Annotated in this window: 61 protein-coding genes and 1 riboswitch (1 of these 62 only partly in view); of the genes, 44 read left to right on the plus strand and 17 right to left on the minus strand. The window is 68.0% G+C overall.

The genetic code is table 11. The features are described 5' to 3' along the window. From rplU to M7H19_RS02295, 11 genes are all read left to right on the plus strand, one after another. A partial coding sequence (rplU, locus tag M7H19_RS02245; RefSeq protein WP_298176466.1) for a 50S ribosomal protein L21 occupies window positions 1-266 on the plus strand: 266 nt, incomplete at its 5' end. Window positions 267-281: 15 nt separating this feature from the next. Beyond that, entirely contained in the window at window positions 282-539 is a 258-nt protein-coding gene (rpmA, locus tag M7H19_RS02250) for a 50S ribosomal protein L27 (RefSeq protein WP_298176468.1), read from the plus strand. 114 nt (window positions 540-653) lie between these two features. Further along, on the plus strand, window positions 654-2,132 hold the full coding sequence (gene obgE / locus M7H19_RS02255) for a GTPase ObgE (RefSeq protein WP_298176471.1): 1,479 nt from the start codon (window positions 654-656) through the stop codon (window positions 2,130-2,132). After that, the gene (proB, locus tag M7H19_RS02260) at window positions 2,125-3,243 is read left to right on the plus strand and encodes a glutamate 5-kinase (RefSeq protein ID WP_298176474.1); all 1,119 of its coding nucleotides are present in this window, start codon (window positions 2,125-2,127) and stop codon (window positions 3,241-3,243) included. The genes obgE and proB overlap by 8 nt, the downstream gene beginning before the upstream one ends. 154 nt (window positions 3,244-3,397) lie before the next feature. Beyond that, window positions 3,398-3,994 carry a nicotinate-nucleotide adenylyltransferase gene (gene nadD, locus M7H19_RS02265; protein WP_298176477.1) on the plus strand — a complete coding sequence of 199 codons (597 nt, stop codon included), beginning with the start codon at window positions 3,398-3,400 and terminating at the stop codon, window positions 3,992-3,994. Window positions 3,995-4,069: 75 nt separating this feature from the next. Then, a complete protein-coding gene (gene rsfS, locus M7H19_RS02270; RefSeq protein WP_298176480.1) occupies window positions 4,070-4,477 on the plus strand; it encodes a ribosome silencing factor in 408 nt (135 codons plus the stop codon). After that, window positions 4,474-5,085 carry a histidine phosphatase family protein gene (locus M7H19_RS02275; protein WP_298176482.1) on the plus strand — a complete coding sequence of 204 codons (612 nt, stop codon included), beginning with the start codon at window positions 4,474-4,476 and terminating at the stop codon, window positions 5,083-5,085. The genes rsfS and M7H19_RS02275 overlap by 4 nt, the downstream gene beginning before the upstream one ends. Then, complete coding sequence (gene octT, locus M7H19_RS02280; RefSeq protein WP_298176484.1) at window positions 5,082-5,873, plus strand: diglucosylglycerate octanoyltransferase; 792 nt, start codon at window positions 5,082-5,084, stop codon at window positions 5,871-5,873. The genes M7H19_RS02275 and octT overlap by 4 nt, the downstream gene beginning before the upstream one ends. Window positions 5,874-5,877: 4 nt before the next feature. Beyond that, window positions 5,878-6,732: a DegV family protein gene (locus tag M7H19_RS02285; protein WP_298176486.1), complete on the plus strand. Its 855-nt coding sequence runs from the start codon at window positions 5,878-5,880 to the stop codon at window positions 6,730-6,732. Between the two features lie 141 nt (window positions 6,733-6,873). Then, on the plus strand, window positions 6,874-7,848 hold the full coding sequence (locus M7H19_RS02290) for a ComEA family DNA-binding protein (RefSeq protein WP_298176488.1): 975 nt from the start codon (window positions 6,874-6,876) through the stop codon (window positions 7,846-7,848). 12 nt (window positions 7,849-7,860) lie between these two features. Beyond that, window positions 7,861-10,392 carry a ComEC/Rec2 family competence protein gene (locus M7H19_RS02295; protein WP_298176490.1) on the plus strand — a complete coding sequence of 844 codons (2,532 nt, stop codon included), beginning with the start codon at window positions 7,861-7,863 and terminating at the stop codon, window positions 10,390-10,392. Here M7H19_RS02295 and thrC read toward each other — a convergent pair. Beyond that, window positions 10,286-11,548, minus strand: a complete 1,263-nt coding sequence (gene thrC / locus M7H19_RS02300; protein ID WP_298176493.1) for a threonine synthase — start codon at window positions 11,546-11,548, stop codon at window positions 10,286-10,288. The genes M7H19_RS02295 and thrC overlap by 107 nt on opposite strands. An 11-nt stretch (window positions 11,549-11,559) precedes the next feature. After that, a riboswitch (SAM riboswitch) is annotated at window positions 11,560-11,693 on the minus strand. A 111-nt stretch (window positions 11,694-11,804) separates the two neighbouring features. Between thrC and holA the strand changes: the two genes are divergently transcribed. Beyond that, the gene (gene holA / locus M7H19_RS02305; protein WP_298176496.1) at window positions 11,805-12,785 is read left to right on the plus strand and encodes a DNA polymerase III subunit delta; all 981 of its coding nucleotides are present in this window, start codon (window positions 11,805-11,807) and stop codon (window positions 12,783-12,785) included. Between the two features lie 189 nt (window positions 12,786-12,974). Here the strand turns inward: holA and rpsT are convergent, their stop codons facing one another. Further along, window positions 12,975-13,235 carry a 30S ribosomal protein S20 gene (gene rpsT, locus M7H19_RS02310; RefSeq protein WP_298176498.1) on the minus strand — a complete coding sequence of 87 codons (261 nt, stop codon included), beginning with the start codon at window positions 13,233-13,235 and terminating at the stop codon, window positions 12,975-12,977. 180 nt (window positions 13,236-13,415) lie between these two features. On the opposite strand from rpsT, the gene M7H19_RS02315 reads away from it, so the two are divergent. Continuing rightward, on the plus strand, window positions 13,416-13,805 hold the full coding sequence (locus M7H19_RS02315) for a VOC family protein (protein ID WP_298176500.1): 390 nt from the start codon (window positions 13,416-13,418) through the stop codon (window positions 13,803-13,805). Between the two features lie 16 nt (window positions 13,806-13,821). Here the strand turns inward: M7H19_RS02315 and M7H19_RS02320 are convergent, their stop codons facing one another. Then, the gene (locus tag M7H19_RS02320; RefSeq protein ID WP_298176503.1) at window positions 13,822-14,418 is read right to left on the minus strand and encodes a class I SAM-dependent methyltransferase; all 597 of its coding nucleotides are present in this window, start codon (window positions 14,416-14,418) and stop codon (window positions 13,822-13,824) included. A 115-nt stretch (window positions 14,419-14,533) separates the two neighbouring features. On the opposite strand from M7H19_RS02320, the gene lepA reads away from it, so the two are divergent. After that, on the plus strand, window positions 14,534-16,414 hold the full coding sequence (lepA, locus tag M7H19_RS02325; RefSeq protein ID WP_298176507.1) for a translation elongation factor 4: 1,881 nt from the start codon (window positions 14,534-14,536) through the stop codon (window positions 16,412-16,414). 150 nt (window positions 16,415-16,564) lie between these two features. Then, on the plus strand, window positions 16,565-17,617 hold the full coding sequence (locus M7H19_RS02330; RefSeq protein WP_298176509.1) for a nitronate monooxygenase: 1,053 nt from the start codon (window positions 16,565-16,567) through the stop codon (window positions 17,615-17,617). 127 nt (window positions 17,618-17,744) lie between these two features. On the opposite strand, the gene M7H19_RS02335 is transcribed toward M7H19_RS02330, so the two are convergent. Beyond that, the gene (locus M7H19_RS02335) at window positions 17,745-18,716 is read right to left on the minus strand and encodes a zinc-binding dehydrogenase (RefSeq protein ID WP_298176512.1); all 972 of its coding nucleotides are present in this window, start codon (window positions 18,714-18,716) and stop codon (window positions 17,745-17,747) included. 32 nt (window positions 18,717-18,748) lie between these two features. Between M7H19_RS02335 and M7H19_RS02340 the strand changes: the two genes are divergently transcribed. Both M7H19_RS02340 and M7H19_RS02345 read left to right on the plus strand, forming a co-directional pair. Then, window positions 18,749-18,991, plus strand: a complete 243-nt coding sequence (locus tag M7H19_RS02340) for a hypothetical protein (protein WP_298176514.1) — start codon at window positions 18,749-18,751, stop codon at window positions 18,989-18,991. 312 nt (window positions 18,992-19,303) lie between these two features. After that, complete coding sequence (locus M7H19_RS02345; RefSeq protein WP_298176518.1) at window positions 19,304-19,675, plus strand: barstar family protein; 372 nt, start codon at window positions 19,304-19,306, stop codon at window positions 19,673-19,675. Between the two features lie 54 nt (window positions 19,676-19,729). Here M7H19_RS02345 and M7H19_RS02350 read toward each other — a convergent pair whose 3' ends face one another. Next, window positions 19,730-20,503: an enoyl-CoA hydratase-related protein gene (locus tag M7H19_RS02350; protein WP_298176521.1), complete on the minus strand. Its 774-nt coding sequence runs from the start codon at window positions 20,501-20,503 to the stop codon at window positions 19,730-19,732. Window positions 20,504-20,731: 228 nt separating this feature from the next. Here M7H19_RS02350 and M7H19_RS02355 point away from each other — a divergent pair, with 228 nt between their 5' ends. Then, complete coding sequence (locus M7H19_RS02355) at window positions 20,732-21,760, plus strand: cation transporter (RefSeq protein ID WP_298176524.1); 1,029 nt, start codon at window positions 20,732-20,734, stop codon at window positions 21,758-21,760. Window positions 21,761-21,824: 64 nt separating this feature from the next. Here the strand turns inward: M7H19_RS02355 and M7H19_RS02360 are convergent, their stop codons facing one another. Genes M7H19_RS02360 through M7H19_RS02385 form a run of 6 tightly spaced genes read right to left on the minus strand, consistent with a single transcriptional unit; the run spans window position 21,825 to window position 27,391 of the window. Beyond that, window positions 21,825-22,604: a sirohydrochlorin chelatase gene (locus M7H19_RS02360; protein ID WP_298176527.1), complete on the minus strand. Its 780-nt coding sequence runs from the start codon at window positions 22,602-22,604 to the stop codon at window positions 21,825-21,827. Between the two features lie 11 nt (window positions 22,605-22,615). Further along, window positions 22,616-23,893: a GTP-binding protein gene (locus M7H19_RS02365; protein WP_298176530.1), complete on the minus strand. Its 1,278-nt coding sequence runs from the start codon at window positions 23,891-23,893 to the stop codon at window positions 22,616-22,618. Next, on the minus strand, window positions 23,894-24,814 hold the full coding sequence (gene cysD, locus M7H19_RS02370) for a sulfate adenylyltransferase subunit CysD (protein ID WP_298176532.1): 921 nt from the start codon (window positions 24,812-24,814) through the stop codon (window positions 23,894-23,896). It abuts the gene before it with no gap. Window positions 24,815-24,852: 38 nt separating this feature from the next. Further along, window positions 24,853-25,554, minus strand: a complete 702-nt coding sequence (locus M7H19_RS02375; protein WP_298176534.1) for a phosphoadenylyl-sulfate reductase — start codon at window positions 25,552-25,554, stop codon at window positions 24,853-24,855. After that, window positions 25,551-25,712, minus strand: coding sequence for an Insertion element protein (locus M7H19_RS02380; protein ID WP_298176537.1), 162 nt, complete (start codon window positions 25,710-25,712; stop codon window positions 25,551-25,553). Before M7H19_RS02380 ends, M7H19_RS02375 begins: the two co-directional genes overlap by 4 nt. Continuing rightward, window positions 25,709-27,391 carry a nitrite/sulfite reductase gene (locus M7H19_RS02385; protein WP_298176539.1) on the minus strand — a complete coding sequence of 561 codons (1,683 nt, stop codon included), beginning with the start codon at window positions 27,389-27,391 and terminating at the stop codon, window positions 25,709-25,711. The genes M7H19_RS02380 and M7H19_RS02385 overlap by 4 nt, the downstream gene beginning before the upstream one ends. 502 nt (window positions 27,392-27,893) lie before the next feature. Between M7H19_RS02385 and hemW the strand changes: the two genes are divergently transcribed. Then, window positions 27,894-29,090 carry a radical SAM family heme chaperone HemW gene (gene hemW / locus M7H19_RS02390; RefSeq protein WP_298176541.1) on the plus strand — a complete coding sequence of 399 codons (1,197 nt, stop codon included), beginning with the start codon at window positions 27,894-27,896 and terminating at the stop codon, window positions 29,088-29,090. A gap of 66 nt (window positions 29,091-29,156) precedes the next feature. On the opposite strand, the gene M7H19_RS02395 is transcribed toward hemW, so the two are convergent. Beyond that, window positions 29,157-30,332, minus strand: a complete 1,176-nt coding sequence (locus M7H19_RS02395; RefSeq protein WP_298176544.1) for a saccharopine dehydrogenase NADP-binding domain-containing protein — start codon at window positions 30,330-30,332, stop codon at window positions 29,157-29,159. Between the two features lie 173 nt (window positions 30,333-30,505). On the opposite strand from M7H19_RS02395, the gene M7H19_RS02400 reads away from it, so the two are divergent. Beyond that, the gene (locus M7H19_RS02400; protein WP_298176547.1) at window positions 30,506-30,688 is read left to right on the plus strand and encodes a hypothetical protein; all 183 of its coding nucleotides are present in this window, start codon (window positions 30,506-30,508) and stop codon (window positions 30,686-30,688) included. Between the two features lie 74 nt (window positions 30,689-30,762). Then, a complete protein-coding gene (locus M7H19_RS02405; protein WP_298176550.1) occupies window positions 30,763-31,059 on the plus strand; it encodes a WhiB family transcriptional regulator in 297 nt (98 codons plus the stop codon). A 303-nt stretch (window positions 31,060-31,362) separates the two neighbouring features. Here the strand turns inward: M7H19_RS02405 and M7H19_RS02410 are convergent, their stop codons facing one another. The 3 genes from M7H19_RS02410 to M7H19_RS02420 are packed head-to-tail and all read right to left on the minus strand — an operon-like array spanning window position 31,363 to window position 32,540. Further along, window positions 31,363-31,719 (minus strand): DUF202 domain-containing protein, encoded by a 357-nt coding sequence (locus M7H19_RS02410; protein WP_298176553.1) that lies wholly within the window; start codon window positions 31,717-31,719, stop codon window positions 31,363-31,365. Then, on the minus strand, window positions 31,716-32,060 hold the full coding sequence (locus M7H19_RS02415) for a DUF202 domain-containing protein (RefSeq protein ID WP_298176555.1): 345 nt from the start codon (window positions 32,058-32,060) through the stop codon (window positions 31,716-31,718). Before M7H19_RS02415 ends, M7H19_RS02410 begins: the two co-directional genes overlap by 4 nt. A 57-nt stretch (window positions 32,061-32,117) precedes the next feature. Beyond that, on the minus strand, window positions 32,118-32,540 hold the full coding sequence (locus M7H19_RS02420; protein ID WP_298176557.1) for an STAS domain-containing protein: 423 nt from the start codon (window positions 32,538-32,540) through the stop codon (window positions 32,118-32,120). A 307-nt stretch (window positions 32,541-32,847) separates the two neighbouring features. Here M7H19_RS02420 and M7H19_RS02425 point away from each other — a divergent pair, with 307 nt between their 5' ends. From M7H19_RS02425 to M7H19_RS02445, 5 genes are all read left to right on the plus strand, one after another. Then, complete coding sequence (locus M7H19_RS02425) at window positions 32,848-33,315, plus strand: hypothetical protein (protein ID WP_298176560.1); 468 nt, start codon at window positions 32,848-32,850, stop codon at window positions 33,313-33,315. Then, entirely contained in the window at window positions 33,312-33,818 is a 507-nt protein-coding gene (locus M7H19_RS02430) for a hypothetical protein (RefSeq protein WP_363321327.1), read from the plus strand. Before M7H19_RS02425 ends, M7H19_RS02430 begins: the two co-directional genes overlap by 4 nt. A 41-nt stretch (window positions 33,819-33,859) precedes the next feature. Further along, a complete protein-coding gene (locus M7H19_RS02435) occupies window positions 33,860-34,495 on the plus strand; it encodes a UdgX family uracil-DNA binding protein (protein ID WP_298176562.1) in 636 nt (211 codons plus the stop codon). Between the two features lie 174 nt (window positions 34,496-34,669). Beyond that, window positions 34,670-34,960 carry an iron-sulfur cluster biosynthesis family protein gene (locus tag M7H19_RS02440; protein WP_363321328.1) on the plus strand — a complete coding sequence of 97 codons (291 nt, stop codon included), beginning with the start codon at window positions 34,670-34,672 and terminating at the stop codon, window positions 34,958-34,960. Window positions 34,961-35,090: 130 nt separating this feature from the next. Continuing rightward, on the plus strand, window positions 35,091-36,275 hold the full coding sequence (locus M7H19_RS02445) for a zinc-dependent alcohol dehydrogenase (protein ID WP_298176568.1): 1,185 nt from the start codon (window positions 35,091-35,093) through the stop codon (window positions 36,273-36,275). On the opposite strand, the gene M7H19_RS02450 is transcribed toward M7H19_RS02445, so the two are convergent. Further along, the gene (locus tag M7H19_RS02450; RefSeq protein WP_298176571.1) at window positions 36,266-37,393 is read right to left on the minus strand and encodes a glycerate kinase; all 1,128 of its coding nucleotides are present in this window, start codon (window positions 37,391-37,393) and stop codon (window positions 36,266-36,268) included. The two genes, M7H19_RS02445 and M7H19_RS02450, sit on opposite strands and share 10 nt — an antisense overlap. Window positions 37,394-37,395: 2 nt before the next feature. After that, a complete protein-coding gene (locus tag M7H19_RS02455; RefSeq protein ID WP_298176573.1) occupies window positions 37,396-38,361 on the minus strand; it encodes a D-glycerate dehydrogenase in 966 nt (321 codons plus the stop codon). A 141-nt stretch (window positions 38,362-38,502) separates the two neighbouring features. On the opposite strand from M7H19_RS02455, the gene M7H19_RS02460 reads away from it, so the two are divergent. From M7H19_RS02460 to M7H19_RS02545, 18 genes are all read left to right on the plus strand, one after another. Beyond that, complete coding sequence (locus M7H19_RS02460) at window positions 38,503-39,324, plus strand: CoA transferase subunit A (RefSeq protein ID WP_298176576.1); 822 nt, start codon at window positions 38,503-38,505, stop codon at window positions 39,322-39,324. After that, entirely contained in the window at window positions 39,321-40,100 is a 780-nt protein-coding gene (locus M7H19_RS02465) for a CoA-transferase subunit beta (protein WP_298176578.1), read from the plus strand. Before M7H19_RS02460 ends, M7H19_RS02465 begins: the two co-directional genes overlap by 4 nt. Next, complete coding sequence (locus tag M7H19_RS02470; RefSeq protein WP_298176581.1) at window positions 40,097-41,272, plus strand: thiolase family protein; 1,176 nt, start codon at window positions 40,097-40,099, stop codon at window positions 41,270-41,272. Before M7H19_RS02465 ends, M7H19_RS02470 begins: the two co-directional genes overlap by 4 nt. Window positions 41,273-41,407: 135 nt before the next feature. Beyond that, window positions 41,408-42,154, plus strand: a complete 747-nt coding sequence (gene pcaH / locus M7H19_RS02475; RefSeq protein WP_298176583.1) for a protocatechuate 3,4-dioxygenase subunit beta — start codon at window positions 41,408-41,410, stop codon at window positions 42,152-42,154. A gap of 103 nt (window positions 42,155-42,257) precedes the next feature. After that, entirely contained in the window at window positions 42,258-42,812 is a 555-nt protein-coding gene (gene pcaG, locus M7H19_RS02480; protein WP_298176585.1) for a protocatechuate 3,4-dioxygenase subunit alpha, read from the plus strand. Further along, a complete protein-coding gene (gene pcaB, locus M7H19_RS02485; RefSeq protein WP_298176588.1) occupies window positions 42,805-44,196 on the plus strand; it encodes a 3-carboxy-cis,cis-muconate cycloisomerase in 1,392 nt (463 codons plus the stop codon). Before pcaG ends, pcaB begins: the two co-directional genes overlap by 8 nt. After that, a complete protein-coding gene (gene pcaD / locus M7H19_RS02490; protein WP_298176590.1) occupies window positions 44,187-44,972 on the plus strand; it encodes a 3-oxoadipate enol-lactonase in 786 nt (261 codons plus the stop codon). Before pcaB ends, pcaD begins: the two co-directional genes overlap by 10 nt. Continuing rightward, window positions 44,965-45,396 (plus strand): 4-carboxymuconolactone decarboxylase, encoded by a 432-nt coding sequence (pcaC, locus tag M7H19_RS02495; protein ID WP_298176592.1) that lies wholly within the window; start codon window positions 44,965-44,967, stop codon window positions 45,394-45,396. Before pcaD ends, pcaC begins: the two co-directional genes overlap by 8 nt. A 31-nt stretch (window positions 45,397-45,427) precedes the next feature. After that, window positions 45,428-46,222, plus strand: a complete 795-nt coding sequence (locus M7H19_RS02500; protein ID WP_298176595.1) for an IclR family transcriptional regulator — start codon at window positions 45,428-45,430, stop codon at window positions 46,220-46,222. Next, on the plus strand, window positions 46,219-46,803 hold the full coding sequence (locus tag M7H19_RS02505) for a nucleotidyltransferase family protein (protein ID WP_298176598.1): 585 nt from the start codon (window positions 46,219-46,221) through the stop codon (window positions 46,801-46,803). The genes M7H19_RS02500 and M7H19_RS02505 overlap by 4 nt, the downstream gene beginning before the upstream one ends. A 98-nt stretch (window positions 46,804-46,901) precedes the next feature. After that, window positions 46,902-47,900 carry a MoxR family ATPase gene (locus M7H19_RS02510; RefSeq protein WP_298176601.1) on the plus strand — a complete coding sequence of 333 codons (999 nt, stop codon included), beginning with the start codon at window positions 46,902-46,904 and terminating at the stop codon, window positions 47,898-47,900. Between the two features lie 68 nt (window positions 47,901-47,968). Further along, the gene (locus M7H19_RS02515) at window positions 47,969-49,084 is read left to right on the plus strand and encodes a VWA domain-containing protein (protein WP_298176603.1); all 1,116 of its coding nucleotides are present in this window, start codon (window positions 47,969-47,971) and stop codon (window positions 49,082-49,084) included. Continuing rightward, the gene (locus tag M7H19_RS02520; RefSeq protein ID WP_298176606.1) at window positions 49,077-50,192 is read left to right on the plus strand and encodes an XdhC/CoxI family protein; all 1,116 of its coding nucleotides are present in this window, start codon (window positions 49,077-49,079) and stop codon (window positions 50,190-50,192) included. The genes M7H19_RS02515 and M7H19_RS02520 overlap by 8 nt, the downstream gene beginning before the upstream one ends. A 319-nt stretch (window positions 50,193-50,511) precedes the next feature. Continuing rightward, a complete protein-coding gene (locus M7H19_RS02525; RefSeq protein ID WP_298176608.1) occupies window positions 50,512-51,054 on the plus strand; it encodes a (2Fe-2S)-binding protein in 543 nt (180 codons plus the stop codon). Next, window positions 51,054-53,495, plus strand: coding sequence for a molybdopterin cofactor-binding domain-containing protein (locus tag M7H19_RS02530; RefSeq protein ID WP_298176611.1), 2,442 nt, complete (start codon window positions 51,054-51,056; stop codon window positions 53,493-53,495). The genes M7H19_RS02525 and M7H19_RS02530 overlap by 1 nt, the downstream gene beginning before the upstream one ends. Beyond that, on the plus strand, window positions 53,492-54,346 hold the full coding sequence (locus M7H19_RS02535) for a xanthine dehydrogenase family protein subunit M (RefSeq protein WP_298176614.1): 855 nt from the start codon (window positions 53,492-53,494) through the stop codon (window positions 54,344-54,346). Before M7H19_RS02530 ends, M7H19_RS02535 begins: the two co-directional genes overlap by 4 nt. Window positions 54,347-54,476: 130 nt before the next feature. Further along, on the plus strand, window positions 54,477-55,334 hold the full coding sequence (locus M7H19_RS02540; RefSeq protein ID WP_298176616.1) for an SRPBCC family protein: 858 nt from the start codon (window positions 54,477-54,479) through the stop codon (window positions 55,332-55,334). A gap of 70 nt (window positions 55,335-55,404) precedes the next feature. Then, on the plus strand, window positions 55,405-56,127 hold the 5' portion of the coding sequence (locus M7H19_RS02545) for an NAD(P)-binding domain-containing protein (RefSeq protein ID WP_298176619.1). 351 nt of this gene lie beyond the right edge of the window; only the first 723 of its 1,074 coding nucleotides appear in the window; it begins with the start codon at window positions 55,405-55,407; its stop codon lies off the right edge, out of view.

A 56,127-nucleotide genomic window follows, 5' to 3' on the forward strand; every position in this document is an offset into this window, starting at 1 on the left:
CCGTCGGCGATGTCGTCGAGGTCGAGAAGCTCGACGGCGAGCCGGGCACCGAGCACACCCTTCCCGCCGTGATGGTGGTCGACGACGGCAAGGTCACGACGGACGCTGACGCGCTGGCGAAGGTCTCGGTCACGGGCAAGGTCGTCGAGCAGGCCAAGGGCCCGAAGATCCGTATCCACAAGTTCAAGAACAAGACCGGCTACCACAAGCGCCAGGGTCACCGGCAGCGGCTGACCCGCCTCGAGGTCACCGGCATCAACAAGTAAGGAACCTGACCAGCCATGGCAACCAAGAAGGGCGCGTCCAACTCTCGCAACGGCCGTGACTCCAACCCGAAGTACCTCGGCGTTAAGCGGTTCGGCGGTCAGACCGTGAAGGCGGGCGAGATCCTCGTCCGTCAGCGTGGCACCAAGTTCCACCCCGGCATGAACGTCGGCCGCGGCGGTGACGACACCCTGTTCGCTCTCGCCGCAGGCTCGGTCCAGTTCGGCACGAAGCGTGGCCGCAAGACGGTCAACATCGTGCCGGTCGAGGCCTGACCGGCCCGGCCAGCACACGCTACTCAAAACGAGGGACGGGCCCGGAACACATCCGGCCCCGTCCCTCGTTTTGCTATGACAAGTAGTTCCTGTGGCCCTGAGGAAGGCGACGTAATGGCATCCCGGTTCGTGGATCGCGCGGTGATTCATCTCGCCGCGGGTAACGGAGGGAACGGCTGCGCCTCGGTGCATCGCGAGAAGTTCAAACCACTCGGCGGTCCCGACGGAGGGAACGGCGGCCACGGGGGCGATGTCGTGCTCGTCGTCGACCCGGGTGTGCACACGCTGTTGGACTTCCATTTCCGTCCCCACGCACGAGGGGGCAACGGAAAACAGGGGCAGGGTAGTCATCGCAACGGTGCGGCCGGGGAGACGTTGGAACTGCGCGTCCCCGACGGCACCGTGGTGCTCACCGAGGACGGCGAGGTGTTGGCGGACCTGGTGGGCGAGGGCACCCGTTTCGTAGCGGCCAAGGGCGGTCGCGGCGGGCTCGGCAACGCCGCGTTGGCGTCCCGGTCGCGCAAGGCACCGGGGTTCGCGCTGCTGGGCGAGCCGGGCGAGGAACGCACCCTCGTGCTGGAGTTGCGTTCCGTCGCCGACGTGGGGCTGCTCGGTTTCCCCTCGGCCGGTAAGTCGTCGCTGATCTCGGTGCTGTCGGCGGCCAAGCCGAAGATCGCCGACTATCCGTTCACGACGTTGGTGCCCAACCTCGGTGTGGTGAGTGCGGGGGACACCGTGTTCACCATGGCCGATGTGCCCGGTCTGATCCCGGGAGCGAGTGAGGGCCGGGGGCTCGGCCTGGACTTTTTGCGCCACATCGAACGCTGTGCCGTGCTGGTGCATGTGGTGGACTGCGCGACGTATGAACCGGGACGAGACCCGGTGTCGGATGTCGACGCGTTGGAGGACGAGCTCGCGCGGTACACACCCGTGCTCGGTGGGGACCTCGCCTCGCGGCCCAGGGTCGTGGTTCTCAACAAGATCGACGTACCCGAGGCCGCCGAGCTGGCCGAGATGGTGAGGCCCGACCTCGAGGCACGTGGTCTGCGGGTGTTCGAGGTGTCCACCGCGACGCACGCCGGGTTGAGGGAGCTGACCTACGCACTCGGCCAGATCGTGGAGGAACACCGTGCCGCGCAACCACCGCCCACACCGGCGAAGGTCGTGGTGACGCCCAAGGCCGTGGACGACGGTGGCTTCACCGTGGAGCCGGACCCCGACGAACCCGGTGGGTTCGTCGTACGCGGCGCCAAACCCGAGCGGTGGGTGCGGCAGACGAACTTCGCCAACGACGAGGCCGTGGGGTATCTCGCCGACCGGCTCTACCGGCTGGGCGTGGAGAAGGAACTCGCGCGAAAGGGAGCCGAACCCGGTTGTCCGGTCACCATCGACGGTGTGACCTTCGACTGGGAGCCCTCCACACCGGGTGTGGTGAGCGCATTGGCCGGTCGGGGCAGCGACCCCCGGTTGGAGGACCGGAGCAGGATGACCGCGGCCGAACGTAAGAAGGCGCGTCGCCTGCGTCGCGAGGGTGTTCCCGACACGGAGGCGCCGGACAGTGAGGGCGACGAGACAGAGGACGCCGATGAGTGAGGCACGGCGTGCCATCGCCGGAGCGAAGCGCCTGGTGGTGAAGGTCGGATCGTCGGCGTTGACCACGGCGGGTAGCGGGCTCGACATCGACAGGCTCGACGCGCTCGTGGACGCCATCGCCGAACGGATAGCGCGAGGCACGCAGATCGTGTTGGTGTCCTCGGGTGCCATCGGCGCGGGGCTGGCGCCGTTGTCGATCAGTGCTCGGCCGAAGGACTTGGCGACACAGCAGGCCGCCGCGAGCGTCGGCCAGTTGGCGTTGGCGCATGCGTACGCGGGCTCGTTCGACCGGTACTCGCTCACGGTGGGGCAGGTGTTGCTCACCTCCGACGACGTCGTGCGCCGCGCGCACTACCGCAACGCCCAGCGCACGTTCTCGCGGCTGTTGGCGTTGGGCGCGGTGCCGGTGGTGAACGAGAACGACACCGTGGCCACCGAGGAGATCCGGTTCGGTGACAACGACCGACTGGCGTCGCTCGTCGCGCATCTGGTCGGCGCCGACGGGCTCGTGTTGTTGTCCGATGTGGATGCCCTCTACGACGGTGACCCTCGCTCCGGTGGGACACACAAGATCACCGAGGTGAGGTCGGAATCCGATTTGGAGGGCCTCTCCGTCGGGCGTTCCAGTTCGGGACTCGGTACGGGCGGCATGATGTCGAAGGTCGCCGCTGCGCGCACGGCCGCGGCGGCCGGGATCCCGGCGTTGATCGCCGCCGCGACCGACGCCCGGGACGCGTTGGGGGAGGCCGCGGTCGGCACGGCGTTCACGCAGTCCTCGAACCGTATGTCGGCGCGGCGATTCTGGCTCGGGTACGCGGCGGGTTCGCGTGGGCGACTGTATCTGGACGACGGCGCGGTGGCCGCGGTCGTACGGCACCGGCGTTCGCTGCTCGCGGCGGGCATCACGGGTGTGGACGGTGACTTCCAGGCCGGCGATGTGGTCGATCTCGTGAACCACGCGCAAACCGTGGTGGCCCGGGGCGTGGTGGCGTTCGACGTCACCGAACTTCCGGACCTGATCGGTCATTCGTCCCCCGAGCTGCCCGCGGAGCAGCGTCGCGCGGTCGTTCACGCGGACGACCTGGTCCCGCTCTGCGCTCGTGCTTCCTGACCGTTCCGGCTGCGCGTTCGGCGACTCGACCGTCCGGGAATCGGTGAGTCGTGACACAGTCGAGGTGGGCGAGAAGCCTCGGCTGTGTCGCGGTCGCCACTGCACGGAACGGCGGTACACCGGAGACGGTACGTAGCGTTTAAGGTGGGTTCCCATGTCCGCACGCCGTATTGGGGTCATGGGCGGCACGTTCGACCCGGTTCACCACGGCCACCTCGTCGCCGCCAGTGAGGTGCAGCATCGTTTCGGACTCGACGAAGTGGTCTTCGTGCCCACCGGTCAGCCATGGCAGAAGGCGGGTCGTGAGGTGTCCGAGGCGGAGGACCGGTATCTCATGACCGTGATCGCCACTGCTTCCAACCCGGTGTTCTCGGTGAGCCGGGTGGACATCGACCGCGGTGGTCAGACGTACACGGTGGACACGTTGCGTGATCTGCGGTTGGAGTACCCCGACGACGAACTCTTCTTCATCACCGGCGCCGATGCGTTGGAACAGATCCTCACGTGGCGCGATGCGGACGAGTTGTTCACTCTCGCGCACTTCATCGGTGTCACGAGGCCGGGGTATCGGTTGGACGATCACCATCTGCCCGAGGGCAAGGTGAGTCTCGTCGAGGTCACCGCGATGGCGATCTCGTCGACGGGCTGCCGTGAACGCGTGCGTAACGGAGAACCCGTGTGGTACCTCATGCCCGATGGTGTGGTGCGGTACATCAACAAGCGCAAGTTGTACGTCTGTGAGTCAGCCTGAACTGGGACATCCCTTGGGCGTCGTCTACGGGTAGGCTTTTTTCGGCATACGTTGGAACAATTCGTAAGGAGCACCGTGGCAGCGACGGCCGAAGCCCGAGACCTCGCGACCGCGGCCGCGCGTGCGGCCGCGGACAAGAAGGCAACCGACGTGGTGCTGATCGACGTCTCGGAGCGTCTCGTGATCACCGACATCTTCGTGATCGCGTCGGCGCCCAACGAACGTCAGGTCGGCGCCATCGTTGACAACATCGAGGAGAAGCTTCGTAGCGCGGGGCACAAGCCGGTTCGCCGGGAGGGCACCAGGGAAGGACGTTGGGTGCTCATCGACTACACCGACGTCGTGGTGCATGTTCAGCACGCCGAGGAGCGGGCGTTCTACGGCCTCGAGCGACTGTGGAAGGACTGCCCGCGCATCGAGGTCGAGGGACTGGAAACCTCGGTCGAGGGCGCGGACGACGAGCAAGGAACGGATGCGTTGTGACGCTGCGACGACTCTTACTGTGGCGGCACGGTGAGACCGACTACAACGCGGCCGGGCGGATGCAGGGCCAGCTCGACTCGTCGTTGACCGAGGTCGGGTGGAAGCAGGCGAAGTTTGCCGCACCCGCGCTGGCCCGGTTCTCGCCGGATCTCGTCATCGCCTCCGACCTGCGCCGGGCCACCGACACCGCCACCGTGTTGACGGAGGCGTTCGAGCTGCCTTTGCGGCTGGACAAACGGCTGAGGGAGACACACCTCGGCGAATGGCAGGGCCTCACGGGCGATGCCGTGGACGAGATGGCCCCGGGTGATCGGGAGCGCTGGCGTCTCGATGTCACATGGGCACCGCCCGGTGGAGAGTCACGACTGGATGTCGCGGAGAGAGCCCATGAGGTGGTCGTCGACCTGTTGCACGGCGAGGAACGGCTCGAGACCGTGCTGTTCGCCGCCCACGGCGGACTGATCCTCGCGTTGACCGCGAAACTGCTGCGGTTGCCCCACGAGCTGTGGCCCTCTCTCGGGGGTATCTCCAACTGCCATTGGGTGGACCTGACGCGGCAGGACGACTCCTGGCGGCTGCGTGCTTACAACGCGGGGATCACCGGGTGAGTGACGCCCGTTCGCCTCGGCTGTTGGTGTTCGGCGATTCGCTGAGCTTCCACGGCCCCGACGGCGGCTATCCGGCGGACGACGCCCGTTTGTGGCCGAACGTGGCGGCGGAGTCGCTCGGTGGTGTCGCCGACCTCGTGGCCGGGGCGGGTTGGACGGCGCGCGATGCGTGGTGGTCGATGACCGGTGACCCGAGGGTGTGGGCGGAACTGCACCGGGCCGACGTCGTGGTGCTGGCGGTGGGGAGCATGGACACGTTGCCGTCGCCGCTGCCCACGTACCTGCGCACGGGCTTGCGGTACTTGAGGCCCGATCCATTGCGCCGTGCGGTTCGGCGGGCGTATCTCGCCGCGCAGCCCGTGTTGTCAACCGCGTTGCGTGGTCACCCGTCGGTGTTGCCCACTCGACTGACCGTGCGATATCTCGACATGGCGGTGTCGGCGTTGCGGGTGCTGAGGCCGTCATTGCCCGTGGTGGGTTGGCTTCCCTCGGTGCACCGTGCGGCGTCGTACGGGTATGTGCAGACGGCCCGGCCCCGCACGGCCCTCGCCGTGTCGCGGTGGGCGGCCCGCGTGGATGTTCCCGTACTGGACGTTCCCGCCGTGGTGAGATCGCACGTTTTCGGCGGCCACGGCAACCCCGACGGCATGCATTGGGGCTGGGACGGACACGCCCTGGTCGGAAAGGCGATGGCCGAGTTGATCCGCCCGCTCCTCACCCACCGGGGCAAGAGCGTGGCCGGGCCGCCCGGCATGCCCGGCTTCGACCGCTCCCGCCACGTAGGCTGACCGCGTGCCGGTCGCGGTTGTCACGGATTCCACAGCTCACCTGCCCGAGGGTTTCGCCGAGAGGCACGGTATCCGGGTCGTTCCCCTGCACGTCCTCGTCGACGGTGTCGCCTCACTCGACGGTGTCGAGGTCGGCCAGGCGGCGCTCGCACAGGCTTTCGGGGAACGCAGGATCGTCACCACGTCCAGACCCACGCCGGCCGAGTTCGCGGCGGTGTTCCGGAAGGCGTTGGCGGACGGGGCCGACGCGATCGTGTCGGTGCACCTGTCGAAGAAACTGTCCGGCACTTGGGAGGCCGCCGTGCTGGCGGCCCAGGAGGTGGGCCCGGACCTCGTGCGAGTCGTGGATTCACGCAGCATCGCGATGGGGTTGGGGTTCGCCGTGTTGAGGGCCGCCGAAGCGGCACGTCGGGGAGCTTCTGCCGAGGAGGTGGAACGAGCCGCGACGGAGACGGCCGCGCGTTCCGAGACGCTGTTCGCCGTGGAAACCCTGGAACACCTGAGACGGGGCGGGCGGATCGGCCCCGCCGCGGCGTTGCTCGGCACGGCACTCGCGGTGAAGCCCGTGTTGCACATGGCCGACGGCGAGATCCGTCCGTTGGAGAAAGTGCGCACGATGCAGCGCGCGGTGAACCGGTTGGTGGATCTCGCCGTGGAGGCGGCCGGGGACGACGAGGTGGCGCTCGCCGTTCACCACCTGGCCTCACCGGAGCGCGCGTCCGACCTTGCCACGCGACTCGACGAACGGCTGCACAGATCGTCCGGGTGTGTGGTGTCCGAGCTCGGGGCCGTGGTCGGGGCCCATGCCGGTCCCGGTGTGCTCGGAGTCGTGGTACAGCGTTCCGTTCCTGTGGCGTGAGGCTCGTCGTGACGGTCGAACGGTGCCGGAGGTGTCCGAACGGTACCGGCGGCGGTGGAGTTGTCCACAGGGGCGGAGTTGTCCACAACGGTCGCGACGTCGTTTCGCGGCGGTGAGCCTCGCCGCCGTAGCGTCGAATGCGTGTTCGAGACAGCACACCCAGAGACACCGGCTACCGCCCGGAAGCGGCGACACGCCGCCCACAGCGCTCCCGGCACCACTTCGACCGAAGCCGACGATGCGCGGACCGTGGAAGACGATCCGGCGACGAGTGTTGATCCGGCCGGTGGAGACGAGGACGAGAAAGAAACACGCCCGAGGGTCCGATTGGCGCAACTCGCCGCCGCGGCAGAGACGGCCGCGGGCCGTCGGTCGTCGTCTTCCTCCCGGCGGCACTCGGCGGCGACGACCTTTGGGGGGAGCGGCGGGCTGATCGAACGGTGGCTTCCCGGAGGACGGCGTGCTACGGCGCCACGGCGACGGCTCACGATCGTCGCCGTCCTGGGCGGTGTTCTGGTGATCGCTGTCGCTGTGGCGGTGGTGATCGGGAACAGGCCCGAGCCGGAACGTGCACCACCGTTGCCGACCGTTCGTCAAGTCTCGGCTTCGCCGGAACAGGCCGGTGGTTCGGGCACCGCGCCTTCGGGCGCGGCTCCGACCACTGCCGACGAACCCACCTCGCTCGTCGTCAGTGTGGTGGGCACGGTGGCCGAACCCGGACTGATCACCGTGCGGCCCGGGGCCCGGGTCGCCGATGTCATCGAGATGGCCGGTGGAGCCGGCAGCGACGACGACCTGCTGACGGTCAACCTGGCGCGCCGCGTGTCCGACGGTGAGCAGATCTACGTCGGTGTCACCCCACCACCGGGAGCGGAACGCCCTCCGGCCGGGGCTGAACCCGCAAGTCCGTCCACATCGGATGCCAAAGTGGATCTGAACACAGCGGATCGGCAGTTGCTGGAGACTCTGCCCGGGGTGGGTGAGGCCACGGCAGCCCGCATCCTCGAGTGGCGGGAACGCCACGGAAGGTTCACGGCGGTGAACCAACTTCGGGAGATCGACGGTATCGGTGACAAACGGTTCGCGCGCCTACGCGACCGGGTGTCGGTCGGATGACGGTGGACCGAGGTGGTGATCAGAGCCGCGGAGATCGGTGCTCGAAAGGACGCGACGACGCATGACTGGCGACTGGTTCCGGCCGCGGTCACGGTGTGGGTGGGCGCGATCCTCGGGCTCCTGTGGGGGTGGTGGGCGAGCGCGGTGTGCGGGCTCATCGGCGGTTCGGTCGCGGTCGTGTTGGCGCGACGAGCATCCCGTTCTCAAGACCGCGAACACCGTCGTTGGTTGCCCGCAGCGGGTGCTCTCCTCCTGTGCGGACTGTTGACCGCATGGCCTGTGAGCGCCCGGTTGTACGACGCGGAGCACGCCGAACTCCGCGAGATCGCCCTCGTGGGCGGGGAGGTGGGGTTGTCGGCGGTGGTGACTCAACGACCACACTCGGTGCATGCCGACGGATACGCGGGGCGTCCGGGGGGAATGCGGTCGGTGCTCGTGCCGGTGGATACCGTCACGGCGGTGGTGGACGGCGAGCGAATCGACTCGCAGGGCCGGGTGCTGCTCATCGCTCCGGCAGCGACGTGGGGCGATGTACTGGTGGGCCAGCGGGTGACGGTGCGAGCAGAGCTAGCGCCTGCTCGGCCACACCAGATGACGGTGGCGGTCGGCTTCGTGCGTGGGCCACCCGAGGTGGAGGGCACCGCACCGTGGTGGCAACGCGTGTCCGAGTCGTTGCGTTCGACACTGCGCGCCGTCTGTGCCGTGTTGTCGGAGGAGCCGGCGGGATTACTGCCCGGGCTGGTGGTCGGAGACACCGGTGAACTGTCGGAACGGGTGGAGCAGGAGTTCCTCGACGCGGGTATGTCCCACTTGACCGCAGTCTCTGGGTCCAATGTGGCCATTCTATGCGGTGCGGTGCTCCTACTTGCCCGCGGACTACGGTGCGGTCCTCGACTGTCGGCGACACTGGCGGGTGCGGCGCTGCTCGGTTTCGTCGTCCTCGTGGGCTACGAGCCGAGCGTGTTGCGGGCAGGTGTGATGGGTGCTGTGGGGCTGCTCGCGCTCCTCCTGGGACGACGAGGGTCGGCGCTTCCGGCCCTCGCGGCCGCAGTGTGCGTGCTCGTACTGTACGACCCCGAAATGGCCGTCAGCATGGGCTTCACGCTGTCGGTCGTGGCGACGGCCGGACTGGTGCTGCTCGCTCCGCTGTGGTCGCGAGCATTGGAGCGGCGCGGAGTTCCCGGCGGAGTCGCCGACGCGCTGGCCGTGCCCACCGTCGCGTTCTTCGCGACGGCCCCGGTCATCGCGGGAATGGTCGGCGAAGTGAGCTTGGTATCCGTGGCCGCGAACCTCGCGGCCGCTCCCGTCGTTGCCCCGATAACCGTTCTCGGAACAGCCGCCACCGCTCTCGCTCCGTTGTGGCCCGGCGCGGCGGAGATCGTGGTGTACGTAGTGGGCCCGGCGGTCAGTTGGCTGATCCTCGTCGCGCGTCACGCCGCTTCGGTGCCCGGCGCGGTGATCCCATGGCCATCCGGATGGTGGGGTGGTGCACTCGCCATGCTCGTAGTGGCGGTGCTGTTGTGCGGCCTGCGGTTTCGTTGGATCCCCCTGGCGGTGGCGCTGGTGGCGGTCGGCACGGTGCTGTTCCTGGTTCCGACCCGGGTGCTCGCACCCGCATGGCCTCCGGACGACTGGGTGTTGGTGGCGTGTGACGTCGGGCAGGGCGACGGACTCGTCCTGGCCACAGGGGAGCCCGCCCGAGCCGTCGTCGTCGACACCGGACCGGACCCCGCCGCTCTCGACCGCTGTCTGGACCGGCTCGGGGTGGAACGGGTGCCGCTGGTGGTGCTGACTCACCTGCATGCGGACCACGTGGGAGGCTTGTCCGCGGTCTTCGAGGGACGTGCCGTCGGAGGGGTGGCCGTGGGGCCGGGACGCGCACCGCACTGGGCGTGGCGGGAAGTCGTGGACCTCACGACCGACCGCCGAGTCCCGCTGGTCCGGCTGAACGCGGGGGACCGGCTGGCATGGCACGAGCTGCGGATCGACGTACTCGCCCCTGCGACGGAGGAGAACGTCGCCGCCGAAGACGCCGAAGACGCCGAAGACACCGACGGCACCACGATCAACAACACGTCGCTCGTGCTCCGAGCCACCACACCGGCGGGACGCATCCTGCTCACCGGTGACGTGGAGCTGGCAGCCCAAGCGGAACTTCTCGCCATGGGCACGGACCTACGTGCCGACATCCTCAAGGTCCCCCATCACGGCAGCCGGTACACACTCGCGATGTTTCTGAAGGCGGTGTCACCGAGGATCGCGATCACCAGTGTCGGGGCGGACAACACCTACGGCCACCCCAGCCCCGAGACACACCGGGTGCTTCGTGGGCTGGGATCGTTGGTAGCCAGGACCGACACGGGCGGTGACACCGCCGTGGTGCTGCACGACGACGAACCCGCGGTTGTCCGAAGAGGACCCTCGATACGGCGGCGGTTCAGGCGTCCAGTGCGGCTTGCACGGCCTCCACCGACGGTGGAACCGTTGCCTTGGGGCCGACGTGATCACCGAGCGCGTCGAGCGTCTTCAAACCGTCCCCGGTGATCAGTAGGACGGTCTCGGCATCGGGATCGAGCTTGCCGGTGTCGACGAGTTTCTTCGCCGTCGCCACGGTGACTCCACCGGCCGTTTCGGTGAAGATGCCCTCCGTTCGCGCCAGCAGCCGGATTCCTTCCACCACTTCGTCGTCGGTGACGTCCTCGATCGCACCACCGGTGCGCCGCACGGTGTCGAGCACATAAGGCCCGTCGGCGGGGTTGCCGATCGCCAGCGAACGGGCGATGGTGTCGGGTCGCACCGGCTGCACCACATCGTGACCCTCGCGGAAAGCCGTGGACACGGGCGAACATCCGGTGGCCTGCGCGCCGAACACACGGTACCGGCTCGGGTCGACCAGACCGAGTTCACCCAGTTCCCGAAAACCCTTGTCCACCTTGGTCAGTTGGGAACCGGAGGCGATGGGGACGACGATCTGTTCGGGCAGCCGCCAGCCGAGTTGCTCGGCGACCTCGAAAGCGAGGGTCTTCGACCCCTCCGAGTAGTAGGGACGCACGTTGACGTTGACGAACGCCCATGTCTCGTGCTCGGCGGAGAGCTCGGTGGCCAACCGATTGACGTCGTCGTAGTTGCCGTCCACGGCGACCAACGCACCGTCGTACACGGCGGTCGTCAGTATCTTCGCCCGCTCCAACGAAGACGGGACGAGCACGACCGAACGCCACCCCGCCCTGGCCGCGGCAGCGGCGACGGCGTTGGCGAGATTTCCCGTCGAGGGGCACGCGAGCGTGTCGAAACCGAACTCGTGCGCAGCGGCCAGCGCGACAGCGACCACCCGGTCCTTGAACGAGTGCGTCGGGTTCCCGGTGTCGTCCTTCACCCACAGTCGGCGCACCCCGAGTGCCTTCGCCAGCCGATCGGCACGCACCAGTCGCGTGAAGCCGGGCTCGGTGTTGGGAATCTTCTCGACATCGGACGGGACGGGCAGCAGCTTCTTGTACCGCCAGATGTTGCGAGGCCCGGACTCGATCTCCTCCCTACGGACCCGCCCGAAGTCATAGGCGACCTCCAGAGGCGAGAAGTCGTGCGGAGAGACGAACTCGGGAGCCAGGGGTTGACGGTGGCCCTCTTCCTTCGACACCAGCTCAACGGCGGGGCCGAGATCGACGGCGCGGTCGGAGTGTGTGGCTGCCACTACGGTCATCGCGAGGTCCTTCCTCATCTGTCCCGCTGACGCGGGGCGGAATTGGCACCGATGCCGTCAGCTATCTCGCAGGATTCGAGATGACAGGCTGACGCCGGTTGCCGGGGCTTCAACGGGCCGGTCCCTCTGCCCCTCTGGATGAGCTATTCGATTGTGTGACGTGGCGGTCACCGCGACGTCGAGTGGCAGCCTACGGCAGGGATATCGGGATGCGCCACCACCGTGCGGGCGAAGTCGGCCGTGGCAGGATCGAGACGTGACCGGTCCAACCACCACACCACCGCCGTTGCATCTCGTTCTCGGCGAGGAGGAATTGCTCGTCGAACGGGCTGTTCGCGAGGCCTTCGACACCGCGCGCCTGGCAGACCCTACGACGGACGCGACCCGGGTGCGCGTGAGCGATCTCACTCCGGCGCAGTTCGCCGAGTTGGTCAGCCCGTCGCTGTTCAGCGAGGGGCGTGTCATCGTGCTCGACGCAGCGCAGGAGATCTCCCAGGAGAACGCCGACGCCGTGCTGTCCTATGTCGCCGCTCCGGCGGACGGCATCGTGCTCGTGGTCGTGCACAGTGGGGGAGGGCGCAGCAAGGCCGCGAAATCGTTGCCTTCGGCGTTGCGTAAAGCCGGTGCGGTGGTCACGGAATGCCCCAAGATCACCAAAGCCGCCGAGCGGGAGGCGTTCGTCCGCAACGAGGTACGCCGAGCGGGCGGGCGTATCGACGCGCCGGCTGTGGTGGCCCTCATCGACGCGGTGGGCACCGACCTGCGAGAGCTGGCGTCGGCAGCGGCTCAGCTGGTAGCCGATTCGGGCGGTTCGGTCGACGAAGAGGCGGTACGTCGTTACCACCGGGGCCGTGCCGACGTGACCGGTTTCCAGGTCGCGGAGAAGGCTGTGGCCGGGGATCGTGCGGCCGCGTTGGAATCACTGCGGTGGGCGCAGCAGATCGGGGTCGCCCACGTGTTGATCGCCGACGCCCTGGCCGACGCGGTGCGCACGATCGCCCGGGTGTCGGCGGCCGGCCGTGGTAACCCCAACCACATGGCGGGGGAGCTGGGCATGCCGCCGTGGAAGATCCGCAAGGCGCAGAGTCAGTCCCGTGGTTGGAGTTCCGGGGGCCTCGCCGAGGCCATGCGGGTCGTCGCCAAGGTGAACGCCGAGGTCAAGGGCGCGGCGGCGGACCCGGAGTACGCACTCGAACGTGCGGTGCTCGACATCGTCTCCGCCCGCGATCGGCGTTGAGCGCGCAGAGAAGTCGGGCAGGTCGGAAACGGTCGTAAAGACAGGTCGGGAAACAGCCGGGGAACGGCCGGAAGCAGGCGAAAATAGTCGAAAACAGGCGAGAACAGGCGAGAACACTGAAGGTCCCGGCGACCTTGTCGTTTCCGGGACCTTCGGCGTTTTTGCGGCGGCGTTGTCGTCCGCGGCGATTCAGAGCGCGTTGACGCGCTGGGCCATCGCGGACTTCTTGTTCGCGGCCTGATTCTTGTGGATCACGCCCTTGCTCGCGGCCTTGTCGAGCTTGCGGGCGGCTTCGCGCTGCAGTTCCACGGCCTTGGCCTTGTCGCCGGCGTCGGCGGCCTGGCGGAACTTGCGGATCGCGGTCTTCACCGCCGACTTCACCGACTGGTTGCGCTGGCGCCGCTTCTCGTTGGTCTTGATGCGCTTGATCTGGGACTTGATGTTGGCCATGTACGCGTTCCTTCTTCTTATCGGCGGTTACGTCGTTGCCGCGCTCGTACGGCCCCGAACCGTGGCTGGTGCGGGTTTCCTCCCCTGCGGAATGCCGCACGACAACGATTGACCAGCCTAGCAACGCTCGAAGGTCGTGAATGTCGCACCCCCGGCCCGCATCGTGAGACGGTTGAGGTCATGGACGTGCTGAGCAGTCGCATCCTGCTGAATCCGAAAGATCCTGAGGTGACCACGGCCTTCTATCGGGACATCCTCGGGCTGGCGATTTACCGCGAGTTCCCCGGCGGAACCGTGTTCTTCCTCGGCGGTGGCTTTTTGGAGGTCGTGGGCCGGGGCGAGGAAGGGCGCACGCGGGACGTGTCGTTGTGGCTTCAGGTGAGGGACCTGCCCGCGGTCGTCGCGGAGTTGGAGGGGAAGGGCGTCGAATTCGATCGCGAGCCACGGCGGGAGCCGTGGGGTCTCAACGAGGCGTGGCTGTCCGACCCCGATGGCACTCGCATCGTGCTCGTGGAGATCCCGGCCGACCATCCCTTGCGGGTCGACATCCGGGACCACCCGGATAGGTAGAGGGCGGGTAGCCCGCTCAGCTCGGACGCCAAGCCCGCAGTTGCGCCGCTCGGGCGGCGAGTGGGCCGGGTGGTTGCCATGTCCACGTCTGGGTGTCGGTGAATCCCGCGTCCTCGGTCTCGGCCGCGAGAGCGTGGCGGGACACCGACAGCCACTTTTCGTGTGCGGAGAGCACGATCCGCCCGCCGGGGCGCAGCACGCGGTACAGCTCGGCGAAAGCGGCGGCCCGGTCCTCCCACAGGTGTACGTTGTTGACGCTCAGCACGACGTCGGCGGTCTCGGCGTTCAGTCCGGTCCGGGCGGCGGTCGCGTGCCGCAGCAGCACGTTCCCCGACCGGATCGCGTCGGCGCAGCGCTTCCGACACAGGTCGAGCATCTCGCGTGACGGGTCGATGCCGATCACCAGCCGTGCTCTCTCGGCGGCGGCCTCGAGTCCGACACCCGGTCCCGGACCGACGACGAGTACCGTCTCCTCCGGGCCGGGCTTGGCCACCGACACGACGTGTCGTTCGGTGGCGGCGTTACCACGGGCCATCGCTATGCCGCCCAGCCTGCCCAGTGGGCCTCGGGGGCGGCCGAAAGCGCGATCGAGTGCCTGTCCGAGAGAACTCATAGTTCGAGGTCAGCACGAAAGTCGCGACCTTGCATCGGGGATCACCCCGGAATTCCCCTGTGGGGCACCATGGGAACATGGACTTCACCAGCCGCGAGTGATCCGAGGTATCTGAGTGACACAGCCACGCCCGTCAGCCGACACCACGTTCACACCGCCGGAGTTCATCCGTAACTTCTGCATCATCGCCCACATCGACCACGGCAAGTCCACCCTGGCCGACCGGATGCTGCAGCTCACCGGTGTGGTTGAGGAACGGACGATGCGTGACCAGTACCTCGACCGCATGGACCTGGAGCGGGAGCGGGGCATCACCATCAAGGCGCAGAACGTGCGCCTGCCGTGGCGGTACGAGGGCCAGGACCATGTGCTGCACCTGATCGACACGCCGGGGCACGTCGACTTCACCTACGAGGTCTCGCGTGCGCTGGAGGCCTGCGAGGGCGCCATCCTGCTGGTGGATGCGGCGCAGGGCATCGAGGCGCAGACGTTGGCGAACCTCTATCTCGCTCTCGACAAGGACCTGCACATCATCCCGGTCCTCAACAAGATTGACCTTCCCGCCGCCGAGCCCGAGAAGTACGCCGCCGAGCTCGCCAACATCATCGGGTGCGACCCCGGGGACGTGCTGCGGGTCTCGGCGAAGACCGGGGAGGGCGTGCAGGAGCTGCTGGACCAGGTGGTGACGCAGGTGCCGCCTCCGGAGGGTGACCCGGACGCGCCTCCGAGGGCGTTGATCTTCGACTCGGTGTACGACACCTACCGCGGTGTCGTCACCTACATCAGGGTCGTGGACGGCAAGATCACGCCGCGGGAACGCATCAGGATGATGTCCACGAACGCCACGCACGAGCTGTTGGACGTCGGCATCATCTCCCCGGAACCGAAGTCGTGTGCCGGTCTCGGGGTGGGTGAGGTGGGATACCTCATCACCGGGGTGAAGGACGTCCGGCAGTCCAAGGTAGGCGACACCGTGACCCTCGACCGCAAGGGCGCCGAGGAACCTCTCGCGGGTTACCGCGAGCCGGTGCCCATGGTTTTCTCGGGCCTGTATCCGGTGGACGGCTCCGACTACCCCGTTCTGCGTGACGCGCTGGACAAGTTGCGGCTCAACGACGCCGCCCTCAGTTACGAGCCCGAGACGTCCGCGGCGTTGGGTTTCGGTTTCCGGTGCGGGTTCCTCGGGCTGCTGCACTTGGAGATCACCCGGGCCAGGTTGGAGCGCGAGTTCGGCCTCGACCTGATCGCCACGGCTCCGAACGTGGTGTACCAGGTGTTCATGGAGGACGGCACCGAACACATCGTCACCAACCCGACGGACTGGCCCACCGACGGCAAGATCGACGAGGTACGCGAGCCGGTCAGCAAGGTGACCGTGATCGCGCCCTCGGAGTTCATCGGCGCCATCATGGAGCTCTGCCAGGGCAAACGCGGTCAGTTGCTGGGGATGGACTACCTGTCGGAAGACCGGGTGGAGCTGCGGTACAAGCTTCCACTGGCCGAGATCATCTTCGACTTCTTCGATGCGTTGAAGTCGCGCACCCGTGGCTACGCCTCGCTCGACTACGAGGAGGCGGGTGACCAGGCCGCTGATCTGGTCAAGGTGGACATCCTGTTGCAGGGCGAGCCGGTGGACGCGTTCTCCGCGATCGTGCACAAGGACGCCGCCTACGCGTACGGCAACAAGATGGCGAGCAGGCTGCGAGAGCTCATTCCGCGGCAGCAGTTCGAGATCCCCATCCAGGCCGCTATCGGGTCCCGCATCATCGCCCGCGAGACCATCCGAGCCATCCGCAAGGACGTGTTGGCCAAGTGCTACGGCGGTGACATCTCGCGTAAGCGCAAGCTGCTGGAGAAGCAGAAGGAAGGCAAGAAGCGCATGAAGACGGTCGGCCGCGTGGAGGTGCCGCAGGAGGCCTTCGTCGCCGCGCTGTCTTCCGGCGATGGGGACAAGGCGGACAAGAGCGACAAGAGCAAGGGCAAGGGTAAGAAGTAGCCTCCGAGGGAGTCCGTTTCCTCCGCGACTCCCTCCGTGGCGCGCCCAGATCTCGTCCGTGGGCTTGTGTCACCTCCGGCTTCACGGGAACGAGGGTGTGAACCGGTGGGCGCGTCACCTGGCCGGTGAGCTTATTCGTACGCTTGTGCCATGTTCGACAGCTTGCGCGTGCCCGTGATCGCCGCGCCCATGGCCGGTGGCCCCTCCACGCCCGAGCTCGTCGCCGCGGCGGGGCGAGCCGGAGCCTTCGGATACCTCGCGGGCGGATACCTCACCGCCGCGAGTCTGGCCGAACAGATCGCGGTCGTCCGGCGCCTGTCGGACACCGCCTTCGGAGTGAATCTGTTCGTCCCCGGAATACGCTCCATTGTAGACGCCAGTGCGTATGTCGAGCGGATGAGCCGAGAGGCCGAACGGTTCGGTACGGAGCCGGGGGAGCCTCGTTGGGACGACGACGGCTACTCCGCAAAGTTGGACCTGCTCGTAGAGTCACGGGTTCCCGTCGTCTCGTTCACCTTCGGATTGCCCGCCGAGTCGGACATCGAACGGTTGCACGAGGTGGGTACCACCGTGGTGGTCACCGTGACGTCGCCGGACGAGGCGCGTCAGGCCACCGAGGTCGGCGCCGACGCGTTGTGCGTGCAGGGATTCGAGGCGGGTGGTCACCGTGGCCTGTTCACCGACGACCCGGACGATCCCTGCGGAGGCGCGCTGTACGGGCTGTTGGCCGCGCTGCGGCTCGTCTCGGGGGTCACCGACCTGCCGTTGGTGGCCGCAGGGGGCGTTGTGCACGGTGCCGACGTGGCGGCCGTGCTCACGGCGGGTGCTGCGGCGGCGCAACTGGGAACCGCGTTCCTGAGGGCCGACGAGGCCGGGACGAACGCCACCCAGCGGCAGGTACTGGCCGAAGGCGAACGGCCTACCGCGTTTACGCGGGCGTTCAGCGGCCGTCCCGCCCGCGGTCTGGTCAACCGTTTCCTGCAAGAGCACTCCGACCATGCTCCGGCGGCCTATCCCCAGTTGCATCGGCTCACCAAGCCGGTGAGGGCCGCGGCGAGTCAAGCGGGCGATCCGGAGGCCATGTCGCTGTGGGCGGGGCAGACCTATGCTCTCGCCCGCACCGGATCCGCTGCCGAGATCATCGACACGCTGTGGAGTGAGGCTCGGGAAGCCTTGACCCGGGCGGCGAGGCGATTCGGGTAACACGCCGTCGACGAGAGCCATGACTCGCCGCGCACGCTCGCGGACCGGGTGCTTCGACGTGGCGAGCCGGTGCCGAAACCTCGGCTCGCCACGTCGCCCGGTACTTCCCCGAGGGGCGGTCAGGTCGTTATCCCTGATGGGTAAAGACGATCTTGCCCGCGGTGTTTCCGTTCAACATGTCGGAGAAACCCTGTGCCGCCTCGGACAGGGGCAGTTCAGCGCCGATCTGTGGGCGAATCCCCATCAGGTCGACGTAGGAGAGCAGATCGGCCAGCTCGTCACGCGTGCCCATCGTCGAACCCACCACCCGTAGCTGGAGGAAGAACACCCGCTGCAGGTCGGCGCTCGGGTCCGGACCGCTCGTGGAGCCCGAGACCACGACGGTGCCGCCCGGCTTCAGCGACTTCAGCGAGTGGGCCCACGTGGCCTTCCCGACGGTTTCGAACACGGCGTCCACCCGTTCCGGCAGGCGCGCCCCCGATTCGAACGTCGTGTGCGCGCCGAGACGCTCGGCCAGAGCCCGCTTCTCCTCCGTCCTCCCGGTCACCCACACGCGGAAACCGGCGGCACGCCCCAGCTGGACGAGCGCCGTGGACACCCCACCGGACGCGCCCTGCACCAGCATCGTCTGTCCCGGCCGCAGCCCTGACTTGACGAACAACATGCGGTAGGCGGTCAGCCACGCGGTCCCCATCGTGGCGGCTTCCGTGAAGGACAGGCCCGCGGGCTTGGGCAGCACGTTACGTGCGGGAACCACCACACTGCCGGCGAACGTGCCCTGGTACTTCTCGGTGAGCAGGGTCCGCTTCGGGTCCAGCGTGTCGTCACCACGCCACGCGGGGTCGTTGACCACCGAGTGCAGCACCACCTCGGTGCCGTCGTCGAGAACACCTGCTCCGTCACAGCCGAGGATCATGGGGAACTGGTCGGGTTTGATCCCCACCCCCCGCAGGGTCCAGATGTCGTGCATGTTGAGGCTGGCAGCGCGCACCGACACCCGCACCCAGCCTTCGGGTACCTCGGGGTCGGGCCGCTCGCCCACGACGAGCGAGGCCAACGGGTTGTCAGCGTTCGGTTCTTTGGCGTAGACGGCGAACATGGCGTCAACCTACCTGGCGTAGGCTCGTTTGTGTGTTCGACGGAGTGGCCCGCTGGTGGGACGGCTTCGAGCTGTGGCTCGCACAGCAATGGTTCCCGATTCAGTTCGTTCTGGTCGCCGCTGTGCTCTTGCCGTTGTGCGCCGGTATGGCATGGGTGATCCACCGTGGAGTGGAGGTCGTGGCGGACCAGGTCGGCCGGTTGCGCCGCGCCGACGTCGCCGACAACGGTTCCGGCGGTGAACGCCGTGGTGGGAGGCCTGATGCTGTCTCGTAGACGTATCCGCATCGCCCTCCTCGCTCTCATCGTGTTGGCTATCGTGGGCTGGTTCGCACAACGAGCGATGGGGGTTGGCAATCCAGGCCCCCCTAGCGGTAGCCTGCCGAGCGCGGAACTCGGTCACGGCGTCGCGCTGGCGTCCGCCCCGCTGTCGGAAGCCGGCACGGTATGGGGGCGGGTCGGGTGCGACACCCCCACGCCGGTTCCGGATCCGGACGCTTGACCTTCGGTATGAGGGAGGCGTTGTTGCCTCACACAACATCCGATCCTTGCGGGTGGTCCGCAGGACGTCACGGTGGGAACGCAGTGATGACCGTCAAACCCAAGCTCGATTCGAAGACCGTCGCCGACCAGGCACGCGCCCGTGGCGCCTACGCGCACGTGGTGGACACGGCGCAGCATCCCGACAGGGGCAGCACCCTGAACGCCATCGCGGCGGCGCTGTCGCTGCCCGACCACTTCGGTCGCAACCTCGACACGTTGTACGACGGGCTTACCGATCTGTCGTGGCTTCCACCCGGTGAGCACGTGTTGATCTGGCGAGCCTCCGAGGTACTCAAACGCAGCGACCTCAAGTCGTACCTCGCGGTGCACAGCGTGCTCTCCGACGCCCAGCGTGCTCTCACCCCCCGTGCGGGACGCCGGGACGGGCGCCAGTTGACCGTGGTTCTGGCCGATTGATCGCTGCGGGCCATCCTCGCGGGTGAGCCCGCAGCGTTTCGATCGGCTGGTCCGCTAAGTGCGGGGAACCCAGTTCGGCGAACGTTTCTCGGCGAACGCCGCGATCCCCTCCTGCCCTTCTTTCCCGGCGAAGAACTGTGCGGACAGCGCCTGCATCTTTTTGAACACCTCGGGCATGGTGCGTGCCGTCTCGCCCTGGAGCAGTTCCTTCGTTGCCGCGAGCGCGGTCGGTGCTCCAAGGGAGAGCGAGCGGACGTAGCGTTCGACGGTGGAGTCGAGCTTGTCGGCGGGTACCGCGGCGTTGAGCAGGCCGATCTCGGCGGCCCGGCGGGCATCGAACGTCTCGCCCGTGAGGAACAGTTCGTGGGCGGCACGAGCGTCGATTCGGGGCAACACGGTCACCGAGATCACCGCAGGTACGACACCGATGCGGACCTCGGTGAAAGCGAACGTGGCCTCTTCCACCGCGACGGCGATGTCGGTGGCGGCGACCAACCCGACACCACCCGCCCTCGCCGGGCCCGCGAGCTTGGCGATCACCGGTTTCGGGCTCGTCCACAGCTGTTGCAGCAGCGCGGGAAAGTCGTTGACGCCCTGCTGTCCGGCATTCGCACCCTTGGCCTCTTTGAGGTCCATTCCGGCGCAGAAGACCGGGCCGGTGTGATCGAGCACGATGACGCGCACGGTGTCGTCGTCGATGGCGCGTTCCAGATTCGCGGCGAATTGTGCTCGCAGCGCGGCGGACAGCGCGTTGCGGTTGTGCGGGGAGTCCAGGGTGATCGTGGCGACCCCTGTCGCGGTGGTGTAGTGCACCAGTTTGTCAGCCATGTCCATACCTTGGCACACAGCCCCCTCCCGACACCGTGTCCGCAAGCTGTGTAGCCGTGTCCGCGGGTTGTGTCGTCGTGTCCGCAGGCTGTGTAGCCGTGTCCGCGGACTGCGCTGTCGGTTGCGCTGCACGGTCAGTGCCGTTCCCGCACACTGGAAAGCCATGCGGACACCTCGAACCCCACTCGTCGCCGTCCTCGACGAGGGGAGCCGCTCACCGTGAACAACGTGGTCACTCAGTTGTGGCCGCTCTGGCTCGCTGTCGTGGTGTTCCTCACCGCCGGAGCCATCACCGTGGTGTGCAGCATCCGGCTCGTCAGCCTCGGCGACACGCTGGCCGACCGCACCGGCTGGGGCGAGGCGTTCTTCGGCGCTGTGTTCTTCGGACTGGTGACGTCGTTGTCCGGTATCGCGATGACGGCCGTCACCGCCGCGGCGGACTCGCCCCAGCTGGCCTACAGCAACGCCGTCGGCGGGATAGCGGTGCAGACACTGGCGATCGTGGCCGCCGACGCCGCCTATCGCAGGGTCAACTTGGAATACGCCGCGGCCTCGGAACAGAACCTGCTGTTCGGCTGCCTGCTGATCGTGTTGCTCAGTACGGCGTTGTTGGGTTCGTTCAGCCCCGAGGTGACCGTGTTCGGCGTACATCCCGTGTCACGGATCATGGTGGCGCTCTACCTCGGCGGGCTGAAGCTGATCCACGACCGCGAAGGACCGATGTGGACGGCGGTGATCACCCGAGAGACACGGCTGGACCGTCCCGAGGAATTCGACCCGTTCGGCGCACGGTCGTCGAAGTTGCTCGCGGCGGAGTTCGCGGCTCTCGCGATCGTCGTTGTGATCGGTGGTTGGGGAGTGGCTCGGGCGGCGGAAAGCGTCGTGGAGGTGACAGCGCTCAGCGAGGGGTTCGTGGGCGCGGTTCTCATGGGAGGGATCAACGCTTTACCCGAGACGGTGACAGCGATCACCGCGGTGCGGCGGGGAGCGCTGACATTGGCGGTGGCCGCGGTGATCGGCGGAAACAGCCTCGACGCACTGAACCTCGTCGTGGGTGACGTCGCGTTCCGTGGAGGGTCCCTGTTCCACGGGGCCGGAGAGGATCAGTTGTTCCTCACCACGGCCGCGTTGTTGATGACCGCCGTGCTCCTGGGCGGACTGCTGTTGCGGCAACGTCTCGGCTGGTTGCGCCTGGGGTTCGACGGTGTTCTGCTCGCGGCGATCTACGGCGGTGTGGTGATCACACTTCTGTATTGACCCCGCAGACTGCGGACACAGCTACACAGACTGCGGACACAGCTACACAGGCTGCGGACACGGGTCAGGCCGAGCGGAGGCTCGGCAGTGTCGCGAGAGCGTCGGCGTAGCGGCGGAGCACCACCTCGGCGAGCACCGGTTCCGCGCCGAGGGGCGCGGCGACACTCGTGCCGGGCGCTGCCGCGTGCGCCGCGTCGCGGACGCGGTCCGGCAACAGTCCCGGAGCCAGGAACCAGGACGCCACGACGAACCGTTGCCCACCGCGAGCCCGTAGCGCCGCCAGCGCGGCGGGGACGTCGGGTTGCGCGACACTCGCGAACGCCGGAGCGGCCAGAAACCCGTGGCGGGCCTGCCAGTCCTCGGCGATCCGCTCCACGGCAGCGTTCGCGTGCGTGTGGGAGGACCCCACGGCCGCGAGCACCACACCGAGTCGCGGATCGTCCAGGTCCTCGCCGGTCTCCCGGACTCGCCGCAGAGCGAGCTCGCACAGCGCCGGATCGGTGCCGAGAACGTGCGACACCGTGACTCGCAGCTGTGGCAGCCGAGCGGTGACCCGGTCCACGATGCCTGGCAGGTCCACGCGGGCGTGGTAGGCGTCGCCGAGCAGCAGCGGCACCACAACGACGTGCCGGTGCCCTTCGCCGTGCAGGTCGGCGAGCACGTCCGCAATGGGAGGGTCGGACAGGTCGAGGAACGCCGTCCGCACGTCCACGTGCGGTGTGCCCGCCCGCACCAGGTCCACGAGCGCGCGCACCGTAGCGGCGGACCTCGGGTCCCGGCTGCCGTGCGCTACGGCTACGAGTGCGGGCAGGCCGGACGGGCCGAACGGGGATTGCGTGGCCACGTCGCGCACCGTCACACGTCGAGTGCGGCGAACCGTTCGCCGACGAGCCCTGCGGCCAGGGTGTCGCCGCTGGAAGGGTCGATCACCAGGAACGCGCCCGTGCGTGGGCTGTCACCGTAGTCGTCCACGGGGATGGCCTCGGACAAACGCAGCCGCACCGAGGCGATGGCGTTGAGTTCCAGCTGCTCAGGGCTTTCGACAATGGACAGAGTCTGCTCGTCGAATCGGGACCCGAGTTCTTCCACCAGTGCCTGAACGGTGCGGGTGCCGTGCTTGACGAGCACTCTCGTTCCCGGCTTGAGGGATGTGGTCGACAGCCAGCACAACGTGGCGTCGAACTCGTCGGTCACGGTCGGCGCGGCCGTGCCGGATGCCGCGAGCAGGTCGCCCCGGGCGATGTCGAGTTCGTCCGACAGCAGGATCGTCACGGACGTCCCCGCGCTGGCCTCGGCCAGGGGACCGGCGGGCGTGTCGATACGTTCGACGGTGCTACGCAGGCCCTGGGGCAGTACGACGACCTCGTCTCCCGGACGTACGGTGCCCGCGGCGATCTGCCCGGCGTACCCGCGGTAGTCGGGGTGCTCGGGGGTGCGTGGCCGGATCACGTACTGCACCGGGAAGCGGAACGTCGCCTCGTGCGGATCGGGTTCCACGGGCACGGTCTCCAGGTGTTCGAGCAGCGTCGGGCCCTGGTACCAGGGTGTGCTCTCCGACCGGGTGGCCACGTTGTCGCCGTGCAACGCCGACACGGGAATGGCCAACACCGCCCCCTCGGTATAGCCCAGCGACGTGGCGTGCGTGGTGAACTCCTTGGCGATGACGGTGAACGTCGCCTCGTCGTAATCGATGAGGTCCACCTTGTTCACCGCGAGGACCAGGCGCGGCACACCGAGCAAAGCGAGTACGGCTGCGTGGCGTTTGGTCTGTTCCACCACGCCTTTGCGCGCGTCCACCAGGAGCACGGCGAGTTGTGCCGTGGACGCGCCCGTGACCGTGTTGCGCGTGTACTGCACGTGCCCCGGCGTGTCCGCGAGCACGAAGCTGCGATTGGGTGTGGCGAAGTAGCGGTACGCCACGTCGATCGTGATGCCCTGTTCCCGTTCCGACCGCAGCCCGTCCACGAGCAGGGACAGGTCCGGTGTGGACAAGCCCTTGTCGACACTTGCGCGTTGCACGGCGTCGAGTTGGTCGGCGAGCACGGACTTCGTGTCGTAGAGCAACCGTCCGACGAGGGTGGATTTCCCATCGTCCACGCTTCCGGCGGTGGCCAGCCTCAGCAGGCTCGACATCTAGAAGTATCCCTCCCGCTTGCGGTCCTCCATGGCGGCTTCGGAGAGTCGATCGTCCGCCCTGGTGGCGCCGCGCTCGGTGAGCCGGCTGGCCTGGACCTCGGCGATGACCTCCTCCACGGTGGTGGCGTTCGACTCGACGGCGCCGGTGCACGAGCCGTCGCCGACGGTGCGGTAACGCACCATCAGCTCCCGGATCTCCTCACCGTCGCGTGGCCCACCCCACGGGCCCTCGGTGAGCCACATGCCGTCGCGGCGGAACACCTTGCGCTTGTGTGCGTAATAGATCGACGGCAGCTCGACGTTCTCCCGCGCGATGTAGTTCCACACGTCGGCCTCGGTCCAGTTCGACAACGGGAACACGCGAACGTGTTCGCCGGGACGGTGCCTGCCGTTGTACAGGTTCCACAGTTCCGGCCGTTGGCGGCGCGGATCCCACTGCCCGAAAGCGTTACGGAGACTGAAGATGCGCTCCTTGGCGCGGGAACGCTCCTCGTCACGCCTGGCGCCGCCGAAAACGGCATCGAAGCGGTGCTCGGCGATGGTGTCGAGCAACGGCTGGGTCTGCAGCGGGTTCCGGGTGCCGTCGGGGCGTTCCTGCAGACGCCCGTCGTCGATCCAGTCCTGCACCTTCGCGACGATCAGTCGCAGGCCGTACTCGGAGACGACGTGGTCGCGGAACTGAAGGACCTCGTCGAAGTTGTGTCCGGTGTCCACGTGCAGCAGTGGGAACGGCACGGGCGCGGGCCAGAACGCTTTGATGGCGAGGTGTAGCAGCAGTGTGGAGTCCTTGCCCCCGGAGAACAGGATCACCGGGCGGTCGAACTCACCGGCGACTTCGCGGAAGATGTGCACCGCCTCCGATTCGAGGGCGGCGAGGTGGTCCCGCGCCGCCTCGGTCGCGGTCTGCGCAGTGGTCATGGATCCCTTTCTCTTAACGCTCTTCAGCAGGCTCCTCGTCAGGCGTGCAGGCCGCACTCGGTCTTCGACGTGCCGGCCCAACGACCACTGCGAGGGTCGGCACCCGGCGCCACCTTGGCGGTGCACGGGGCGCAGCCGATGGACGGATAACCCTCGCCGACCAGCGGGTTCTGGAGGATTCCGTGGCGGTCGATGTAGTCGTCGAACTCTTCGTCGGTCCACGCGGCGATGGGGTTGACCTTGACGAGCCCGTTGCGTTCGTCCCACATGACGATGGGAGTGTCGGCCCTAGTGGGAGCGTCCACCCGGCGCACCCCGGTGACCCAGCACGAGTAGTTCGCGAGTGTGGCGCGCAGCGGGACGACCTTGCGCAGGTGGCAGCACTGGTTGGGGTCGCGTTCGTACAGCCTCGGTCCGTATTCGGCGTCCTGTTCGGCCACGGTCTGGCCGGGACGGGCGTTGATGATCCGGACCTGTGGGTAGACCGTGCTGACGGCGTCGCGGGTGCCGATGGTCTCGGCGAAGTGGTACCCGGTGTCGAGGAACAGGACGTCGATATCGGCCTTCACCTTGGTGGCGAGGTCGATGAGTACGGCGTCCTGCATGTTGGAGGCGACGATGAGGTCGTCGCCGAACCGTTCCACCGCCCACCGCAGTGCTTGCTCGGCGCTTGCGTCCGACAATTGTTCGGACGCCTCGGCCGCCAGGGCCTTGAGCTCGTCCCGCGAAGCCGCGGTCATCGACTTACCTCCGGTATCCGCAAACCGACGAATTCCACCGTGAAGACCCGCCTACAGGCGTCGCACAGCCACGCCGCGCCGTCCTCCGGTCGAAGATCCTCCTCGCCACAGTACGGACAGTGGAACGGGGTGGCACGAGCCGGCGTGGAGCTGGTCATGTCAGATCCGCTTCCTCGGCACGAGCAGCCCATTGGGCGAATCGTCCGCCCTGTCGGCGCTGGGCGATGTAGTTGCGCACAACACGCTCCACATAGTCTGTCAACTCGGCGGCGGTGACCTTGTGTCTCCGCAGTTTACGGCCGAATCCCGCGTCGAGTCCGAGACCGCCGCCGAGATGCACCTGGAAGCCCTCGACCTGCCTACCTTCGGCGTCGGTGACGATCTGTCCCTTAAGTCCGATGTCCGCGGTCTGGATGCGCGCACACGAGTTGGGGCAGCCGTTGAGATGTACGCTGACCGGGTGGTCGATACCGGCCTGGAGGTCGGCCAGCCGCTGCTCCAGTTCCGCGACGAGCCGCTCGGCACGGGCCTTGGTCTCGACGATGGCGAGCTTGCAGAACTCGATTCCCGTGCAGGCCATGACGCCTCGGCGCCAGGGTGAGGGGGCGGTGTCCAGACCCGCTTCGGCGAGCTCGGCCCGCAATCCTTCGACCTCGGACTCCGGCACGTCGAGCACGATCAACTTCTGCTGCGGTGTCAGCCGCACGCGGGTGGAACCGGCGCGCTCGGCGGCCTTGGCGGCCGCGATGAGCACCGACCCGGAGGCGCGGCCTGCCACCGGGGCCGCTCCGACGTAGTAACGGCCGTCCCGCTGGCGGTGCACACCCACATGGTCGACGGGGTGTTTGGGCGCGTCCGGGGCAGGCCCGTCGAGCAGCGCCCTGCCGAGGTACTCGGTCTCCAACACCTCCCGAAATCTCTCCGGGCCCCAGTCCTTGACGAGGAACTTCAGTCGAGCGCGAGACCGGAGCCTGCGGTAGCCGTAGTCGCGGAACACACCGACGACTCCCGCCCACACATCGGGCACCTCCTCCAACGGCACCCATGCGCCGAGTCGCACGGCGAGCATGGGGTTCGTCGACAGGCCACCACCCACCCATAGGTCGAACCCGGGGCCGTGCTCGGGATGTTCGACCCCGACGAACGCGACGTCGTGGATCTCGTGGGCCACATCCTGCAGACCGGAGACGGCGGTCTTGAACTTGCGGGGCAGGTTGGCGAATTCGGGTGCGCCGATGTAGCGGCGCCGGATCTCCTCGATGGCCGGTGTGCCGTCGATCACCTCGTCGGCGGCGATACCGGCGACCGGGGAACCGAGGATGACTCGGGGACTGTCGCCGCACGCCTCGGTGGTGGTCAGGCCGACGGCTTCGAGTTTCGCCCAGATCGTGGGGACGTCCTCGATGCGGATCCAGTGGTATTGGACGTTCTGCCGATCGGTGATGTCGGCCGTGTCCCTGGCATAGGTCTGGGACAACTCGCCGACGAGAGCGAGCTGTTCGGTGGTCAGCGCGCCACCGTCGATGCGGACCCGCATCATGAAGTAACGGTCTTCGAGTTCCTCGGGCGCCAGTGTCGCGGTCCTGCCCCCGTCGATGCCGGGCTTGCGTTGGGTGTAGAGCCCGTACCAGCGGAAACGGCCGCGTAGATCGCCCGGGTCGATCGAGTCGAAGCCTTGGTGCGCGTAGGTGTTCTCGATCCGCGCTCTGACATTCAGTGGCGGATCATCCTTCTTGGACCTTTCGTTCGCGTTGAGTGGTTCTCGATATCCGAGGGCCCATTGGCCCTCCCCACGCGGTCGACGGGTTCGGGTGGCTCTGCCTGGGTTGGGGGCCATGATGCGGCGTCCTTTCCGTCCTTTTCGAAGCGAGATGGGCTGGGACGAGACGTCATCGCGGACACGCGAGGACGGGCGACTGGAAAGTGGTTCCGGCGCGCAGCGGCGCCGACGAGGGGCCGAGAACCCCCGGTCGGAGCAGGCTCAGCGCGGGCAGAGACTGCTGGAAACGCGCAGATAGTCGATGTGGCGTCGCATCACGAGGGGCACGCCTGCTGAAGTCACGCGGTGACTTTCGCACGCGGCACCGGGGTCGTCGAGCATGGTTCGAATGCTGGGAACGGCCCCTTCGTCCGCGGTTTTCCGTCGCTAAGATCCGGCGTCCGTATTCGTGCCCCACGCTTTTTTGGGGCCGTCGTACGTCGCGCTCACCGGCGGGAGAAGTGCGTACGGTGAGGTGTCGGCTCGGCTGTGTGCGGACTCTCCGGCCTCTGCGATCGCCTGGATGCCGCGGAACTCGGGCGAGGGGGACGGCCCGGGGCCGAGGTGCCACACTGGAGGGGTGAGCGTCACGACCAGTCCGTTCGTACTTCCCCCGGCCGCGCTGAGCGAACTGGGGGCTCGGCCGTTCGGGGTGTACGTGCACGTTCCGTTCTGCGCCACCCGCTGCGGCTACTGCGACTTCAACACCTACACGGCCGGGGAACTGGGTACGGCCGTGTCACCGGCTTCGTGGCTCGACGGCCTGCGGCGTGAGCTCGACTTGGCCGCCACGACACTCGGTGCCCCGCCACCCGCCGACACGGTGTTCGTCGGGGGAGGGACGCCGTCGCTGCTCGGCGCGGACGGTTTGGCCCGGGTACTCGACGCCGTGCGTGACGCGTTCGGGCTCGCCGCGGACGTCGAGGTGACCACCGAGTCGAACCCGGAGTCCACCTCCCCGGAGTTCTTCTCAGGGCTGCGTGAGGCCGGATACACCCGTGTGTCGCTGGGCATGCAGTCGACGGCGCCGCATGTGCTGCGGGTACTCGACCGCGTACACACTCCGGGCCGTCCCACCCAGGCCGCCGCCGAGGCCCGCGAGGCGGGGTTCGAACACGTCAATCTCGACCTCATCTACGGAACACCGGGCGAGCGGACCGCCGACCTGCGTGCGTCGGTGGAGGCCGTGCTCGAAGCGGGGGTCGACCACGTATCGGCGTACGCGCTCATCGTGGAGGAGGGCACGGCTCTGGCTCGCCGGGTGCGCAAGGGCGAGATCCCGGCTCCCGACGACGACGTGCTCGCCGCCGACTACGAGCTGATCGACTCGATGCTCACGGACGCGGGGCTGCGGTGGTACGAGGTGTCCAACTGGGCGGCGTCGCCGAGCGCGCGGTGCAGACACAACCTCGGCTACTGGCTCGGCGGCGACTGGTGGGGTGCCGGTCCGGGCGCGCACAGCCACGTCGGTGGGGTGCGGTGGTGGAACGTCAAACACCCCGCCCGTTACGCGTCGGTGCTTGCGGACGGGAAGCTCCCGGTCGCGGGGCACGAGGAACTCACCGACGCCGACCGGCACCTGGAGCGGGTGATGCTCGAACTGCGTCTGGCCGACGGTTTGCCGCTCGACGCCCTCGACGACGCCGGTGTCCGGGAGGCGAAGCAGGCGGTGGACGACGGCCTGCTCGACCGGGGTGCCGCAGCCGAGGGACGTGCGGTGCTCACCGATCGCGGCCGGTTGCTCGCCGACGCGGTGGTCCGCCGTCTCGTCACTTAGGAGATCGGCCGGAACGGCCGGGGTCGGCGTGGTGTGAGGCGGCGGACCACGGCGATGCGCGGATCGTCAGGAGCGGCGGACCACCCGGATGGTCAGCCCCGCCTTCGAAAGACGGTTCAGCAGGGCGTCCCCCATCGCCGTAGCGGTCGTGACCTGACCCGAGGTGTCGGGCAGGTCGTCGAAAGCCAGACACAGAGCCGATTCCGCGAGCATCTTCGCTGTCTCGTCGTAGCCCGGGTCGCCACCGGCGAACTCGGTGACGACACGTTCTCCGCCACCCTCGCCGACGAACCGCGCGGAGAACCAGGACCGCAGCCTGCGGTGCTCGCTCGGCCCCTCGCCGGGTTTGCGAAGGCGTCCGAGCGTTCGCCGTGCGGGCGGGATCTGGGCGAGTATTCCCAGCACACCCAAGCCGAGCCCGGCGGCGAGAACCGTGGGCAGTCGTTTCACCGATGCGTAGTGGCGATAGGTGAACTCGGGTCCGTAGCGTTCCAAGGCGGCGGCGGAGCGGCCGACGATCTGCGGATCGAGCGTCGGCAGCGGCACCAGCCAGCGACCGGTCTCCTTGTCGCGACGGGGAGGCCAGGTCTGCAGACGGATTCGCCGCCCCTCGGGACGGCGCTCGACCTGTCGGCGCTGCCGCGCCACCCCGGCCATGTCGCGCGGCCGGGACAGAGCCGTGAGCGCCGAGGCGTAGGTGCCGCCGGAGAACTCCGCGTGTACCCGGATCTGGCCCTCCACGGTGAGCGCCGCTCCCTTCGGCAGGTGTTGCACCGTGAAGTACACGCCGAGATCGTAGGGCACGGAATCGAACCCACACGCGTGCACCAGACGTGCGCCCGTCCTGCGCGCGGTCTCGTGGTGTGCCAGATACATGCGGTCGACGAACTCGGGTTCGCCGGAGAGGTCGACGTAGTCGGTGCCGCTGCGGGCGCACGCCGCCACCAGTGGTTCGCCGTAGTGCAGGTACGGGCCCACGGTAGTGATCACCACACGGGTGGATTCGGCGAGTCGGCGCAGTGACTCGGGGTCGGTGACGTCGGCTCGCACCAAAGGCAGGTCCGCGCATTCGGGGTTGATGCGTGCCAGCCGCTCACGTACTCGTTCGAGCTTGCCGGGATTGCGACCCGCGAGCGCCCACCGGCAGCCGTCCGGGGCATGACGGGCCAGGTATTCCGCAGTCAACCCGCCGGTGAATCCGGTTCCTCCGAAGAGGATGACGTCGTACTCCCGATCGGCCATGGTGTCCCTCCGTAGTTGCGGTGTGTTCTATGCGTAACACGCCGCGAGTTCACGGTGGGCGGTAGGTGACGAGAGTCAACCCGGCCGGACGCGGCGCATCGCCTGTGAAAAGCCTGGTGGGAGAACGGATCGGACTGGATTGAAATCGGTGGCACCGGGGTACCTGCTCGATCATGACCGAGAATCACGACCTTGCTCCGGAGGTGGACGTCAACGAGCAGCAGGTACCCGTCACCCCGGCCGTGGACACCCCGGCCGAGACCGGGATGCCGATGGAGGCCGATCCTGCCGACGTGGCCGAACAGGCGGCTGCCGTGCCGCATGACGAGGACGACGAATTCCGCTCGACTAGCTGAGGTGTGGATTTCTCGCAACCGGGGTAAACGGCCCCCGTTGACGCGATTTCACAAGCACGGAGGTGACACCACCGATGGCCGACACGTCTCGCCTGCCCACCCCGGTCGCCGAGGTCTGGGAGTGGCAGCGGCACGGTAACTGCCGGAATCTCGACAGCTCCGTGTTCTTCCATCCTGACGGAGAACGCGGCTTCGCGCGCGCTGACAGGGTCGCACGGGCCAAAGAGATCTGCCGTACATGTCCGGTGATCGTCCAGTGTCGGCACCACGCGCTGACGGTTCAGGAACCGTTCGGCGTCTGGGGCGGGCTCGACGAAACCGAGCGCAGGGAGGCGATCGCACGTCGTAAGAAGCTCGAGCCCGCGGGCTGAGCCTGAGGAAGAGACACGCGGAAAAAGAGAGCACAGACGAAAGACAGTGATCGCGCGGCCGCTGCCGGGCGGATAAGAGGGCGGGAAAAGACTTCACAACGGGACGTGACCGGGTACGCGAAAGGCCGCTGAAAAGCCGAGAAAGCGGACCGCGAGGTATCGGTCGAACCGTGGGAATCAGCAGCGACCCGTCCGACAGCGGCTGTTCACCGCCTATTCGGGACTCGCCGCGAGCCGGATCTGTGCGGTGTGGTCCGTGAAGTGGCCCGTGAGGCAACGGGCGATCGACCGGGAGTGTGCGACTCACCACGGCAACGAGATCAGGGTGAGTACCGCCGTGGCGGTGACCAGACCGGCCACGGCCCCCGATACCGCAGCGGACACGGGCCGCGGCGGCATGATCGTCCGTAGGCGCCGACTGCGCCATGCCCCGGCGACCGCCAGTACCAGGGAAGCCAGGGCGATACCCGCGGCCGCCGCGGCCAACACGCTCCAGCCGGTGTGCACGGCCTGGTAGAGCAGCAGCAACGCCACCACGCCCGCTCCGAGAGCGCTGCGTTGCCAGGCGAGGCGGGTGCGCTCGGCCTGAAGTCCCCGTGCCGAGCCCGGCGCCGAGCCCGCTGGACCCCACGCCGTGTCCCCGGTCATGTCCTCGGTCATTCCGACATCACCAGCACCGCGGCGAATCCGGTGATCGCCAGCACGACCGCCGAGACCAGGAGCAACAACGGGTTGCGAGGCAGTGGTTTCCCTCTGCGCATGGCTTTCTGGACCCGACACCAGTGGACGTAGGCGCTGGCCGAGAGGACCGCGGCCAGGCCGATACACGACGAGGCCAGCACGGTACGTGCGCTTTCCGTGGCGAAGTCAGGCAGCAACTGGTGTACTGCCACACCCCCCGCGATCAGTCCGAGCGAAGTGCGTATCCAGGCCAGGAACGTGCGCTCGTTGGCGAGGGTGAATCGGTAGTCCGGCTCGGACTCGTCGTGTCGCTGTGTCATGTCACAGGGCGGCCCCGCGCCGGAAGGCGGAACCGGAGTGAAGAAGTGAGGAACTGCTCACTTGACTCCGGAGAGTGTGTTCACAGCGTCGGTGACGTTCTCGTACACCGGCATCTGTGATACGAGTCCTGTGGCCTCGAGTGGCCGCAGGACCACGCGTTTGGTGGCGACGATCGCCCACGTCAACTTGTCCTGAGCGGCCTGTTCGGACAGTTCGGCCAGCACGGAAAGGCCAGCCGAGCCGAGAAAGCCGACTCCATCGAGGTCGAGTACCAGTCCGTTCGCCTGCGACGTGTTCTGCTGGACCCACTGCCGCAACTCGGGCGCGGACAGAAGGTCGACCTCACCGGAGACGTGTGCGAGCACCACGCCGCCCGACCGCCGTTCCGCGTCGATGCGCATGCCGTGGCTGTCGAGAGACTGCGGCTGTGCGCCGGGAGTCGACTGGGAACTCAGGGTGTTCGGATCGGTGCTACGCACTGTTTTCCCTCCGTGGCTTTCGGAGAGGGCGCACAAGCAGGAGGTCGGATGTGATCGGCGCAGCGAGAGCGCGCCCGAAACTGAGGTCCTGCCGTGAACCCTGCCGTGAACGCGGCTGTTCATACCCAACCGCTGCTCCCACAGTAGAAAGTCGGCTGCTCGCTTCGCAACCTTTCCGTCTTTGTCTTCACACTTTGTCCTCACGTCATTTTCACATTTCGTCCCCGTTCGCACACGGTTTTCGTGAGTGTTTGTCGGGGCAGCTTCATGGGTAAGCCGCTACCTCGCGAACACAGGGAGGGCGTCGATGAGTGACGGCAGCGATCCGGTGACTCCTCCGCAGGACACCGGTATGCCGGACAGTGTCGAAACCGATCCTGCGGCGTTGAACAGCGCGGAAGACTTGGACGAGGACCGACTGCGCGTCGACCCTCAGGAGGAAGGCGTCGAACCGCCGGAGCACTGGAGCGAGGCCTCCCGCTACGGAATGACACCGTTCGAACAGCGACAGGGCGAGTCCTTGGAACAACGGGTCCGACAGGAAGAGCCCGATGTGGGCGAAGGACGCTCCACTGAGCGGCCCGCGACGACGACCCCTGCGACCGGATCGGATGACACGCTGGACAGCGTCGTCGACGACGAGGGCGAACCGGTGACGTCGAACGAGGCGTTCGAACCGGACACATCCGCTGCGCGGCGGGGACAGAGCGCCGACGAGGGCGGAGGGTCGGTGGCCGACGCCGTTCGTACGCCCGATGAATCAGAGGGCCGGTGACTGTGAACCCGGCAAGGGCCGATGTGCGCGATCTGGCCGAGCGTCTGGTGGACGCGACCAGAGACGACGACGTGGATTCCTTGGCGACGTTGCTCGCTTCGCTGGTGGGTCGTCACGCGCCTCGGACCGAGCTCTACGAACCGGTCCTCGCGGAGTTCGTGGCCGCTGTGGTGCGGTCACTACGACAGCGAGTCGGGGACGAGGGCGTGAACGACGCGAACGACACAGATGGCGCGGACAGCGCTGAAAGAGTCTTCACGGTCGATCTCGTGGACGCTGAGGACAACCCCGCCGCTGTCGACGAGATCGACCCCGCATTGCGTGCTGTGTTGCGTGCCGTGCTCGCGCAACTCAACGACGATGTCGCCGACGCCCGCTTCCAGCTCTCGCTCGTCGGAGCCGATCCGGAGCCCCTTTCGCGGTTGGACGCGTTGTGGCACGTGCTGTTGTGGTCCATGGTGCTCGAGGGACCACCGGGTGGGGCTCGCCCCGACCTGGGGTGACCGTGTCTCGCGGACACACCGACCTGGTGAGGTGGTGACCCATGGTCAGATACGAGGGTGCCGAGGATTACCTACCGAGGGATCGCACCGTGACGGCTCTGCGGGAGGCTTCGGCCGATTGCCGGGGTTGCGATCTGTTTGCCGACGCGACACAGACCGTCTTTGGTGAGGGAACGGACCGCGCGCGGCTGGTTCTGGTGGGCGAAATGCCCGGAGACCGGGAGGATCGCGAGGGGCGGCCCTTCGTCGGCCCTTCCGGTGGGCTGCTCGACCGCGCGCTCACCGACGCGGGAATCGACCGGGACACCGTGTATGTCACCAACGCCGTCAAGCACTTCCGTTTCACCCAGGAGGAGAAGGGCAAACGGCGCATCCACAAGAAGCCGTCGCGCTCCCAGGTCGTGGCGTGCAAGCCCTGGTTGCTGGCGGAGCTCGACGCGATCCGGCCCGATGTGGTCGGACTGCTCGGTGCCACCGCGGCACAGTCGCTGTTCGGCACGGATTTCCGCGTCAGCGCTCGGCGGGGCGAGGTACTGGAACTGCCGGGATTGGACGATCCGCCGCTGGCCGTCGCGACCGTGCATCCTTCCGCGGTGTTGAGGGTTCCGGACGCCGACCGAGACCGCGCGTACACGGAGTTCGTCGACGATCTCCGTGTGGTTTCGGCCGCGTTGTGAAGGCCTGCTGTGGAGGCTGTCGTGAATGCTGTTGCGCGAGTTTGCGTGAGCCGCGTGAGTGGGAAGTGAGGAGAGTGTAAGGCCGCGAGACAAATCGCGTGTGGGCAGCGGATTCCGCTCGTCGGCCCTACGGTGGGAATGGCAGCTGTAAGCAATCGAAGGGAAAACACCGACATGCTCGCCATGACTGACGCTGCCGCCGAGGCGATCAGCGTGCTGACCGCGCAGAACGGTCAGGACGCAGCGGGGTTGCGATTCGCGGTACGGGAGGAGACCGAAGCCGGTGCCCAGCTCGCCCTGTCGATCGCTCCGGCCCCGGAGGAGGGCGACCAGGTTCTCGGCACCGACAGTGGCGCCCGGGTGTTCCTCGAACCCCAGGCGGCGATGTTCCTCGACGACAAGGTGCTAGACGTCCAGCAGGACGACGACGGACAACTCAGCTTCGCTGTGATGGAACAGCCTTAAAGAGGCCGCGACCCGTTTGCCTGTCGGCCGTCGGTGGTACGTCGCGACGAAGAAGCTGTCGATGAGGACGACCACCGACGACCGGCGGCCGGTCACGGACAGCCGGGCGATCACGTGAGGGAGAACACCCATGAAGGCCGTGACCTGGCAGGGAAAACGTGAAGTGCGTGTGGACGAGGTGCCCGACCCGGAGATCGTGGACCCGACCGATGCGGTGATCAGGGTGACGTCCACGGGCCTTTGCGGTTCGGACCTTCATCTGTACGAGATACTCGGCGCTTTCCTCGACCCCGGTGACATCCTGGGGCACGAGCCGATGGGTGTGGTCGAGGAGGTCGGCAGTGAGGTCCGGAACCTGAGCCCGGGTGACCGAGTGGTCGTGCCCTTCAATGTCTCATGTGGGCATTGCTTCTACTGCGAGCGCAAACTTCACTCGCAGTGCGAGACCACGCAGGTCACCGAGCGCGGGAAAGGTGGCTCCCTTTTTGGCTACACCAAGCTCTACGGTCAAGTACCCGGAGGTCAGGCCGAGCGACTGAGAGTGCCGTTCGCCGACTTCGGTCCCATCAAGGTGCCGGAGGGTCCGCCCGACGAGCGCTTTCTCTACTTGTCCGATGTGGTGCCCACCTCCTGGCAGGCGGTCGAGTACGCGAACGTCCCCCCGGGTGGTTCCGTTCTCGTGCTCGGACTCGGCCCGATCGGGCAGATGTGCGCGAGGATCGCCAAGCACCGGGGTGCGGGCACCGTGATCGGGGTCGACCTGGTCGACGAGCGTCTCGAGTTGGCCAGGCAGTACGGGATCGACACCATCGATCTGCGCGAGCACAAACACGTGGCCGACGCGGTGCGGGACCGAACCGACGGACGGGGAGCCGATTCGGTCGTCGACGCCGTCGGCATGGAAGCCCATGGCGCTCCCTTGCTGGGGATGGCACAGCAACTGGCGACGATGCTGCCGAAGCCCGTCGCCGCCAAGGCCGTGGAGAAGGCCGCGGTCGACCGCCTGACGAGCCTGTACCTGGCCATCGACGCGGTGCGTCGAGGTGGCACGATCTCACTGTCCGGTGTGTACGGCGGGATGATCGACCCGATACCGATGATGACGCTGTTCGACAAGCAGATACAGCTCCGCATGGGACAGGCGAACGTGCACGCCTGGATCAACGATGTCCTGCCGTTGGTCACAGAGGACAGCGATCCGTTGGGGGTGGAGGGCTTCGCCACCCACCGTCTTCCGCTGTCGGAGGCACCCGATGCCTACCGGATGTTCCAGAAGAAGCAGGACGGCGTCGTGAAGGTCGTGCTTCAGCCCTGACCGGCGTCGACGGACGAACGCACGACCTTGGCTGTCGCGGAACGCAGGAGCGGCGCGGCACGTCGTAGGGCTTCTTCCGGGGATGCCGCTTCGTCCACCAACGCGCGCCAAGCCGTGATGCCCGCACGCGACAACTCCGTCGCGCTCAAGGTGACACGGCCGGCGACGGCCGCGACAGGGACTCCGGCACGCCGGGCCCGGTCGGCGACACCGGCCGGTGCTTTACCCGCGAGACTCTGGGCGTCGAGCGAACCTTCCCCGGTGAGTACCAGATCGGCGCCGGGGACTGCGCGGTCGATCCCGGTGACCGCGGCGACGAGGTCGAACCCGGACTCCACCGTCGCGCCCAGTGCCGCGGCGGCTCCGGCGAGACCGCCTCCGGCGCCCGCGCCGGGCAGCCGGGTGATATCGCGAGCCCCGGCCCGGGCCAGTGCCTGAGCCCAGGTACGCAGCCCGGTTTCGAGTGTCCGTACTTCCTCCGACCCCGCGCCCTTCTGGGGCCCGAACACCGCCGCCGCGCCTTGAGCACCCAGCAACGGGTTGGTGACGTCAGTGGCCACCCGCACGGTCACACCGTCGAGGAGCTCGCGTACTTCGGAGACGTCCACCGCGGCCACGGAGGCCAGCGCCCCTCCACCGAGCTCGACCGGCTCACCGTCGGCGTCGGCGATCACCGCTCCGAGCGCTCGCAACATCCCCGCGCCACCGTCGGTCGCGGCCGTGCCGCCCACGGTCAGCACGACGTCACGCACACCGCCGCCGACCGCGTGCCGGATCAATTCGCCGACACCGTGGGTGTGAGCCCTCAATGCGGTGTGCCGGGTGGGGTCGAGGTGTTCGATGCCGCATGCCCGCGCGGATTCGACGTAGGCCCGGTCATCGAGCACCACGTAGTACGCCTCGATCGGTTCGGACAGCGGACCGCTGACCCGAACGTCGAGGTGTCGGCCACCCGCGGCGCGGAGGACGTCGAGTGTGCCCTCTCCGCCGTCGGCGACGGGGCAGCGGTCGACGTGCGCCTCGGGGAGGGCGTCGTGGACGCCGGCCGCCATCGCCTCGGCGGCCTCGACCGCGGTCAGGCTGCCTTTGAACTTGTCCGGTGCGACGACCACGCGCATGGCTAGGGCACCACCGGTGTCAGCGGGCTGTCGCCCCGCAACACGGCCACCGCGTTACGGGCGGCGAGCACCGCCATGGCTGTACGGGTCTCCCGGGTGGCCGAACCCAGATGTGGGGCGAGTGCGACGTTGTCGAGTTCGAGCAGGGTCGGGTGGACCTCGGGTTCCTTTTCGAAGACGTCGAGGCCCGCTCCGGCGATCACTCCACCGGTGAGGGCGTCGGCGAGCGCGGACTCGTCGACCACGGGGCCGCGGGTGGTGTTGATCAGGTATGCCGTCGGCTTCATCGCGGCGAGCGCGTCGGCGTCGATGAGATGCCGGGTTTGAGGCGTGAGTGGACAGTGCAGCGACACGATGTCGGACTCGCGCAACAGTTCGTCCAATGTGCGGTATCGAGCGTCGAGATCCCGTTCTTTCTCCGTATCGGCACGGCGCCGTCCGGTGTAGACGATGTCCATTCCGAAGGCGCGGGCGCGCCGGGCCATGGCGGTGCCGATCTGGCCGAGTCCCACGATGCCCAACGTCTTGCCCGTAAGGCCGGTTCCGAGCAGGAAATCCAGGTCGAACCGCCAGGGCGTACGGGATCGCAGCAGTCGTTCCCCCTCACCGAGTCTGCGCGTCACCGAGAGCAGCAGACCGAACGTCAGATCGGCGGTGGCGTCGGTGAGCACGCCCGGCGTGTTGGTGACGACGACACCACGCGCGGCCAGCGCCGGAACGTCGATGTTGTCGTAGCCGACGGCGACGGTGGAGACGACTTTCAACTGAGCCCCGGCGGCGTCGGCGAACGCGGCGTCCACGCGCTCGTGGAGTGTGCTGACGACGGCGTCGGCGCCCGCGATGGCGGCGTGTAGTTCGTCGGTCGGCAGAGCTCGGTCGGGCTCGGGAAGCCACACGTCCCCGGCTTCGCGTAACAGCGTCAACGCGGGTTCGGCGATCTTCCTCGTCACCACGATCCGGGGTCGCACGTCGTTCCGCCTCTTTCCGCCTCGTCTGCTCCGGTGTCTGCCGTCACCTTAACGGCCCGGAAGAAGCCGTGGAGGGTGTTGACTGCGGTGCTATTGTTCATATGTAGAACATTTGTGCGTTATGCGAACGAAGGTGCTGGAGTGGCTGAGATCGTTTCCTTGGCCGAAGCCGTGGCCGCGCTCGTGCACGACGGCGACACGGTGGCGCTCGAAGGGTTCACCCACCTGATTCCGCACGCCGCGGGGCACGAGATCATCCGACAGGGGCGTAAGGACCTCACCCTCACGCGAATGACCCCGGACATCGTGTACGACCAGCTCATCGGGGCCGGGTGCGCTCGCAAGCTGATCTTCTCCTGGGGCGGGAACCCCGGTGTCGGCTCGCTGCACCGGTTCCGGGACGCGGTGCAGAACGCCTGGCCGGTACCGCTGGAGATCGAGGAACACAGCCACGCGGGCATGGCCAACCGTTACGTGGCCGGCGCGTCCGGGTTGCCTTTCGCGGTGCTGCGTGGCTATGCGGGCACCGACCTGCCCCGCCACACCGGAACGATCGCCGAGATCACCTGCCCGTTCACGGGTGAGCGACTCGCTGCCGTTCCCGCGCTGAACCCCGACGTGTCGATCATCCATGCGCAGCGCGCGGACCGCCGGGGCAACGTCCAGATGTGGGGGCTGGTCGGAGTGCAGAAGGAAGCCGTGCTCGCGGCCCGGCGCAGTCTGGTCACCGTCGAGGAGGTCGTCGACGAACTCGAGCCCGTGCCGGATCAGGTCGTTCTGCCCAGCTGGGCGGTCACCTACGTGGCCGAGGTGCCCCGTGGGGCACATCCGTCGTACGCGCAGGGCTACTACGAACGCGACAACGACTACTACCGGAGCTGGGACGCGATAAGCAGGGACAGGGACGCTTTCCAGGCATGGGTGTGCGAGACGGTGTCCGGTGCGGAGGTGGCCACGAAATGAGCGCGACCACCACACAGACGTCGACGACGGAGTACACGTCCGACGAGATGATGTCGATCGCCGCGGCGAGGGCACTCACCGGTGACACCCGGTGTTTCGTCGGCATCGGACTGCCTTCCACGGCCGCCAACGTCGCGCGCCGTACGCATGCTCCCGACCTGGTGCTCATCTACGAGTCGGGCACGCTCGGCTCCAAGCCCGACCGGCTGCCCGCGTCGATCGGCGACGGCATCCTCGCCGAGACCGCCGACGCGGTGATCAGTGTGCCGGAGGTGTTCAACTACTGGCTCCAACCGGGTCGTATCGACGTCGGTTTTCTCGGCGCCGCCCAGATCGACCGCTTCGGCAACATCAACACCACCGTCATCGGGGACGACTACGCCAACCCGAAGGTCCGCCTGCCGGGCGCGGGCGGCGCACCCGAGATCGCCGGTTCGTGCGGCGAGGTGTTCGTGGTGGTTCGGCAGAGCAAACGCAGTTTCGTGGAGCAGGTCGACTTCGTGACCTCTGTCGGCCACGGGCAGGGCAAGGGCGACAGGGAGCGTCTCGGTCTCCGCGGCGCTGGGCCGACGTTGGTGATCACCGACCTTGGCATCCTGCGCCCCGACCCCGACACCCATGAGCTGGTGTTGAGTCAGGTGCATCCCGGGGTGGACGTGGACCAGGTGCGGGCCGCGACGGGATGGGAGTTGCGCGTCTCGTCCGAGCTGTCGACGACGGAACCGCCGACGGAGAAGGAACTGGCCGTCCTGCGTGCTTTGAAGGAGGCATCGTGAGTGATGTGTTCGTGCTCGACGCGGTGCGAACCCCGTTCGGGCGTTACGGGGGTGCGCTGTCGAGCGTGCGGCCCGATGACCTCGCCGCGCACGTGTTGCGGGCTCTGGGCGAGCGCAACGAGCTCGACCCGGCAGCGGTCGACGAGGTAGTGCTCGGCAACGCGAACGGGGCGGGTGAGGACAACCGCAACGTCGCCCGCATGGCCACGTTGCTTGCCGGCTGGTCGACGAGCGTGCCCGGTAGCACGGTCAACCGGTTGTGCGGGTCCGGGTTGGACGCCGCGATCCAGGCGAGCAGGCAGATCGCGCTCGGTGAGGCGTCGTTGGCGGTCGCGGGTGGTGTGGAGTCGATGAGCCGCGCCCCGTGGGTGCTGCCCAAGCCGGAGAAGGCGTTCCCGAACGGCAACGAGACGTTGTACTCCACGGCACTGGGGTGGCGCATGGTCAACCCGAGGATGCCGAAGGAGTGGACGGTGTCGCTGGGGGAGAGCACGGAGCTGCTGGCCGAGCGGTACGGCATCGGTCGCGAGGCCCAGGACGAGTTCGCGCTCCGCAGCCACCGGGCCGCCGCGCGAGCCTGGGACGAGGGTTTCTACGACGACCACGTGATTCCGGTGGAGGGCACGGAACTCCGTCGGGACGAGGGCATCCGCCCGGACACCTCCGCCGAGAAACTCGGCAAGCTCAAACCGGTTTTCCGCGCCGGCGGCACGGTGACGGCGGGTAACGCCTCTCCGCTCAACGACGGGGCGTCCGCGGTGCTGCTCGGGGACCAGGCGGGGGCGGACCGGCTCGGCGTGACCCCGCTGGCCCGAATCGCGGGTCGGGGAGCCGCCGGCGTGGACCCGGATGTGTTCGGCATCGGTCCGGTGAAGGCCGCCGAGATCGCGTTGGAACGCGCGGGCATCGGCTGGAAAGACTTGGCGGCGGTGGAGTTGAACGAGGCGTTCGCTGCGCAGTCGTTGGCTTGTCTCGCCGACTGGCCGGAGCTCGACCCCGAGATCGTCAATGTCCACGGCGGGGCCATCGCCATCGGGCATCCGCTCGGTGCGTCGGGTGGCCGTGTCCTCGGCACGCTCGCGCACGCGTTGCGCAAGCGCGGCGGCGGCTGGGGTCTGGCGGCCATCTGCATCGGGGTGGGCCAGGGGCTCGCTGTGGTGCTTGAGGTGTGATGATTCGGAAGTAGCAAGGAGGACTCCGTGAGTGAGGATGGTTGCGCTCATGGAGTCCGACCGGGTTGGGCCCCCGTTGTGGCAGGTTTGTGGCCGCAGTAGGGGGAGGGTGTCCTGCAGAACACAGGAGGCGGTATGAGTACGTCAACGGAGTCGGGGTTGGTCCTGCCGACTTATCGACGGGATCCCGAGGGAACGCATCCGCCGTTGGATTCGCCGGAGTACCGTTCGACTCGGTTGCGGCACCCGAAGCAGCCGCTGGTGCTGTTGCCGCACAAGCTGACGGAGGTCACGGGCCCGTTGTTGGGTTACGGCCGGGTCGGTGAGTCGGACAACGACCTCACGCGCCAGCACCCGCAGGAACCCCAGGGTCAGCGCATCCTGGTGCACGGCAGGTTGCTCGACGGCGACGGCAAACCGATTCCGAACTCGCTCATCGAGATCTGGCAGGCGAACGCGGGTGGCCGGTACCGGCACGTGTGGGACAACTGGCCGAGCCCGGTCGACCCGAACTTCGACGGCGTGGGTCGCACGATCACCGACGACGAGGGCCGGTACGAGTTCGTGACCATCAAGCCGGGGGCGTATCCGTGGAGGAACCACGACAACGCCTGGCGGCCCGCGCATATCCACTTCTCCGTTTTCGGCACGGCTTTCACGCAACGGCTCGTCACGCAGATGTATTTCCCCGACGACCCGTTGTTCTTCCAGGACCCGATTTTCAACTCGATCCCGGACGAGAAGGCGCGGCAACGGTTGATCTCGTCGTTCGACATGAGCCGGACGGTGCCGGAGTGGGCGTTGGCGTTCCGTTTCGACATCGTGGTGCGAGGTCGGGAAGCGACGCCGTTCGAGAGCCCGGAAGACGAAGAGGACGAATGAGCGAGGATTTCTTTGCTCGTGGAGTCCGATCGGGTCGAGCCCCGCTGTGGCAGGGTTGCGGCCGCGGTAGGGGAAGGGTGTCCCACAGAGCGCAGGAGGACGAATGAGCCAGGGTGGATCGAGGCTTTCCTCGACTCCCTCACAGACCGTGGGTCCGTATCTGTCGATCGGTCTGCCGTGGGAGGACGGTCCCACGGTGGTGGAGGAGGGCACCGAGGGCGCGGTGTGGATCCGGGGTGTCGTCACCGACGGTGAGGGCGCGCCGGTGCCCGACGCGTTGATCGAGACGTGGCAGGCCGATCCGAACGGACGGTTCGACCACCCCGACGACCCGAGGGGCGCCGTTCCGGGCTTCCGGGGTTTCGGGCGTTGCCCGACGAACGACGACGGCGAGTTCGGGATTCTCACTCTGTTGCCGGGAGCGGTGCCGGGGCAGGCGCCGCACATCGACGTGTCGGTGTTCGCCCGTGGTCTGTTGCATCGGTTGGTGACGCGGATCTACTTTCCCGACTTCGCCGAGGCCAATGTGCTCGACCCGGTGCTGAACTCGGTACCCGTGGAGAGGCGGTACACGTTGGTGGCGCGGAGAACGGAGGACGGGTACCGCTTCGACGTGCGGCTTCAGGGCGAGGGCGAGACAGTGTTCTTCGATGTCTGACCGTGGCTCGACGCTCGGGCACTCGTCGGCGTTGTTCGATCCGCTCGTGGCCGCGGGGCCGGTGGCGGAGCGGGTGGGCGACGGCGCGTGGTTCCGGGCGATGCTGGATTTCGAATCCGCTCTGGCCGCCGCGCAGGCCGATGCCGGGCTGATCGATCGCAGGCACGCCGAGCGGATCGCGGCGGTCTGTGGGGAAGCCGATCTCGGTGACTACGACGTGGTCGCTTTGGGCCGGGCGGCCATGGGAGCCGGCAACCCGGCCGCTCCGCTGGTACGTGCGCTCACCGAGCGCGTCGAGGAGGTCGACGGCGGCGCCGCACGGTACGTGCACTGGGGGGCGACTAGCCAGGACGTCGTCGATACGGCGGCCATGTTGGTGGCCGCGCGTGCCCGGGTACCGCTGCTGTCCGATGTGGCGGCGTGCGCCGAGAAGCTGGCGGAGCTGGCGGCCGAGCACGCCTCCATTGTCCAGGTGGCACGGACGTTGTCGCAGCACGCATTGCCGACGACGTTCGGGCTGGTGGCGGCGGGGTGGTTGTCCTCGCTCGGCGCGGCGGCCGACCGGTTGCGGGCGGTGCGTCTGCCGGTGCAGCTCGGGGGAGCGGTGGGGACACTCGCCTCTCTCGGTGAGAGCGGCACCGAGGTGTCGGCGGCGCTGGCCACGCGTCTCGGCTTGGAGGAGCCCACGTTGCCGTGGCACACCGACCGCACGCCGGTGGCGGAGCTCGCGGGCGCGCTCGGCGGGCTCGCCGGCGCGGTGTCGGGTGTGGCGCGTTCGATCGTCACACTCGCCCAGACCGATATCGGTGAGGTCGCCGAGTCGGGACCGCCCGGCAGCGGTGGTTCGTCCACGATGCCGCACAAACGCAATCCGGTGGCGGCCGTGTCGGCTTTGGCGTGCGCGAAGCAGGCACCCGGCCTGGTGGCCGATCTCCTCGCCGCCATGGAGCACGAGAACCAGCGTGCCTCCGGGGCATGGCACGCCGAGTGGTGGCCGTTGATCCAGTTGTGGCGGGTCTGCGGCTCGGCCGTGCACTGGTTGCGGACGAGCTTGGAACGGCTGCGAGTCGACGCCGGGCGAATGCGCGAGAACCTTGACCGTAGTGGCGGGGTGTTGTTGGCGGAGCGGATCACCACCGAACTCGCCCCCGTGGTGGGGCGGCTGGCCGCCCATGACGCGGTCACGGAGTGCTGTCGCCGGGCGCTGGACGAGGGCGCTTCTCTGGCGAAGGTGCTCGCCGACGATCCGCTGGTCGGAGCGCACCTGTCGCGGGAACGCATCGACCAGCTGCTCGACCCGGCCGGCTATCTGGGCGCCGCGCCTGTGTTCGTGGAACGAGCACTCGAGGAATACCGGGGACGGCAGGAGGAACCGTGCGGGTGAATCACGTGGTCGACGGTCCCGAGGACGGCGAGGTCGTCGTGTTGTCGGGATCGCTCGGCAGCACCCTCGATATGTGGAACCCGCAGGTGGGGCCGTTGACCTCGGCGGGTTTCCGGGTCGTGCGCTACGACCACCGAGGCCACGGCGGGACTCCGGTGCCGGACGCGCCGTGCGTTCTCGACGATCTCGGGGGTGACGTCGTCGAGCTGCTGGACGAGCTCGGCGTCGACCGCGCCCACGTGGTCGGGCTGTCGCTTGGAGGGATGACCGGTCTGTGGTTGGCCGCCCACCGTCCCGAGCGGGTGCGCCGACTGGTGGCGTGCTGCACGTCGGCGAAGCTCGGCACGCCCGATATGTGGGAGCAGCGGGCGCGCACCGCCATGACCCGGGGCATGACCGAGATCGCGGACGGCAGCGTCGAACGCTGGTTCACCGCCGCGTGGAGGGCGGCGAACCCGCGGCTGGTGCGCGAGTATCACCACATGACCGCCTCGGTCCCGGCGCGGGGGTATGCGGCGTGCTGTGCGGTGATCGGTTCGATGGACCTGCGAGGAACGCTGTCCACGATCGACACGCCGACGTTGGTGATCGCGGGTGCCGACGATCCGGCCACTCCGCCCGACGAACACGGGCGACCTCTCGTCGAGGGGATTCCCGGTGCCCGATTCGAGGTGGTCCCTGACGCCGCCCACCTCGGCAACGTCGAGCAGCCGGAGCGATTCACCGAACTCATCATCGAACACCTGAAGGCGGACGGAGGCGAGGCGCGTGGCTGAGAGCTCCCAGGACCACCAGCACACCCGGAAGGCCCAGGGCAGCCGACTCGACGACACCTACGAGGCGGGCATGCGGGTCCGTCGGCAGGTGCTCGGCGATGAGCACGTGGACCGGGCTATCGCCTCGACCACCGAGTTCACCCAGCCGTTCCAGGACTACATCACCCGGGCCGCGTGGGGTTCGGTGTGGACCCGAGACGGGCTGGACCGCAAGACCCGCAGTTGCCTGACCCTCGCGGTGCTGACCGCGCAACGCAGTTGGAACGAACTCGCGATGCATGTCCGCGCCGCCATCGGCAACGGCCTCACCCCGGCCGAGATCGCCGAGGTACTTCTGCACACGGGCGTGTACGCGGGGGTGCCCGCGGCCAACGAGGCGTTCGCCATCGCCCAGCGGACACTGTCCGAGATGGGGGAACTCTGACGGGGACGGCGAACGGATAGGTTGAACGGTCATGGAAGCAGGCAGCGGGCGGGCCGCGCATCACGTGCAGTCCCTCGAACGCGGGCTGGCGGTGATCAAGGCGTTCGGCGCGGGCGCACCACAGCTCACCCTCAGCGACGTCGCGAAAGCGACGGGGTTGACGCGGGCCGCGGCGCGCCGGTTCCTGCTGACCCTGGCCGACCTCGGCTACGTCCGGTTCGACGGCAAATACTTCAGCCTCACCGCCAAGGTCCTCGAACTGGGGTACGCGTATCTGTCGAGCCTGTCGCTGCCCGAGGTGGTGCAGCCGCATTTGGAGCGGCTGTCGGCGGAGGTGCACGAGTCCTGTTCGGTCTCGGTGCTCGACGGCACCGACATCGTCTACGTCGCCAGGGTGGCGGTGTCGCGCATCATGACCGTGAGCATCAACGTGGGCACCCGCTTCCCCGCCCACGCCACCTCGATGGGCCGCGTGTTGCTCGCAGGCCTGGACGAGGACGCGCTCGCCGACCAGCTGCGTGACGTGACGTTCGACCCGCTCACCGATCACACGATCACCTCGGCCGAAAAGCTGCGGGCCGAACTCGAGGCCGTGCGAGCACAGGGGTGGGCGTTGGTCGACCAGGAGTTGGAGGAGGGACTGCGGTCGGTGGCCGCTCCCATCCGCGACAGATCCGGCAAGGTGGTGGCCGCTGTGAACATCTCTACACACGCCAGCCGTACGACACCCGAGTCGGTGCGTACCGATCTGGTGCCGCCGTTGTTGGCGACAGCCGCTCGCATCGAGGCCGATCTGGCCGTAGCACCCGCGGCACGGGTGTCATGAACGCCGCGGGCATGTTGTTGGCCGCCGGGGCCGGGAGGCGGTTCGGCAGGCCGAAGGCGCTCGTCGAGGTCGGTGGCGAGGCGTTGGTGACCCGGGCGGTGCGGGTGTTGGCCCAGGGCGGCTGCGATCCGATCATCGTGGTGCTGGGCGCGCGGGCCGGTGACGTCCGCACTCTGCTGCCGGGCCGTGTCATCACGGTGTACGCGCAGGACTGGGAGGAGGGGATGAGCGCGTCACTGCGGGCGGGACTGCGCACGCTCACCGACCTCGCCCCGCTGCCCGACGCGGTGCTCGTGCATCTCGTCGATCTACCGAGTGTCGGGGCCGATGTGGTGACTCGCCTACGCGAGCTGGTCACTCCCGACGTCGTGGCTCGTGCCGGATACGACGGGGTGGTGGGGCATCCGGTGCTGTTCGGACGCCGGTGGTGGAACGACATCGCCGACGCCGCCCACGGCGACCAGGGAGCACGGGAGTGGTTGCGGGGTCGGGACGACCTGCGCGTGGTGGAGTGCGGCGACCTTTCCGTGGGCACCGATATCGACTCGCCCGCCGACCTGTCCGACGAGACCCGGCCCTGACTTACCGTGGGGCGACACCGTGGTGGGCCTCGCCGGACACCGGGGCAGGCGGTCCTCGTGAGGTGTCGCGACGGTCATGGCGGATACCGTTTCGGGAGATGACCAGTAGGCTCGGGCGGGTGACAGCCGACAGCACTGGAAGCAGTACCGGAAGCAGCGCTGAAAACGCTGAGAACACTGAGAACACCGCGTTCGACGGCTCGGCGGGCTCCCCGAGGCCGTTCACGTCACCGGAATCCCCCGACGAACTCGCCGGTCTCCTCGAACGCACCGGGTATCTCGCGGACACGGGTGTCGCCACGGCCGCGTTCCTGTCGTTGCGTATGCAACGGCCGTTGTTCTGCGAGGGAGAGCCCGGTACCGGTAAGACTTCGCTCGCCGTCGCCCTCGCGGAGGCGTTGGAGCTGCCGTTGATCCGGTTGCAGTGCCACGAGGGGATCGACGCGGGACAGGCACTGTACGAGTGGGACTTTCCTCGGCAGCTGCTGCATCTGCGGGCGCTGGAGGCGGCCGAGGGCGGACGGTTGTCCGTGGACACCGCCGAGCAGTCGCTCTACACCGAACGGTTCCTGCTGGTGCGGCCGCTGCTGCGGGCCTTGGTGTCGGCTCCCTGCGTGCTGTTGGTCGACGAACTCGACCGCGCCGACGACGAGTTCGAGGCGTTCTTGCTGCAGTTGCTGGACGAGAACGCCGTGACCATCCCCGAGTACGGCGAGGTGCGGGCCGAGACACCGCCGCTGGTGGTGCTCACCTCCAACCGCACGCGGGAGGTCCACGACGCTCTCAAGCGCCGCTGCCTCTACCACTGGGTGGAGCATCCGAGCCTCGAACGCGAGGTGGCGATCCTGCGTCGTCGGATTCCCGGCCTCGACGAGCGACTGGCCCGCCAGATCGCCGAGACCGTGCAGCGGTTGCGTTCACTGGAACTGCTCAAACCGCCCGGCGTGGCGGAGGCACTGGACTGGGCGCAGGCGTTGACCGCACTGGGCAGGAGCGAACTGGACGCCGCGTCCGCGGCCTCCACACTCGGCGCGGTGCTCAAGTACAGCGAGGATCTCGACCGTGTGCGGGCCACCCTGGACTCGTTGCTCGGCTGACCTGCGCGTGACCTGCTCAAATTCGATCATGGTTCCCGAGACGCCGGTCCAGGGCGCACAATGAGGGCATGAGCACGCCAGCCCGGGTCGACGCCCTGCCCGGCCTCGTCGGTTTCGCCGCCGCGTTGCGGGCGGCCGGACTGCGCTGCGACGCGCACCGCGTGCAGGCCTATCTCGCCGCGGTCGAGCATGTGGACATCGGTGATCCACGGCAGCTGTACTGGGCGGGCAGGCTCGCGCTGTGCTCGGAACCCGATGACCTGCCGCGTTACGACGAGGCATTCGCCGCTTGGTTCTCCGGCAAGGCGCCGGTGCGGCAGCGCAACGCCGTGTCCGTGCCCACCCAGCCCCGGATCGCCGCTTTGGTGCCCGAGTCGGCCACGGGGGAGGGCACCGGTGACGATGAGCGGCTCAGTGTGGCCGCCAGCGACGTCGAGACCCTGCGCGACCGTGACCTCGCCGAGCTCACCCCGGCCGAACGTCGGCATCTTCGGGAGCTGATGACCACACTGCGTCCGGTGCCCGCTACCCGCCCTTCGTTGCGGTATCGCTCCGCCCGGCGTGGCCGGCTCGACGCGCGTCGCACGTTGCGGGCAATGCTGGTCGACGGTGGGGAGCCGAGTCGGCTGGTTCGTTCCCGCCGCCGCACCCGGCCGCGTAAGGCCGTGTTGTTGGTCGACGTGTCCGGGTCGATGAAGCCGTACGCGGACTCGTTGTTGCGGTTTGCCCACGTCGTGGTGCGCAGCGCACCGTCGGACGTGGAGGTGTTCACCCTCGGCACCCGGCTGACCCGGGTGACCCGCCAACTGCGGCAACGTGATCCCGAACGGGCGATGCTCGATGCGGGTGGGGCGGTGGCCGATTTCGCCGGTGGCACGCGGTTGGGAGAGACGCTGCGGGTTTTCCTCGACCGCTGGGGGCAGCGGGGCATGGCCCGACGCGCCACCGTGGTGATCTTCTCCGACGGTTGGGAGCGTGGTGACGCGAGCCTGCTCGGCGACCAGGCGGAGCGGTTGCGGCGCCTCGCCCACCGGGTGTTCTGGGTCAATCCGCACGCGGGACACGCGGGTTATGAGCCCGTACAGTCCGGCATCGCGGCCGTACTGCCTCATGTGGACCGACTGCTCGCGGGGCACAGTCTGGCCACGTTGGAACGACTGCTGAGGGAGATCGCTCATGCATGACGTGCTGGACGAGTTGCATCGTCGCTGGTCGGCGGGTGAGACGGTGGGGCTCGGGACCGTGGTGGCCACCTTCTCGTCGGCTCCTCGCGCCCCGGGCGCCGCGATGTTGGTGGGGGCCGACGGCAGCGCGGTCGGCAGCGTGTCCGGCGGCTGTGTCGAGGGCGCGGTGTACGAGCTGGCGCAGCAGGTGGTGGAGTCGCGGACCCCGGTGCTGCAGCGCTATGGCGTGAGTGACGACGACGCCTTCGCCGTGGGGCTCACCTGCGGAGGCATCATCGACATCTTCGTCGAGTACGTGGACCGGGAGTCCATGCCCGAGCTGCCCGAGCTGGTCGCCTCCGTGCGCGAGGGCAGGCCGGTAGCCGTCGCCACGGTCGTCGAGCACTCGGAGCCCGAGTTGGTCGGCAGGCGCATGCTGGTGTGGCCGGACCGGGTCCTAGGAGGTCTCGGCTCGCAGCGTGTCGACGACGCGGTGGCCGACGACGCCCGCGGACTGCTGGCCGGGGGCCGGTCGGACACGTTGCACTACGGGCCGGAGGGGCAGCGTCGCGGTGAGGGCATGGCGGTGTTCGTGAACTCGTTCGAGCCGCCTCCGCGGATGCTGGTGTTCGGCGCGATCGACTTCGCCGCCGCGATGGCGAGGATGGGCGCCTACCTCGGTTACGAGGTCACGGTGTGCGACGCGCGGCCCGTGTTCGCGACGAGGGCGCGGTTCCCCGAGGCCCACGAGGTGGTCGTGGACTGGCCACACCGCTATCTGCAGGCGGAGGTCGAGGCGGGCCGGATCGGCCCCAGAACCGTCGTCGCCGTGCTCACCCACGATCCGAAGTTCGACGTTCCGGTGTTGGAGGTGGCGCTTCGCCTGGATGTCGCCTATGTCGGTGCGATGGGTTCCCGACGCACCCATGAGGACCGCTTACGGCGGTTGAGGGAGGCCGGTATGACCGAGGCGGAGATCGAACGGCTCGCCTCCCCGATCGGGCTCGACCTGGGTGCCCGGACGCCGGAGGAGACCGCCGTGTCCATCGCGGCTGAGATCATCGCGCAGCGGTGGGGAGGCAGTGGGCGTCGGCTGTCCGATCTCGACGGCCGTATCCACGGTGAGTGATACGGCCGGCCTGTGGAGGTAGCGCGGGTGGTCGTCGCTGCTCGGTCTGTGGGTGCGACGTGGGTACGACGTGGGTGCGACGTGGGTATGACACGGCCTCCGTATCACCCATTCCGGTGAGCTGAAACGCCTATTTTGTCGCTTCATTGGAAAGTCGGGCCTCGATCGAGGGGAAGCCGCGGGGATCGGGGGCCGCAGGGGTTGTCGTCACAGCGCGGACGTAGCAGGGTTGCCTGTGAGGACGATCACTGACCCGGTGATCGGTCACGGCCGTTCCACACGGCCCGCCCCCGCGGGTCGAGCCAGCACAGGAGGCCCAATGCGCATCACCGTCACAGTTGACGGAACCCGCTACACCGACGAGGTCGAGCCACGCACACTGCTCGTGCACTACCTGCGCAATCAGCTCGGCAAGGTCGGCACCGTGGTGGGGTGCGACACCAGTAACTGCGGTGCCTGCACCGTGCACCTCAACGGGCAGAGCGTGAAGTCCTGCTCGGTGCTCGCGGTACAGGCCGACAGCGGCGAGATCACCACGATCGAAGGGATCGCGCGCGACGGCGAACTGCACCCGGTGCAGAAGGCGTTCGAGGAGCACCACGCGTTGCAGTGCGGCTTCTGCACTCCCGGAATGATCATGCAGTCGCTCGACCTGCTGTCCGAGAATCCCGATCCGGACGAGCAGGCCGTTCGCGAGGGGCTGGAGGGCAATCTCTGCCGCTGCACCGGATACCAGAACATCGTCCGTGCGGTACAGGACGCGGCCGAGCACATGCGCCCCGGCGCGGGGCCGGAGATTGAACAAGCCGGTGAGACGACGGGGACCGCGGCGGCGCAGGGCATGGGCGGAGGTGTTCAGTGATGACCTCCACGATGGAACCGGAGATCGGCAAAGCCCGTCGGCGCAAGGAGGACGCGCGCCTGATCACCGGCCGCACCCGCTGGACCGACAACCTCACGTTGCCCGGAATGTTGCACCTCGCGGTGCTGCGCAGCCCCGTCGCGCACGCGCGGATCACGAGCATCGACACGTCGGCGGCGAAGCAGGTGCCGGGCGTGCTCGACGTCTACACGGCCGACGACCTCGACCCCGAAGGCGCCATCGGCATGCCGTGTGCTTGGCCCATCACGCCGGACATGAAGTGGCCGCGCAGGCCGGTCCTCGCCCAGGGCACGGTCAACTACGCGGGGGAAGGGGTCGCCGTCGTCGTCGCCCGCAGTCCCGAGGCGGCCGAGGACGCGCTGTCCGAGATCGACGTCGAGTACGACGAGCTGCCCGTGGTGCTGGGCCTGGAGAACGCGCTGGCCGACGGTGCTCCGCTGGTACACGAGGAACTCGGCACCAACCGCAGTGCGGTGTGGACGTTTGACTCCGCCGAGGCGGGTTCGGGCGGTGACGTCGAGCAGGCCATCGCCGACTCGGAGGTGGTGTTAAGGCGCCGGTTCCGGCAGCAGCGGCTGATCCCGGCGTTCATGGAACCGCGTTCGGTGGTGGTGGACCCGACCGCGGCGCAACTGACTATGTGGTCGGCCACGCAAGTGCCGCACATCCTCAAGACCATGTCCGCTCTCACGCTGGGGATCCCGGAGCACCAGCTGCGGGTCATCGCACCCGATGTCGGCGGCGGTTTCGGCGGCAAGCTGGCGGTCATCCCGGAGGAGTTCATCGCCCTGTTGGTGGCCCGTCGGCTCGGCAGGCCGGTGAAGTGGACCGAGTCGCGGTCGGAGTCGATGGCCGCCGCTCACCACGGACGCGACCAGGTGCAGGACATCACCATCTGCGCGACCCGGGACGGCACCGTCACGGGACTGAAGGTGGAACTGCTCGCCGACATGGGCGCCTATCTCGGTCTCGTCGGGCCGGGCGTGCCGATCCTCGGCGCGTTCATGTTCAACTCGATCTACAAGTTCCCGGCCTACCACTTCACGTGCACGAACGTCTTCACCAACACCATGGTGACCGACGCGTATCGCGGCGCGGGCAGGCCGGAGGCCACGTACGCCATCGAACGCATCATGGACGAGCTCGCGGTCGAGATCGGCATGGAGCCGATGGAGCTGCGGAAAAAGAACTGGATCGCCCACGACGAGTTCCCGTACACCACGGTGGCGACGCTGACCTACGACTCGGGCAACTACGAGGTCGCCACCGAGAAGGCCATGGAGCTGTTCGACTACGAGGGCCTGCGCCGAGAACAGCGGGAACGCCGGGAACGTGGAGACGTGGTGCAGCTCGGCATCGGCATCTCGACGTTCACGGAGATGTGCGGGCTGGCGCCGTCGAGGGTGCTGGGCTCGCTCGACTACGGGGCGGGCGGTTGGGAGCACGCGGCCATCCGCATGTTGCCCACGGGCAAGGTCGAGGTCGTCACGGGTTCGTCGGCGCACGGGCAGGGCCACGAGACGGCATGGAGCCAGATCGTCGCCGACCAGCTCGGTGTGCCGTTCGAGGACGTCGAGGTCCTGCACGGCGACACCCAGTCGTCGCACAAGGGGCTCGACACGTACGGGTCCCGCTCGCTCGTGGTCGGCGGTATCGCGGTGGTGAAGGCCGCGGAGAAGGTGGTCGACAAGGCCCGCAAGATCGCCGCGCACATGATGGAGTGCTCCGAGGACGACGTCGAGTTCTCCAGTGGTGCCTTCAAGGTCAAGGGCACCGATCGGTCCACGAACATCAAGGACATCGCGTTCGCCGCGTTCATGGCGCACGACCTGCCCGACGGGATGGAGCCGTCGCTGGACTCGGAGGCCACGTTCGATCCGGAGAACTTCTCCTACCCGCACGGCACACATCTGTGTGCGGTGGAGGTGGACACCGAGACCGGTGGCGTGAAGATCCGCTCGTACGTGTGTGTCGACGACGTGGGCGAGGTGGTGAACCCGCTCATCGTCGAAGGACAGATACACGGTGGACTGGCGCAGGGCATCGCACAAGCCCTGTTCGAGGAGGCGGTGTTCGACGAGAGCGGCACTCTGCTGGCCGGGACGTTCGCCGACTACCTGCTGCCGTCGGCGGCCGATCTCCCGTCGTTCATCACCGACCGCACCGAGACGCCGTCCACCACCAACCCACTCGGTGTCAAGGGCGTCGGGGAGGCGGGCACCATCGCCTCCACTCCCGCCGTCGTGAACGCCGTCGTGGACGCCGTACGCCACTTCGGAGTGAACGACATCGAGATGCCGTGCACACCGATGCGGGTGTGGCGGGCCATCCACACCGGTGAGAAGGCAGCCGGTGGCCTGGGCAACGAGGCCGGTGGCGGCCTCGGATCGATCGACGCCGAACACGGAGGTACGCAGTGATCCCGGCTCCCTTCGATTACGTAGTTCCTTCCACTGTGGGGGAAGCTGTGCGTGTGCTCACCGACGCGGGGGAAGACGCGAAGGTGATCGCCGGAGGGCAGAGCCTGCTGCCGGTGTTGCGCCTGCGGATGGCGGCCCCGACCACGCTGATCGACCTCAACCGGATCAGCGAGCTACGCGGGGTACGCGACGACGGCGACGCTATCGTCATCGGCTCGATGACCACTCACCACGACATCCAACGCGACCCCCTGATCGCCGACCACGCGGAGCTGCTCGCCAAGGCGACCGCCACGGTGGCCGATCCCCAGATACGGCACCGGGGGACTTTCGGCGGGTCCATCGCGCACGCCGATCCGGCGGGTGACCTGCTGGCACCCGCTCTCGCGTTGGACGCGGAGATGGTCCTGCACGGCATGGACGGCGTGCGCAGGGTGCCCGCGGTGGAGTTCTTCGACGATTTCTTCACCACCGCGATGCAGCCGAACGAAATCCTCACCGAGGTGCGGGTTCCGAAGTTCACCGGGTGGCGCGCGCACTACGAGAAGTTCAATCGTGTGGCGCAGGCGTGGTCGATCGTCGGTGTCGCGACCACGGTGCGCACGGAGGCCGGCACCATCGCCGAGGCTAGGGTCGGACTGACCAATATGGCCTCCGTTCCGGTGCGGGCCCGAGCGGTCGAGGAAGCGCTCGTCGGACAACCAGCCACGGCCGAGGCGATCCGGGCCGCGGCCGAACGCGCCGCCGAGGGCACGAGCCCGACCGCGGACGGCAACGCCGACGTGGAGTATCGACAGCATCTCGCCCGGGTACTCACCAACAGAGCTGTCTCCACGGCGGTCGCGGGCTGACCACGACAATGTCACAGCCGTGTCCCCGAGGCCACATTCGGTAACGACCACCGGGTTACAGTGGCCTCGGGGACGGCCTTGCCAGCAAGGCTGAGAGGCACACGAAAGACTTAAGGAAGGAGGTCGGCCCGTGCGGCTCGACCACGAATTCACCGTTCCGGCGCCCATCGACGAGGTGTGGCAGGCGGTGCTCGACCCGGAGAGGGTCGCGCCCTGCATGCCCGGAGCCACCCTCACCTCCGTGGAGGGAGACAAGTTCAAGGGCACGGTGAAGGTCAAGCTCGGGCCGGTTTCCCTGCTGTACAAGGGATCGGGTGAGTTCCTGGAGAAGAACGCCGAGGAACGGAAGATCGTCATCAAGGCATCCGGTAAGGACGCCCGTGGAGCCGGAACGGCAGCCGCCACCGTCACTGTGACCCTCACGGCCGAGGGCGCCTCCACCAAGGGAGCGGTGGCCACCGACCTCAACGTCACCGGTAAGCCCGCCCAGTTCGGCAGGGGCATGATCTCCGAGGTCGGAGGTAAGATCCTCGACAACTTCGCCGCGAATCTCGCCGACATGCTCGGCGCGGCGAGCTCCACGGATTCCACGGACAAGAAGGACAAGAAGGATGCAGCGGCGGGCGCGCAGGGCTCGGCCGGTGCGACGGAGTCCTCGGAAGGCGCTGCGCAGAAACAGAGCACGGCGTCGACTCGATCCGCGAGCGCGGCGGGCACCGCGAAGACGGGCACTGCCGAGAAGACCGCTGACAAGCCCGCCGAGAAGGCCGCCGAGAACTCGACCGCCAGGGCGGAGCAGCCCCAGAAGCCGAAGTTGGAGAGCGTCAAGCCCTCGGCGTCGACCACGCCGCCGAGGGAGGCCGAGGCGATCGACCTGTTCGACTACGCGGGGCCCTCGTTGGCCAAACGTCTCGCGCCTGCTCTGGCGGGCTTGGCGGCGTTGTTCGCCTTCCTCGCCGTCAGGAGGATATTGCGGCGTCGCGGCTGATTTTCGAGTCGACGCGTGAGTGCCGGGGAGCTTCGGGAAGCCGGAGCTCCCCGGCGACGTTGCACTCGGTATGCGGGCTGCTCACGAAACGGATGTCGTCGTCATCGGCGCGGGACAGGCCGGGCTGTCCGCCGCCTATTTCCTGCGCCGTGCGGGCCTGCGTGGGGAGAAGGGATTCGTGGTTCTCGACCACGGCAAGCGTCCGGGTGGTGCGTGGCAGCACAGGTGGCCGACGTTGCGGATGAGTCGAGTCCATGGCGTGCACGACCTACCTGGTCTGCGTCTGGCCGACGTTTCGGAGGCGGGCGAGGAGACGCGGTCGGCGGCCGAGGTGATGACCGCCTACTTCGAGCATTACGAGCGGACATTCGACCTGCCGGTGCGGCGGCCCGTGACGGTGCGCAGCGTGCGGCGGCTTTCCGACGGCCGGTTTCTGGTGGACACGCCGGGGGAGACGTGGTTCGCGCGCGGGATCGTCAATGCGACGGGTACGTGGGACAAGCCGTTCTGGCCCTACTACCCCGGCCGGGACACGTTCCGGGGCAGACAGCTGCACACCGCCGACTACACCGGGCCGGCGCCGTTCACGGGCAGACACGTCGTCGTGGTGGGCGGTGGCACGTCGGCGGTGCAGCTGCTCGCCGAGATCGCGGAGGTCACCGAGGGGACGACGTGGGTGACTCGGCGCCCGCCGGTGTTCCACGAGGGCGAGTTCACTCCCGAACACGGGCGTGCGGCCGTGGCCGAGGTCGAGCGCCGGGTGCGAGAGGGAAAGCCGCCGGAAAGCGTGGTC

The sequence above is a fragment of the Saccharomonospora sp. genome, from assembly GCF_027317685.1.
Classification (GTDB): Bacteria; Actinomycetota; Actinomycetes; order Mycobacteriales; family Pseudonocardiaceae; genus Saccharomonospora.

Coding starts and splice junctions, on each gene's coding strand:
- M7H19_RS02350 (WP_298176521.1), bottom strand. CDS start 20,503: ATGGCTGACAAACTGGTGCACTACACCACCGCGACAGGGGTCGCCACG.
- M7H19_RS02445 (WP_298176568.1), top strand. CDS start 35,091: ATGAAGGCCGTGACCTGGCAGGGAAAACGTGAAGTGCGTGTGGACGAG.
- pcaH (WP_298176583.1), top strand. CDS start 41,408: ATGAGTACGTCAACGGAGTCGGGGTTGGTCCTGCCGACTTATCGACGG.
- M7H19_RS02415 (WP_298176555.1), bottom strand. CDS start 32,060: ATGACACAGCGACACGACGAGTCCGAGCCGGACTACCGATTCACCCTC.
- nadD (WP_298176477.1), top strand. CDS start 3,398: ATGTCCGCACGCCGTATTGGGGTCATGGGCGGCACGTTCGACCCGGTT.
- M7H19_RS02345 (WP_298176518.1), top strand. CDS start 19,304: ATGACCGTCAAACCCAAGCTCGATTCGAAGACCGTCGCCGACCAGGCA.
- M7H19_RS02375 (WP_298176534.1), bottom strand. CDS start 25,554: ATGACCGCGGCTTCGCGGGACGAGCTCAAGGCCCTGGCGGCCGAGGCG.
- thrC (WP_298176493.1), bottom strand. CDS start 11,548: ATGACCGTAGTGGCAGCCACACACTCCGACCGCGCCGTCGATCTCGGC.
- cysD (WP_298176532.1), bottom strand. CDS start 24,814: ATGACCACTGCGCAGACCGCGACCGAGGCGGCGCGGGACCACCTCGCC.
- M7H19_RS02500 (WP_298176595.1), top strand. CDS start 45,428: ATGGAAGCAGGCAGCGGGCGGGCCGCGCATCACGTGCAGTCCCTCGAA.
- M7H19_RS02440 (WP_363321328.1), top strand. CDS start 34,670: ATGCTCGCCATGACTGACGCTGCCGCCGAGGCGATCAGCGTGCTGACC.
- M7H19_RS02465 (WP_298176578.1), top strand. CDS start 39,321: ATGAGCGCGACCACCACACAGACGTCGACGACGGAGTACACGTCCGAC.
- rpmA (WP_298176468.1), top strand. CDS start 282: ATGGCAACCAAGAAGGGCGCGTCCAACTCTCGCAACGGCCGTGACTCC.
- M7H19_RS02520 (WP_298176606.1), top strand. CDS start 49,077: ATGCATGACGTGCTGGACGAGTTGCATCGTCGCTGGTCGGCGGGTGAG.
- M7H19_RS02385 (WP_298176539.1), bottom strand. CDS start 27,391: ATGGCCCCCAACCCAGGCAGAGCCACCCGAACCCGTCGACCGCGTGGG.
- M7H19_RS02405 (WP_298176550.1), top strand. CDS start 30,763: ATGGCCGACACGTCTCGCCTGCCCACCCCGGTCGCCGAGGTCTGGGAG.
- M7H19_RS02400 (WP_298176547.1), top strand. CDS start 30,506: ATGACCGAGAATCACGACCTTGCTCCGGAGGTGGACGTCAACGAGCAG.
- M7H19_RS02525 (WP_298176608.1), top strand. CDS start 50,512: ATGCGCATCACCGTCACAGTTGACGGAACCCGCTACACCGACGAGGTC.
- M7H19_RS02335 (WP_298176512.1), bottom strand. CDS start 18,716: ATGTTCGCCGTCTACGCCAAAGAACCGAACGCTGACAACCCGTTGGCC.
- M7H19_RS02320 (WP_298176503.1), bottom strand. CDS start 14,418: ATGAGTTCTCTCGGACAGGCACTCGATCGCGCTTTCGGCCGCCCCCGA.
- obgE (WP_298176471.1), top strand. CDS start 654: ATGGCATCCCGGTTCGTGGATCGCGCGGTGATTCATCTCGCCGCGGGT.
- M7H19_RS02450 (WP_298176571.1), bottom strand. CDS start 37,393: ATGCGCGTGGTCGTCGCACCGGACAAGTTCAAAGGCAGCCTGACCGCG.
- M7H19_RS02530 (WP_298176611.1), top strand. CDS start 51,054: ATGACCTCCACGATGGAACCGGAGATCGGCAAAGCCCGTCGGCGCAAG.
- M7H19_RS02515 (WP_298176603.1), top strand. CDS start 47,969: ATGAGCACGCCAGCCCGGGTCGACGCCCTGCCCGGCCTCGTCGGTTTC.
- proB (WP_298176474.1), top strand. CDS start 2,125: ATGAGTGAGGCACGGCGTGCCATCGCCGGAGCGAAGCGCCTGGTGGTG.
- M7H19_RS02365 (WP_298176530.1), bottom strand. CDS start 23,893: ATGTCGAGCCTGCTGAGGCTGGCCACCGCCGGAAGCGTGGACGATGGG.
- rpsT (WP_298176498.1), bottom strand. CDS start 13,235: ATGGCCAACATCAAGTCCCAGATCAAGCGCATCAAGACCAACGAGAAG.
- pcaB (WP_298176588.1), top strand. CDS start 42,805: ATGTCTGACCGTGGCTCGACGCTCGGGCACTCGTCGGCGTTGTTCGAT.
- M7H19_RS02510 (WP_298176601.1), top strand. CDS start 46,902: ATGACCAGTAGGCTCGGGCGGGTGACAGCCGACAGCACTGGAAGCAGT.
- M7H19_RS02330 (WP_298176509.1), top strand. CDS start 16,565: ATGTTCGACAGCTTGCGCGTGCCCGTGATCGCCGCGCCCATGGCCGGT.
- M7H19_RS02435 (WP_298176562.1), top strand. CDS start 33,860: ATGGTCAGATACGAGGGTGCCGAGGATTACCTACCGAGGGATCGCACC.
- M7H19_RS02505 (WP_298176598.1), top strand. CDS start 46,219: ATGAACGCCGCGGGCATGTTGTTGGCCGCCGGGGCCGGGAGGCGGTTC.
- M7H19_RS02395 (WP_298176544.1), bottom strand. CDS start 30,332: ATGGCCGATCGGGAGTACGACGTCATCCTCTTCGGAGGAACCGGATTC.
- M7H19_RS02380 (WP_298176537.1), bottom strand. CDS start 25,712: ATGACCAGCTCCACGCCGGCTCGTGCCACCCCGTTCCACTGTCCGTAC.
- M7H19_RS02315 (WP_298176500.1), top strand. CDS start 13,416: ATGGACGTGCTGAGCAGTCGCATCCTGCTGAATCCGAAAGATCCTGAG.
- pcaG (WP_298176585.1), top strand. CDS start 42,258: ATGAGCCAGGGTGGATCGAGGCTTTCCTCGACTCCCTCACAGACCGTG.
- M7H19_RS02425 (WP_298176560.1), top strand. CDS start 32,848: ATGAGTGACGGCAGCGATCCGGTGACTCCTCCGCAGGACACCGGTATG.
- M7H19_RS02410 (WP_298176553.1), bottom strand. CDS start 31,719: ATGACCGAGGACATGACCGGGGACACGGCGTGGGGTCCAGCGGGCTCG.